Origin of the sequence: Pseudomonas sp. TMW22089 (assembly GCF_022496645.1) — a bacterium.
GTDB classification, from domain to species: Bacteria; Pseudomonadota; Gammaproteobacteria; order Pseudomonadales; family Pseudomonadaceae; genus Aquipseudomonas; species Aquipseudomonas paraversuta.
In genome coordinates this window covers 1-56,252 of the sequence record NZ_SCFG01000006.1, presented here as the reverse complement: position 1 = coordinate 56,252, position 56,252 = coordinate 1, and the positions used below count along the sequence as shown (strand labels likewise).

The following is a 56,252-nucleotide window of genomic DNA, read 5'->3' as shown; positions in this document are numbered from 1 at the left end:
CCGGTTATGGCTTTAACAAATCCCACTCTGCCGCCTACGGTCTGGTGTCGTACCAGACGGCATGGCTGAAAACCCATTACCCGGCGCCGTTCATGGCTGCGGTACTGTCGGCGGATATGCACAACACCGACAAGGTCGTGACCTTGATCGAAGAAATTCGCACCATGAAGTTGCGTCTCGACGCACCGGATGTGAATGCTTCGGAGTTCAAGTTCACGGTTAACGATGAAGGGCGGATCATTTACGGTCTGGGTGCGATCAAGGGCGTAGGCGAGGGGCCAGTAGAGGCCATCACCGAAGCTCGCCAGGACGGTCCGTTCACCGATTTGTTCGATTTCTGCGCCCGGGTCGACCTCAAGCGCATCAACAAGCGAACCCTGGATGGTCTGATCCGTAGCGGTGCGCTGGACCGTCTGGGGCCGTTTTTCCATGATGAACCCAAGGCCTGGCAGGCGAGTATCGACCAGAATCGCGCGGTATTGCTGGCTGCGATGGAAGAGGCGATCAAGGCTGCCGAACAAACTGCCCGCACCCACGACAGCGGGCACGCCGATCTGTTTGGCGGCCTGTTTGTCGAGGCGGATGCCGACGTCTACGCCAATCACCGCAAGGCCAAGGAACTAACGCTCAAAGAGCGTTTGAAGGGCGAAAAAGACACCCTGGGCCTGTACCTGACCGGCCATCCGATTGACGAGTATGAAGGCGAGATCCGCCGTTTTGCCCGTCAGCGGATCATTGATCTCAAGCCGGCCCGGGATACTCAAACGGTCGCCGGCATGATCATCGCTTTGCGGGTCATGAAGAACAAAAAAGGCGACAAGATGGGCTTCATCACCCTCGACGACCGGTCGGGACGGATTGAAGCCTCGCTGTTTGCCGAGGCATTCCATTCGGCGCAATCGCTGTTGCAGACGGATGCGATGGTGGTGGTCGAAGGTGAGGTCAGCAATGACGACTTCTCCGGCGGCCTGCGCCTGCGGGTCAAGCGTGTGATGAGCATGGAAGACGCCCGAACCAGCCTGGCCGAAAGCCTGCGTCTGAAAGTTGTACAGTCCGCGCTCAAAGGTGATCAACTGCGCTGGCTGGGCGATTTGTTCAAGAAACACCGCGGCGCATGCCCGATCACCATGGAATACACCGGAGTGGGGGCCAAGGCGACGCTGCAGTTTGGCGAGACCTGGAGAATCGATCCGGCTGACAGCTTGATTCAAGCCTTGCGTGACCAGTTTGGGCGAGACAACGTCTTCCTCCAATACCGTTGACGGTCAGGGGTGCGAGAAGCGCCCTGACCTCGACCCGAATTTTTAATCTCGACCTGAGAGCGCCTGTCCCTTAAGGTAGGCGCGATACAGATCAACCGGCTGCCCCAGTTCGGTTAAAAGCACCAGCAAATGCTGGGTTTTAACTCTTCTGGCATGCTTTGCCGCCGACCCAAGACGGATGCTTATGAACCCGAATTTTCTTGATTTCGAACAGCCGATTGCTGACCTGCAAGCCAAAATCGAAGAGTTGCGCTTGGTTGGTAACGACAATTCGCTGAACATCAGCGATGAAATCTCTCGTCTGCAAGACAAAAGCAAAACGCTGACTGAAGATATTTTCGGCAAGCTGACCAGCTGGCAAATTGCCCGTCTGGCCCGTCACCCGCGCCGTCCTTACACCCTGGACTACATCGAGCACATCTTCACCGAGTTCGATGAGCTGCACGGCGACCGCCATTTCTCGGACGACGCTGCCATTGTTGGCGGTATTGCCCGTCTGGACGATCAGCCAGTCATGGTGATTGGTCACCAGAAGGGCCGTGAAGTGCGTGAAAAGGTACGCCGCAACTTCGGCATGCCGCGCCCGGAAGGCTACCGCAAGGCTTGCCGTCTGATGGAAATGGCCGAACGTTTCAAGATGCCGATCCTGACCTTCATCGACACCCCTGGCGCTTACCCGGGGATTGACGCTGAAGAGCGCAACCAGAGTGAAGCAATCGCCTGGAACCTGCGGGTGATGTCGCGCCTCAAAACCCCGATCATTGCCACTGTTATCGGTGAAGGTGGTTCGGGTGGTGCGCTGGCAATCGGCGTCTGCGATCAGTTGAACATGCTGCAGTACTCGACCTATGCGGTGATTTCGCCGGAAGGTTGTGCATCGATTCTGTGGAAAACCGCCGAAAAGGCGCCGGATGCTGCCGAAGCGATGGGCATTACTGCCGAGCGTTTGAAAGGTCTGGGTATTGTTGACAAGGTCATCACCGAGCCATTGGGTGGCGCGCACCGTGATCCGGTGGCGGCTTCCGCTTCGATTCGTGCCGAGCTTGCCTCCCAGCTGGACATGCTCAATAAACTCGATCACGAAGCGTTGCTCAAGCGTCGCTATGAGCGACTGATGAGCTACGGTCTCTGACAGGGGCATTGTAGGAGCCAGCTTGCGCGCGAGCTCTTCGTTGCTGCGTTGTAAGGCTAGCTCCTACAGGATTGTGCGATGTCCAACCTCTCAATCCTGCTTCTCAAAGCCCTCGAGCCCTGGCGCAATGCCGGGGCCTGGCATGTAGCGCTCTCCGGCGGTCTCGATTCGACCGTGTTGCTGCATGTTCTCGCTCAACTTCGTCAAACCCGTTCTCTGCCTCCTCTGAGCGCCATCCATGTCCATCATGGTCTTCAGGCTGCGGCAGACGAGTGGCCGGCCCACTGCCAGGCACTCTGTAATGCGCTGGGGGTGCCGCTGCAGGTTGTACACGTGCATGTGCAGGCCGGAGCAAGTCTTGAGCGTGCGGCCCGTGAGGCTCGCTATCAGGCGTTCGTGACGCTTACGCGAGCGCAAGAGGTGCTGCTCACCGGTCAGCATCGCGACGACCAGGCGGAAACCCTGCTGTTTCGTCTGCTGCGCGGGGCCGGAGTGAGCGGCCTGGCTGCGATGCCGCGTCAGCGTCGGCTGGGTGAAGGCAATTTATGTCGACCTTTGCTGGATGTGTCGCGCACCGACCTGGAGGCCTACGCGCGGGAACACAGCCTGAGCTGGATTGAAGATCCGTCCAATCAGCAGACCGACTTTTCGCGAAATTATTTGCGCCATGAGATTTTTCCGCTGCTGACCCGGCGCTGGCCGCAAGCAGCCGCCAGCATGGCGCGCAGTGCGGCCCACTGTGCCGAGGCGCAGGGCCTGCTCGATGACCTGGCCCGGCAGGACCTGCAAGCTGTGGGGGCGGTCAGCGAGTTCGACTGGCTCGGCTTGCCCTCGCTGGAGCTTGCGCCGATCACCTGCCTGTCACCGGCCCGGCAACGCAATGCGTTGCGTTACTGGCTGGCGGCATTCAGTCAATTACCGGATACCGATCATTGGGCCGGTTGGGATGCCTTGCGCGATGCCCGGGGCGACGGGCAACCGCTCTGGAAACTTGCCGAAGGCGAGTTGCACCGTGCAGGCGGGAGGATCTGGTGGCTGGCCGGTGACTGGTTGCGCCAGCCGCCAGCTTCTGTGCAATGGCACAACCCGCATCAACCACTGATATTGCCCGGCAACGGCCAGTTACGTCTGTCGGGGGATATACCCGATGGCTCCGTGCAAGTGAGCTATCGTCAGGGGGGCGAGGTGATGACGGTGAAAAACCGTGGTCATCGTGACCTGAAGCGACTGCTCAACGAGCAGGGGTTGCCATTATTTGTCCGTGGCAGATTGCCGCTTCTGTATGTAAACGGGCAGTTATTGGCAGTGGCAAACCTCCCGGGACTGGACTGCGGCCCCTGTGGACGCTGGCAATTGCACTGGCTGCCAACTAAGAGCGATCAAGGTTTGAGCTGAAAGGGTGTTTCCGGTAGACTACGCTCCCTTCTTGATACAACTTCTGTAGATTCACCAGAATTGCAGATGTTGCCGATTACCAAGCAGTCTTTGCTGGGCGATTTTAAAAAAATGTGTGGCTTGTATCGAACCGTTGGTTTCCATCGGTCTGTTTCAACGCAGCAGTTTTTCGAAAGGTGCACTGTGACTAATGCTGGTGATTGGGGGCTTCGGCCTTCCTTCGCTTTCCCCGGCGGCTCTGACCGCTTTAACGCAGACTTCTAGGGTTTTTCATGACGCGCTACATCTTCGTCACGGGCGGTGTTGTTTCTTCATTGGGGAAAGGCATTGCCTCGGCTTCATTGGCAGCCATCCTGGAGGCGCGGGGACTTAAGGTCACCATGCTGAAGCTGGACCCCTACATCAACGTTGATCCGGGCACCATGAGCCCGTTCCAGCACGGTGAAGTGTTCGTCACACACGACGGCGCAGAGACCGACCTGGACTTGGGTCATTACGAGCGGTTTATCCGCACGACCATGACCCAGAACAACAACTTCACCACGGGCCGTGTCTACGAACACGTCCTGCGCAAGGAGCGCCGTGGTGATTACCTGGGTGCAACCATCCAGGTAATTCCGCACATCACCGACGAGATCAAGCGTCGAATCATCAAGGGCGCCGGCGATGCCGACGTAGCGATGGTTGAGATTGGCGGCACTGTGGGTGACATTGAGTCGCAACCGTTCCTCGAGGCAATCCGTCAGCTGCGCATCGAAGTAGGCGCCAAGCGCGCCATGCTGATGCACCTGACTCTGGTTCCGTATATCGCCACTGCTGGCGAAACGAAAACCAAACCAACGCAACACTCGGTTAAAGAATTACGTTCCATCGGCCTGCAGCCAGATGTTCTGATCTGCCGTTCCGATCACCATGTCGATATTTCCTCGCGTCGCAAAATCGCGTTGTTCACCAACGTTGAAGAGCGTGCGGTGATTTCGCTGGAAGACGCCGACACCATCTACCGTATCCCGGGCATGCTGCACGCTCAGGGTCTGGATGATTTTGTCGTTGAGCGTTTCGGTCTGGAATGCAACAGCGCCGACCTGTCCGAATGGGAACAAGTGGTCGACGCCAAGCTCAATCCTGAGCACGAAGTCACCATCGCCATGGTCGGCAAGTACATGGAACTGCTGGATGCGTACAAGTCGCTGATTGAAGCGATGAGCCACGCCGGTATTTCCAACCGTACCAAGGTCAACCTGCGTTATATCGATTCTGAAGACATCGAAAACAAAGGTACTGAACTGCTGGAAGGTGTCGATGCCATTCTGGTTCCGGGCGGCTTCGGTCTGCGCGGCGTAGAAGGCAAGATCACTGCGGTTCAATATGCTCGCGAAAACAAGGTGCCATACCTGGGTATCTGCCTGGGCATGCAAGTGGCGGTTATCGAGTTCGCACGTAACGTGCTGGGCTGGAAAGACGCCAACTCCACCGAGTTCGATCGCAACAGCGGCCACCCGGTTGTGGGCCTGATCACTGAGTGGGAAGACGCCACCGGTGCTGTTGAAACCCGTACCGAAACTTCGGATCTGGGCGGCACCATGCGTCTGGGTGCGCAGGACTGCCAGCTTACCGCCGGCTCTCTGGTTCACGACTGCTATGCCAAGGACGTGATCGTTGAACGTCATCGCCATCGCTATGAAGTGAACAACAACCTGCTGCCTCAACTGATGGAAGCCGGCCTGAAAGTAACCGGTCGCTCCGGTGACGGCGCGCTGGTAGAAGTGGTTGAAGCACCGGATCATCCTTGGTTCGTTGCTTGCCAGTTCCACCCGGAGTTCACCTCCACGCCACGTGACGGTCATCCGTTGTTCACGGGTTTCGTCAAGGCTGCACTGGCTCAGCACGAAAAAAACGCTTAAGCAGCAGGGTGTAATGGAAAGTCCGCGCAGGTTCTGGCGGACTTTCCAGAAGATCACCCTGGTTTTTGCGTGCTACCGACTACCGACGACCACGTGTTTGCCTTGGCAGCCGCGGTCGCCGATGTCTGCGGCAGACACTTCTGTGAAGAGTTTTCCGACAATAGAAACCGCATCACCCTCGTTTCTCCGGTAAAGTACCGCACGATTTCTCGGACCCCTGGCTCCGAACCTTATCGTCCTCAAGGCTGCCTGCAGATTGGCCCTTGTCGATGATGACAAAATTTCCCTCAGCTGCGTCGTTTTCGTCAACTTTGGAGTGTTTACAACAATGGCAAAAATCGTCGACATCAAAGGTCGTGAAGTTCTCGACTCCCGTGGCAACCCCACCGTGGAAGCGGACGTGCTTCTCGACAACGGCATCATCGGCAGTGCTTGCGCGCCTTCCGGTGCTTCCACCGGTTCCCGTGAAGCGCTGGAACTGCGTGATGGCGACAAGAGCCGTTACCTGGGCAAAGGCGTTTTGAAAGCCGTTGCCAACATTAACGGCCCGATTCGCGATTTGCTGCTGGGTAAAGACCCGGTTGATCAAAAAGCGCTGGACCACGCGATGATTGCGCTGGACGGCACTGAAAACAAAGGTTCCCTGGGCGCTAACGCCATCCTCGCTGTATCCCTGGCAGCTGCCAAGGCTGCGGCTCAGGACCAGGACCTGCCGCTGTACGCACACATCGCCAACCTGAACGGCACCCCGGGTGTTTACTCGATGCCGGTACCGATGATGAACATCATCAACGGTGGCGAGCACGCAGATAACAACGTCGACATTCAAGAGTTCATGGTGCAGCCGGTTGGCGCCAAGACCTTTTCCGACGCGCTGCGCATGGGTACTGAAATCTTCCATCACCTTAAAGCTGTACTCAAGGCTCGTGGCCTGAGCACTGCAGTGGGCGATGAGGGTGGTTTCGCACCTGACCTGGCTTCCAACGAAGATGCACTGAAAGTGATCTCCGAAGCTGTCGCCAATGCCGGTTACACCCTGGGCACTGACGTGACCCTGGCTCTGGACTGTGCGGCCAGCGAATTCTACGAAGACGGCAAGTACAACCTGTCTGGTGAAGGCCAGGTGTTCAACTCCGAAGGTTTCGCCGAGTACCTCAAAGGTTTGACTCAGCGCTACCCGATCATCTCCATTGAAGATGGCCTGGACGAGTCTGACTGGGATGGCTGGAAAATCCTGACCGACAAAGTCGGTGAGAAAGTTCAGCTGGTAGGGGACGACCTGTTCGTAACCAACACCAAGATCCTGAAAGAAGGCATCGATAAGAAGATCGCCAACTCGATCCTGATCAAGTTCAACCAGATCGGCACCCTGACCGAAACCCTGGAAGCTATCCAGATGGCCAAGGCCGCTGGTTACACTGCAGTGATTTCGCACCGTTCCGGCGAAACCGAAGATTCCACCATTGCCGATCTGGCAGTGGGTACTTCGGCTGGCCAGATCAAGACCGGCTCTCTGTGCCGTTCGGATCGCGTGTCCAAGTACAACCAATTGCTGCGTATCGAAGAGCAATTGGGCGCAAAAGCCAAGTACAACGGTCGCAGCGAGTTTCGCGGCTAAGCAGTTGGTGGTAAAAAGACAGCAGGTTGTGTCGGAATTTTCGCTTAGACGAGTTTTTTGACACTAATCTGAATCTGTACAAGCCTGGGTCCTCCAGGCTTTGTACTATTGGTTGTTTACGTTTTTCGGCATGGCTGTCTTTTCACTGGATACCTGATATTCGATGCGCAGTCCTAATTGGTTGTTTCTCATCTTGCTCTTGCTGCTGGCTGGCCTACAGTATCGCCTGTGGGTGGGGAATGGCAGTTTGGCGCAGGTTACCGACCTGACCCAGCAAATCGCCGATCAGCATGCTGAAAACGAAGTATTGCTGGGGCGCAACCGTGTGCTGGATGCGGAAGTTCTGGAGTTGAAAAAAGGCATGGAGACCGTTGAAGAACGCGCTCGCCATGAGTTGGGCATGGTCAAGGAGGGCGAAACCCTCTACCAGTTGGCCCAATGAGTTCCCTGTCACCGGCCTTCTGGGCCGTGATTCCTGCCGCGGGCGTTGGTGCCCGTATGGCCGCAGACCGTCCCAAGCAGTATTTGCAGTTGGGCGGGCGCAGTATTCTGGAACACAGCCTCGGCTGTTTTCTTGACCATCCGGGCCTCAAGGGGCTGGTGGTCAGCATTGCTTCTGATGACCCTTTTTGGCCTTCCTTGCCCTGTGCCGCCGATCCACGGATCGCCCGGGTAGAGGGCGGGCGCGAGCGTGCCGATTCGGTGCTCAATGCGTTGCTGCATCTGCATGCACTGGGCGCGTCTGATGACGATTGGGTGTTGGTTCACGATGCCGCACGCCCGAACCTGTCCCGTGAAGATCTGGACAAATTGCTGCGCGAACTGGCCCTCGACCCGGTCGGTGGCTTGCTGGCGGTTCCTGCGCGGGACACGCTCAAGCGCGTCGACAAGCATGGCCGGGTGGTTGAAACCGTCGATCGCAGTCTGATCTGGCAGGCGTACACGCCGCAGATGTTCCGTCTGGGAGCATTGCACCGGGCCCTGGCTGATAGCCTGGTGGCAGATGCCAAAATCACTGATGAATCCTCAGCCATGGAGTGGGCGGGCCTCGCGCCGCGCCTGATCGAGGGTCGCTCGGACAACATCAAGGTGACCCGCCCCGAGGACCTCGAGTGGCTGCGGTTGCGCTGGGTCAATCGTTGATCCCTCTGTAGCAGCGAGCTTGCCTCGCGATCTTTTAAAAGATCAAAAGATGGCGAGGCAAGCTCGTTGCTACAGGTTTCTAACCCAAATACTCCTCACGCTTTGCCAATCCTTCCTTCAGATAGTCCACCAGCTTCCTGACCTTTGGCGACAAGTGCCGTTGCTGCGGATAGAGCGCCCAAACCGCGGTATTGGGTGGCTGATGAGTTTCTAGCAAAGACACCAGAGCCCCGGTCTTCAAATGCTCCAGCACGTAATAGTCCGGTAGCTGGCACAGCCCGACCCCCAGCAGGGCTGCATCCAGTACTGCCTGCCCGCTGTTGCAGCGCCAGTTGCCTTGCACCCGCTGCGAAAATTCGCGCCCGTCCTGCTGCAATTGCCATAGATCTGAGCTGCCAATCAAACAGTTGTGGCGGCTCAATTCCGACAGGCTATGGGGGCGGCCGTAATGTTCCAGGTAGGACGGCGATGCACACAGATACATACGTCGTGGTGCCAGGCGGGTGGCCACCAGTCGTGAGTCCTGCAGCCGGCCCAGGCGGATGGCCAGATCAAGGCTCTCGTGCACCAGATCCAATGGACGATTGCTCAGTTCGATATCGACCCGTAACTGCGGGTATAACCCCATAAAACGTGTCACCAGCGGCACGATAAAGCGTTCGCCGTAGGCCACTGCGCAGGTCATTCGCAGCATGCCTTTGGGTTCGCTGGCCAGGTCGCCGACTGCACGCAGGGCTTCTTCGCGGCCGTCTTGCAAGCGCTGGCAGTGCTGTAAAAATGTCTGACCGGCCTCGGTCAGGGTTACCCGGCGCGTACTGCGATAAAACAGTCGGGTTTGCAGGCGTTCTTCGAGTCGGGCGACCTGGCGGCTTATGTGCGATGACGACACGCCAAGGCGTTCTGCAGCAGCGGTGAACTGGCCGCATTCGGCCACCGCAACAAACTCATCAATGCCTTCCCAGCGGCTCTCATTCACAGTTGATTATCCCTGTATGGCAATAATGTTTTGCTTTTGTCCGGATTATTAATCAGTCAGCGCTGATTTACACTCCTGGTCTTGTTTTAACTTTGCTGGAGTCGATTGATGATCAAGTCACGTGCTGCCGTAGCCTTCGAGGCCAAGAAACCGCTGGAAATCGTCGAAGTTGACGTTGCGATGCCCAAGGCGGGTGAAGTGTTGCTGCGGGTGGTGGCTTCGGGTGTATGCCATACCGATGCCTACACCTTGTCGGGGGCCGATCCGGAGGGCATCTTTCCGTCGATTTTGGGCCATGAAGGCGGCGCTATAGTTGAGGCGATCGGCGAAGGTGTTACCTCCGTCGCAGTGGGCGATCACGTCATCCCGCTGTACACGCCGGAATGCCGCAAGTGCAAATTCTGCCTGTCAGGCAAAACCAACCTGTGTCAGGCGATTCGTGCCACCCAGGGTAAAGGCCTGATGCCGGACGGCACCACGCGCTTCTCCTACAAAGGGCAGCCAATTTTCCATTACATGGGCACCTCTACCTTTTCGGAATACACCGTGTTGCCGGAAATTTCGGTGGCCAAGATTCAAAAAGACGCACCGCTGGAGAAGGTCTGCCTGCTGGGTTGTGGTGTCACCACGGGTATTGGTGCCGTGATCAATACTGCCAAGGTCAAGCCGGGCGACACCGTAGCCATCTTCGGCCTGGGCGGCATCGGCCTTTCAGCTGTGATCGGCGCAGTAAAGGCCAAGGCCGCGCGGATCATTGCCATCGATATCAACCCGGGCAAGTTTGAAATCGCCAGGCAACTGGGCGCGACCGATTGCGTCAACCCGAAGGACTTTGATCGCCCGATTCAGGAAGTGATAGTCGACATGACTGACGGCGGCGTCGATTTTTCTTTCGAGTGCATCGGCAATGTGCAACTGATGCGTGCGGCACTGGAGTGCTGCCACAAAGGTTGGGGCGAGTCCGTCATCATCGGTGTCGCCGGTGCCGGTCAGGAAATTTCGACCCGTCCGTTCCAGTTGGTCACCGGCCGAGTCTGGCGTGGATCGGCCTTTGGTGGCGTGCGTGGGCGCACTGAGTTGCCAAGCTATGTCGACATGGCGCAAACCGGTGAAATCCCGCTGGACACTTTCATTACCCACACCATGGGCCTGGAAGACATCAACAAGGCTTTCGACCTGATGCACGAAGGCAAAAGCATTCGTACTGTAATCCACTTCTGACGAAGAGCTGCAAGCTACAAGCTATAAGCGGGAGAAACACATGCCTGCTTTAACTTGTGGCTTGCAGCTGAAAGCTTGGAGCTGTCCATGACACTGGAAAATATTTCCTGCCAGAAAAGCTTCGGTGGCTGGCACAAGCGCTACCGGCACCGTTCTGAAGTGCTGGGTTGCGACATGGTATTTGCCGTGTACTTGCCGCCCCAGGCCGAGCAGGGCGCCAGGCTGCCGGTGTTGTACTGGCTGTCGGGTTTGACCTGTACCGATGAAAACTTCATGCACAAGGCCGGCGCTATGAAAATGGCCGCCGAGCTGGGGCTGATTATCGTGGCGCCGGACACCAGCCCCCGTGGCGACGGGGTTCCGGATGATCCGGATGGCGCCTGGGATTTCGGCCTGGGTGCAGGTTTTTACCTGAACGCAACGCAGCAGCCTTGGGCTCAGCATTACCGCATGCATGATTATGTGGTGCAGGAATTGCCGGCATTGGTTGAAGCGCATTTCCCTGCCTCGCAAAAACGCGGGATCAGCGGGCATTCCATGGGTGGCCACGGAGCTTTGGTTTGTGCGTTGCGCAATCCGGGGCGCTATCAGTCGGTGTCCGCTTTTGCGCCGATCAGCAACCCGATGGATTGCCCGTGGGGGCAAAAGGCCTTCTCCCATTACCTGGGGGATGAGCGTTCGCGGTGGCGTGAATGGGACGCGTGCATTTTGATCAGCGAGGCCCGTGAAAAGCTGCCGCTATTGGTGGATCAGGGAGATCGGGACGACTTTCTGAGTGTGCAGCTCAAGCCCGAGGCACTGCAGCAGGCTGCGAAACTGGCGGGGCATCCGTTGAACTTGCGTCTGCAGCCGGGCTACGACCATAGCTATTTTTTCATCGCCAGCTTTATTGACGACCACTTGCGTCACCACGCGAGCGCACCAAGCGCTTAATAGTGGGTAGAATCACGCCCTGACTTAATCGGGGCGTTTTTTTATGCGTATTGGCCACGGCTATGATGTGCACTGTTTTGCTGAAGGCGATTTTATAACCCTGGGCGGCGTGCGGATCTCCCACAAATTCGGGCTGTTGGCCCATTCTGATGGCGACGTGCTGTTGCACGCACTCAGCGATGCTTTGCTGGGCGCTGCGGCGCTGGGCGACATCGGCAAGCACTTTCCTGATACCGACCCGACTTTCAAGGGCGCAGACAGCCGCGTCCTGTTGCGTCATGTCGTCGGGCTGATCCATGCCAAAGGTTGGAAAGTCGGCAATGTCGACAACACCATCATTGCCCAGGCGCCAAAAATGGCGCCGCATATTGAAACGATGCGCGCGCTGATTGCGGCGGATCTAGAGGTTGATTTGGACCAGGTAAACGTAAAAGCCACCACCACCGAAAAGCTCGGCTTTGTCGGTCGTGAAGAAGGCATCGCTGTGCATTGCGTCGCGTTGTTGGTTCGCGGATGAACGAGTTTGATCTGCTGGGGCCGCTGGCTTACGGCGAGCCTTTGGGGACCGCGGTGCTCAAGGCCACGGCTGAAGACTTCCAGGTTGATGAAGTGCTGGATATTCCGTTGTCCGGTGATGGCGAGCATCTGTGGTTGTGGGTCGAGAAGCGGGGGCTGAACACTGAAGAGGCCGCACGGCGGATCGCCAAGGCCGCAGGCGTGCCGCTGCGTACGGTCAGTTATGCAGGCTTGAAAGACCGTCAGGCCCTGACGCGCCAGTGGTTCAGCGTGCAGTTGCCGGGCAAGGCCGATCCTGACATGTCGGGCGCTGAAAACGACACCCTGCGAATTCTCAAAAGCACCCGCCACAAACGCAAGTTGCAACGCGGCGCCCATGCTGCCAACGGTTTCACCCTGCGCCTGACGCAACTGGCCGGGGACAAGGATGCGTTGGCGCAACGTCTTGAACTGATCGCCAAACAGGGCGTACCGAACTATTTCGGCACCCAGCGTTTCGGCTGGCAGGGCGGTAATTTGGGTGAGGCCCGTGACTATGCGGCGCGCAAAGCCTTGCCTGAGCAGCGCAATGTGCGCTCGCGGCTGTTGTCCACCGCTCGCAGTTATCTGTTCAATCAGGTGCTGGCGGCGCGGGTAGCCGATGGTAGCTGGCAACGTGCACAGGTTGGCGATTTACTGGCCTTTACCGACAGTCGCAGTTTCTTTGCGGCGGGTGAGGCTGAATGCAGCGACCCGCGACTGAGCATTCTCGACCTTCATCCCACCGGTCCCTTGTGGGGCGAGGGCGAGTCGCCGACCACCGGTGCAACCCATGAACTGGAACAGTCCATTGCCGGGCGCGAAGCAGATTTGCGTGACTGGCTGGTTCGAGCAGGCATGAGCCATGAACGGCGTATCCTGCGGCTGCCCATTGGCCGGTTGACGTGGCATTATCCGGAGCCTGACATTCTGCAACTGGAATTTGTTCTGCCGGCCGGATGCTTCGCTACTGTCCTGGTGCGAGAACTTGTTGATCTGGTGCCTTTGGGTCAAACGGACAGCCTATGCGTATTCTGATTTCAAACGATGACGGGGTCACTGCCCCGGGTCTGGCCGCGCTTTATGGCGCGCTGGCCGATTATTGCGAGTGCGTGGTGATTGCGCCCGAGCAAGACAAAAGCGGGGCGAGCAGTTCACTGACGCTGGATCGGCCCTTGCATCCGCACACCCTGGCCAATGGCTTTATCAGCATTAATGGCACGCCGACCGATTGCGTTCACCTGGGCCTTAATGGTCTGTTGGAGCAGCAGCCGGACATGGTGGTCTCGGGAATTAACCTGGGTGCCAATCTGGGTGACGATGTGCTGTATTCAGGGACTGTGGCTGCGGCGCTTGAGGGGCGTTTTCTCGATCACCCTTCGTTCGCGTTTTCGTTGGTGTCGCGTCAACTGGACAACTTGCCGACAGCGGCCTATTTCGCCCGCAAGCTGGTTGAAGCGCACGGGGTGCTGGACTTGCCGCCGCGTACGGTCCTGAACGTGAATATTCCCAATCTGCCGCTCGATAAAATTCGCGGTATTCAACTTACGCGTCTGGGGCATCGTGCCCGTGCTGCGGCGCCGGTTCGGGTTGTGGATCCGCGTGGCAAGGCCGGCTACTGGATTGCGGCTGCCGGTGATGCAGAGGATGGCGGCCCGGGAACGGACTTCCATGCCGTGATGCAGGGCTATGTCTCGATCACGCCGCTGCAACTTGACCGCACTTTTGGCGATGGTTTCAAAAGCCTCGGTGTCTGGCTGGAGGGTCTGGGGTGATGGGGCGTGAACAGGATGGCCTGATGCATCGCGGCATTGGCATGACCTCCGAGCGTACCCGCGAGCGGCTGATTCAGCGCCTGCGGGAAGAGGGCATCGTTAACCAGAAAGTGCTTGAGGTTATTCGGCGTACGCCACGGCATCTGTTCGTGGACGAAGCACTGGCGCACCGGGCCTATGAAGACACGGCGCTGCCCATAGGCAACAACCAGACCATCTCCCAGCCTTATATGGTCGCCCGCATGAGCGAGTTGCTGCTTGAGGACGGCCCGCTGGACAAGGTCATGGAGATTGGGACCGGGTCAGGTTATCAGACCGCGGTTCTCTCGCAGCTGGTCGAGCGAATATTTTCCGTAGAACGGATTAAGGTGTTGCAGGATCGGGCCAAGGAGCGACTGCTCGAGCTCAACCTGCGTAACCTGGTGTTCCGATGGGGCGACGGCTGGGAAGGCTGGCCTGCGCTGGCGCCTTATAACGGCATTATCGTGACCGCGGTGGCGACCGATGTCCCCCAGGCGCTGCTGGATCAATTGGCCCCCGGCGGGCGCCTGGTGATTCCGGTGGGTGCAGGCGAGGTTCAGCAATTGATGCTGATCGTACGTGAAGAGCACGGTTTTGCCCGGCGGGTGATCGGCAATGTGCGCTTTGTGCCGCTGCTCAACGGGCCCCTGGCCTGAGTCTTTGTTCGGCCCTGCTGAATTATGGGGCCGGGTGCAGGTCATACTGCGCAGCGGTCGGGCTCTGTCGTTGCCTGAATTTTTTATGATTTGGCTTTGCCGTCTGTAAAGCTGTGTTGCCAGTTATACTTGCGCCAAACCATGGCCAATACTGGCGTACTAATATTTAGCCATCTTCAAAGGGAGCGGCGGGTGAGTCTCACAGTCATTGCGCAGCGTATGGGAACCAAAAGCTATCACAGACTGGTAGTCGGTCTATGCCTGAGTGCCGTCCTGGTTTTGTTGGCCGCGTGCTCCAGCACACCCAAGAATGGCGTGCGTGTGGTTGACCGCAACGGGGTCGCTCAGCGTCCGGCGGTAACAACCGGGCAATACGTGGTGCGACGTGGCGACACGTTGTTCTCAATTGCTTTTCGCTACGGCTGGGACTGGAAGGCTCTAGCGGCGAAAAACAATATTGCGGCTCCTTTCACTATTGTCCCAGGTCAAACAATTCGCTTTGACGGACGTGCCGGAACCCTGCCCGCAGGTGGCACCACCACGACTGTCGTCTCGAATTCTGCAGGCAGCAAAACCACGGTAATCAAACGCGCGAGCACCGCAGCAGCTGCGCCAGCGGCCGTTGCGGCACTGCCTGCAGGCCCTGCTCCCAAAGGCTGGGGATGGCCTTCTAATGGCATTTTGATTGGCAAATTTTCTTCAAACGGTAGTTTGAATAAAGGTATTGATATCGCCGGAGATTTGGGACAGCCTGTTTTGGCTGCGTCTGATGGGTCAGTTGTTTACGCCGGCAGTGGATTGAGGGGCTACGGCGAATTAGTCATCATCAAGCACAGCGATACCTACGTCAGTGCTTACGGCCACAACCGTAGGCTGTTGGTTCGGGAGGGGCAGCAGGTCAAGGTCGGACAGACAATTGCCGAAATGGGGTCAACTGGTACAGACCGGGTGAAACTTCACTTTGAGATTCGCCGTCAGGGTAAACCTGTAGATCCACTGCAATTCCTTCCACGCCGTTGATCGCTTACCAGCCTGTTCCTGATGTAGTTAAGGAACAGGCTCCAGCATTGCCAAGGATATAGGCGAAGCTTGAGCTTGAGGTCGAACTCACCAAAGGACTACAACAATGGCTCTCAGTAAAGAAGCCCCGGGGTTTGACATCGACGATGAGGTGCTCCTTATGGACTCCGGCATCGACAGCGACTTGATGTCAGAAGACGACGAATCAACCCCTACTGCCCGCACCAAGTCCAAAAAAGCGACCGCTACAAAACAGCACAAGTACATTGACTACACCCGGGCGCTCGATGCGACCCAGCTGTATCTCAATGAAATTGGCTTTTCTCCGTTACTCTCCCCAGCAGAAGAAGTTCATTTTGCGCGCTTGTCGCAAAGTGGAGATCCGGCCGGGCGCAAGCGCATGATTGAAAGCAACTTGCGTCTGGTGGTGAAAATCGCCCGTCGCTACGTCAATCGTGGGCTCTCGCTACTGGATCTGATTGAAGAGGGCAACCTGGGACTGATTCGCGCAGTAGAGAAGTTTGACCCCGAGCGCGGTTTCCGTTTCTCGACTTACGCCACCTGGTGGATCCGCCAGACGATTGAACGGGCGATCATGAATCAGACCCGCACCATTCGTTTGCCGATTCATGTCGTCAAAGAGCTCAATGTCTACTTGCGGGCTGCACGCGAACTTACGCAAAAGCTCGATCACGAACCTTCCCCTGAAGAAATTGCCAATCTGCTCGAAAAACCCGTCGCAGAGGTCAAGCGCATGCTTGGACTGAATGAGCGGGTGTCCTCGGTGGATGTTTCTTTAGGCCCTGATTCCGATAAAACCCTGCTCGATACCCTGACAGATGATCGACCTACAGATCCTTGCGAGCTGCTTCAGGACGATGACCTGTCGCAAAGTATCGATCAGTGGTTGTCTGAACTTACAGACAAGCAGCGTGAGGTGGTGATTCGCCGCTTCGGGTTGCGTGGTCATGAAAGCAGTACCCTCGAAGATGTTGGTCTGGAGATTGGTCTGACACGCGAACGTGTTCGGCAGATTCAAGTCGAGGGGCTCAAGCGTTTGCGCGAGATCCTTGAGCGCAACGGTTTGTCCAGTGAGTCGCTGTTTCAGTAACAGGCATCCTGCTCGCTAAAAAGCCCCGAAATATTCGGGGCTTTTTTGTGCCCGCAGAATCTGGACCGCTGCTGCCAAGGGTTTTTTTTGAGTGCGTGCGGGTGACCGGTCAGTCTCAAAAGTGCAGTCAGGCAGGGGTTGGAACTTTATCTGTCATGGGTTGTAAGCCTTTGCTTACCTTTCATGTAAGCCAAGGGCGAAAACAGGCTTGCGGATAGTCTGCTTCTGACTTTCATAATCTGTAACTAATTGAATTTAAACATTTTTATTGTTTTGTTAAGTCTGATCCGGATTTAAAAACCCTAACTGATGCGCTTGCAGCCATTCTTAAAGTCTTTAGTATCTCAACTGTGCCGACGGATCGACACAGTGCTCAAGGATGAGTGCTCAGGGACAATCGCAGGACGTGATTCATCAGGATGATGAAAGGGACAAAAGGGAATAGGGAAAAAATGTGGGCGGGTCAAACCGCCCCTTTTTTTGCCTTGAAAAAAGTGGCTGCAGCGGCGATTCATCGTTGAGCCGGTTACCCGAATCAAACGCAAAACGCCCAGGGCAATGGCCCTGGGCGTTTTGCGTTACAGACAGAAAACAGGTGCAGTGTGCGCCTGTTCCCGGGTCAGGCGTTACAGCGCTGGATAGTCGATGTACCCGGTAGGGCCTTTAGCATAGAAGGTCTGCGGGTCTGCTTCATTGAGCGGTGCATCGGCCTTCAGGCGTGCTGGCAGGTCCGGGTTGGCAATGAATGGCACACCGAACGCGACAGCATCGGCTTTACCCGCTGCGATCCAGGCATTGGCACTTTCTTTTGTGAAGCTCTCATTGACGATGTACGGGCCGCCAAAGGCTGCCTTGAGCTGTGGGCCGAGGCTGTCTGGCGCTTCATGCTCGCGGGCACAGATATAAGCGATACCGCGCTTGCCGAGTTCACGGGCGACATAGCCAAAGGTTTCAGCCAGATTGTCATCACCCATGTCGTGCAGGTCGGCACGTGGTGACAAGTGCACGCCAACCCGGCCGGCACCCCAGACATCAATGGCGGCATCGGTGACTTCGAGCAGCAGACGGGCGCGGTTCTCGATCGAGCCGCCGTACTGGTCGGTGCGCTTGTTGGTGCTGCTTTGCAGGAACTGATCGAGCAAGTAACCATTGGCACCATGGATTTCTACGCCGTCAAAGCCTGCGGCCTTGGCGTTCTCGGCGCCGGCACGGTAAGCCTCGACAATGTCTGCAATCTCGGCAGTTTCCAGTGCGCGTGGGGTGGGGAAATCCACCTTTGGACGCACCAGGCTTACATGGCCTTTAGCTGCAATGGCACTTGGTGCAACAGGGGCTTCGTCGTTCAGATACATCCCGTGGGAGATCCGGCCAACGTGCCACAACTGCAGCGCGATACGGCCACCGGCCGCGTGGACCGCCTTGGTGATGTTGCCCCAGCCGCGAACCTGGTCGGCAGACCAGATGCCGGGGGTGTCAGGGTAGCCGACGCCCATTGGCGTTACCGAAGTGGCTTCGCTCAGGATCAGCCCTGCCGACGCGCGCTGAACGTAATACTCAGCCATCAGCGCGTTTGGAACCCGCCCTTCATCGGCGCGGCAGCGGGTGAGGGGGGCCATGATGATGCGGTTAGGCAGTTCAAGGTCGCCCAGCTTGATCGGATCGAAAATCGTGGTCATTTATGCAGCCCTCTCAAGGATCAATGTGTGGCAGTGGCCAGTTCGGGATTGCCGTTCTGGCGAAAAGTAATCAGGGTGACCAGCAATGCCAGAACCGCCAGAACCGCGGCAGCCAGTGGCACGCTGGTGAGGCCGAAGCCGTGGGCAATCACGCTGCCGCCAACCCAGGCGCCCAGCGCGTTGCCGATGTTGAAAGCACCGATGTTCAGGGTGGATACCAGATTGGGGGCGGCCTTGCCGAAGGTCACGACGTTCACTTGTAGTGCGGGCACGGCGGCAAACGAAGCGGTGGCCCAGAGGAACAAAGTGATCTCGGTCGGAATCAGCGCGACACTGGTCCAGCTAAGAACGGTGGAAATAACCGCCATCGAGATGAACACGCCGATCAAGGTCGCGGCCAGACGCTTGTCTGCCAGCTTGCCGCCGATGATATTGCCCACGGTCAGGCCCAGGCCGATCAGCAACAAGGTCCAGGTCACACCGTTGGGCGAGACGCCGGTGACATCGCCCAGCAAGGGCGCGACATAGGTGAACAGAGTGAACATCGATGCGGAAAACAGCGCCGTCATGCTCAGAGAGAGCCAGATGCCAGCGCCCTTGAGTGCGGCCAGTTCGGCACGCATGTCGAGTTTCTCTTCGTCACGCTTGGCAGGCAGGAAGCGGATCAGGCCAATCAACGCCACCACGCCAATCACGGTCACCGCGAAAAACGTCGAACGCCATCCTGCCGCCTGACCGAGTGCGGTACCCAGGGGCACGCCCAACACATTGGCCAGGGTCAAACCGGTGAACATCAGCGCCACTGCCGAAGCGCGCTTGTTGGCCGGTACCAGGCCTGCAGCCACTACCGAGCCGATACCGAAGAACGCGCCGTGACAAAGGGCGGTTACCACACGGGCAAACATCAGCACGTTGTAATCACTGGCCAGTGCGCAGAGCAGGTTGCCGATGATAAATATCACCATCAGCGCCACCAGGGCTGCCTTACGCGGCAATTTGGCAGTTGCCAGCGCCATGAATGGCGCCCCGATAGCTACACCCAGTGCATAACCGGTGACGAGCCAGCCTGCGCCCGGGATCGACACACCAAGGTCCGCAGCGACATCGGGCAGCAACCCCATGATCACGAACTCGGTGGTCCCGATGGCGAAAGCGCTGAGCGCCAGAATGAGTAGCGAGAGGGGCATTGGAAATCCTTGTTAAAGCTCTTGGTTGATTGCGGCGAGGAAAGCCTTGATGGTTTCCTCATTGCGTTTGAAAAAGTGCCACTGGCCAACCTTCTGGCTGCTGATCAGACCAGCGCGTTGCAAGGTGGCCAGATGGGCGGAGACAGTGGATTGCGACAGGCCGAAACGTTGGTCGAACTGTCCGGCGCAGACGCCGTGTTCAGTGCTGTGATGCTGGTCGGGGAACTCCACTTGCGGGTTTTTAAGCAGGCAAATGATTTCTCGGCGTACTGGGTGTGCCAGCGCTTTTATTATTTCGTCGAGGTCGATCGGCATGGTGGTGGTGCTCATTGAAATGCAGCGTTATATCGCGAAGTTGCGAACTTTAAATCGTTATATCGCGATATACAAATACGATTTGCTTCTTGAATCAGCATAAATCGGTATATCGGGTTATAACGATATTGGTGTGGCAGTGTTAAACTGCTCGGCATGAATTATCTCGCACATCTGCACCTTGGCGGCCAGCGCCCTGACGAATTACTCGGAAGCCTGTATGGCGACTTTGTAAAAGGACGCCTGCAAGGCGTATACAGCCCTCAAATCGAATCTGCGATCCAGCTGCATCGAAGCATTGATGTATTTACCGATGCGCATCCCCTGGTCGATCAATCGCTGTCGCGATTCAGCCAGACCCGCCGGCGCTATGCCGGCATAGTGCTTGACGTTTTTTTCGACCATTGCCTGGCCCGGGACTGGGCGCAGTATGCCGAAGGTCCTCTGGACCGCTTTACCTCAGGTTTCTACCAGGTGCTGGTGACGCAGCCGCAATTGCCCAAACGTCTTGCCGCCATCGCGCCGCACATGGCGGCGGATGACTGGCTTGGCTCCTATCGGGATTTCGCGGTACTGGAACAAGTGTTCCGGGGCATTGCCCGACGTCTTTCGCGGCCAGAGGAACTGGCCGGGGCGATGGCGGATCTGCACGCGCTGTATGAGCCCCTCAGTGAGGATTTCCGGGCGTTTTATCCGCAGTTACAGACGTACGCCAGACAACAGCGCTCGCTGTTGCCCTAGTCGCCTGGGTTCAAGTGTCCTGCACGCAGATGCCAGCGCCGGCAGGCTCGCTTCTGCAGTGACGCGGCGCACCACTGAGCACTCGGCTTATCGCCTCCTGGGCTCTATAGGCCAGCACGGCACGTTCCTGCCGGTCACAGGCAATTGGCTCAAGCAGATGAATCTCGACGTCCGCCTGTTCATGGCTGAACAGACGCAATAAATGGGACAGCAAATCATAGTTGCCAATGAAGGGTGCTATCCGGTCGACCTCGCCATTGCGCAAGTAACGAATCGCAACCGGTTGCAGCGCCACCCGACTTTCAATGGCCGCCGACAGCAAACGCCCATGAAACGTGCGTACGGAGCGTCCATCGGTAGTGGTGCCTTCGGGAAACATCAGCAGCGGCAGTTGTTGTTGCAGATGCCGGCTCATTTGCTGGCGAACCAGCTGGCTGTCGCCCGCGCCCCGGCGAATGAACAGGCTGCCTGCCTTGGCGGCCAGCCAGCCAGCCACTGGCCAGCCGCGAACCTCGGCCTTGGACAGGAAAGACAGTGGCGTCAGTTTTCCGAGCAGGGCAATGTCGGTCCATGACACATGGTTACTGACCCACAGCATCGGCGTTGCAGGCACCTCGCCCACCAGGGTGACGCGAAAGGGCAGGGCAGCACACAGGCGGGTCATGAAAAATTGCGACCAGCGCTGTCGACGGGCCATCGTACTGTCCAGGTGCAAGCGCTCCATCAGCCCGAACAGACTCGCCATGCCCAGGCCCAGACTGACCACGGCGAGAACCCGTACTACCCGGCCATACTGGCGCAGGCGCTGCATTACACGGCCGCCTTGAAATGGCGGGCATATCGTGGGCACAACTCGTCACGCTTGAGCAGGATGAAGACGTCGGCGACCTGAAAATCTTCATCCCAGCACGGCTCGCCACAGATCTTTGCACCCAGGCGCATGTAGGCCTTGAGCAGTGGCGGCATTTCGGTGATGACGTTGGCTGGAATATCCAGGGCCGGCAGCGGTTTTTTAGGTACTGCACGCAAGTGCACGGTACTCAGGTAGCGTTCACGCAGACGCTGCATGATCGCCTGGGCCTGGACGCCGCCGTCTTGCATCGGAATGCTCGCGCACCCCATCAGGTAGTGGTAATCGCCCTGATTGAGGACCTCGGCCAATTCACCCCAGAGCACGGCGATGGTGCCGCCATTGCGGTAGGCCGGGTCGACACAGGTTCTGCCGATCTCCAGCACTGAGCCTTGCAGGTGCGCCAGCCCGTGAAGGCTGAATTCTTCTTCGCTGTAAAAATGGCCGATGTTCAGCGCCGCACAATGATCGAGCAGGCGGGTGGTGGCTACCAGTTGGCCGCTATTGAGGTCACGAACGCCGATATGCTCGCAATGGGCGTCGTAATCATCCTCATCCAGTTCGTGTTCGGCACTCTTGAGTTTTGCCTTCAGCTCGCCGCCAAATACGCGAAAGCGCAGGGCTTGAGCTTCACGCAAGGCGCCGGGGCCGATCAGACGTTCTGCCTTCAGGCGTCGTTCTTGAACCGTGTCGCGGATACGGACGAGCTGGGACATTGCGAATCTCCGTGCAGACATGGTGCCTGCCTTGGTTTTCTGCCAATCGACTGAGGGGTGCAACTTCAGGCTAGGCAGGTGCAATGTCATCACCGTGACGTTTGGGTGATGCTTGTATGACAGGCTCTATGGGAGTGCTTTACTGGAGGAACTGTAGGATCGGATAAGCGTCCTAAGGCTGTATGAAAATTTTCCGCCACAGCACTTGCAAGTACCCGGACTCGGGGTAATGTTCGCCCACGTTTATCTGCCTATGAGTTTTTATGTTCAAAGCGTTTTTATCTTCTGCCTGCGCCCTGTGCCTGACCCTCGGCGTGAGCCTGTCTGCCCAGGCCAACTGGTACCTGGACGGTGAGTCCTCAAGGCTGTCATTTATCACCACGCAAAATGCCAATGTCGCCGACCTGCATCGTTTTTTAGTGCTGCACGGCAAGGTCGATCCTAAAGGCCGCGCGCAATTGCGGATCGAAATGGACTCGGTCAACAGTGCGGTGCCGTTGCGCGATGAGCGCATGCGCGACCTGTTGTTCGATTTCAAAAACTTCCCGGAAGCGCAAATCACCGCGCAGATCGATCTGCAGCCCATCAATGACCTGGCCAATGGTGCGCAACTGGAACTGCACTTGCCGGTCACGGTAAGCCTGCGTGGCAAGCAGCACACCTACGAAGCCGAACTCTTGGCCACCCGTCTTGATGAGCGGCGTTTTCAAGTGGTGACACTTGAACCGCTGATGCTGCAGGCCGAAGACTTTGGCTTGCAACCCCAGCTTGAAACCCTGCGGAAAATGGCCGGCTTGTCGGCCATCAGTTTTTCAGTACCGGTGGGTGCGGTGCTGATTTTCACGGCCCGCTGATATGGCTGGCGCAGTGTTTCCATGGCGCAGCGCCAATCAATTCGAGTTGCTGATCGACGGCCCGCAATTTTTCCCTCGCATGCTGGCGGCTATCGACCAGGCGCAGGTACATGTCGATCTGGAACTGTATCTGGTGGAGGCCGGCGACTGTGCCGAAGCCATAGTCCAGGCCCTGGAACAGGCGGCCCGGCGCGAAGTGCGGGTGCGTTGTCTGTTTGACGGATACGGCAGTCTGGCGTTTACCCCGGGCTTGCGGCGCAGACTGACCGATGCGGGGGTAGAGCTCAGGTTTTACAACCGGTTGAGCTGGCGCCGGGGCCTGAACAACCTGTATCGCGATCATCGCAAGCTATTGCTGGTGGATCATCAATTGGCCGTGGTCGGTGGCACCGGGGTGACCGATGAGTTTTGGCAGCCCGGCCAAAACACCTGCGACTGGCATGAAGTCATGGTCGCCATCCAGGGGCCGTTGGTGCAGGACTGGCAGATGCTGTTTGATCGCCAGTGGCGCGCCAATATCAGCCGTAAGGCCTGGAAACCTGCAACGCACTTCGGTTTGCCGCGTTTGCCGCGGGTCCCCGATGAAGGTCAAGGTATGGGGCGCGTGGCTTATGCCGATGCCCACCAGCATCGCGATATTCTGCAATCGCTGGTGCGTGGGATTAACAGTGCGCAACATCGCATCTGGCTTGCCACCCCCTATTTTTTGCCCACCTGGAGCGTTCGTCGCTCGCTGCGTCGTGCGGCGAACAGGGGCGTCGATGTGCGCTTGTTGCTGACCGGGCCGCGTACCGATCATCCGTCAGTACGCTATGCCGGGCATCGTTACTACCCGCGGCTACTCAAATCCGGGGTGCAGATATTTGAATACCAGCCGTGCTTTTTACATCTGAAAATGGTCCTGATCGACGATTGGGTGAGTATTGGCTCGTGCAACTTCGACCACTGGAATTTGCGCTTTAACCTTGAGGCCAATCTGGAGGCGCTGGACCCGGTGCTGACTCAGGCAGTGGCCGCCAGTTTTGTCACCGACTTCGCCCAGAGCATGCCCATCAGCCTGCAAGCCTGGCAGTCACGTCCTCTATGGCGACGGGTCAAACAGCGAATCTGGGGCTGGGTTGACCGTCTGGTGGTCAACGTTCTGGGGCGCCGCCACTAGCTGGCAAAACCCGCGTTGAGGGTTTTGTTGAGCCCTATGCAAATTTTTCCCGTGCATTCGGTTACAGAGCGCTGCCTAACGTGCAGAATCTTGCCACCTCGCGGGCCAATGGACAGCCTGAGGCACGATTTTTCTGGAGCGTTTTGCATGACACTTTCGTTGTTACTGGCGGTACTGGCTTCTGGCTTTATCTATGGCATCACCCCGGGCCCCGGGGTGCTGGCGGTTTTCGGGATTGGCGCCGCCCGCGGTCGACGTGCCGGGGCCGGATTTCTATGCGGGCATTTGCTGGGTGACGTGATCTGGTGCAGCACTGCCCTGATTGCCATTGTCGGGGCGCGGGAGTTTGGCAGTACCGCATTCAACATTCTGGGCTTGCTCAGCGGTCTTTATCTGTTCTGGCTGGGGCTGCGTGCAGTGCGCGCCCAGCCTGGCAACGAGGCCCGGCAAGGCCCTGCGCGCCAGCCCTTTGCCCACGGCATTCTGTTTGGCCTGACCAACCCCAAGGCCTACCCCGTTGCGGTGGCCACCTTCACTGCGCTGCTGTCCAGTCGTGCCGAACTGCTGACCTGGTCAATGCTGCCGTGGCTGATTGTGTTGAGCTTTTTGGGGGGCGCGGCAGCTTATGTAATTCTGATTGGCATTGTTGGCGCCGGGCACGTGCGGGCGCTGTATCAACGCCATGAACGACTGATTACCCGGCTGTGTGGCGTGATGTTCATCGGTTTTGCCATCAGCGCCCTGATGCATGCCTTGCCAGGGTTGCTGGCAAGTATCCGCTGAGGGGGGCGCTGGCAAGGCCGCCGCTATTGATAGCACCGCAGTGGTCGACAACCGCAGGCGAAGGCAAGTGACTCACCTTCGCCCTGGTTGAATACTCAGGCCCGGACCAGATCGCTGTCAGGGGCGCCGGCTGTTTCCTTGCGCACTACACGGTACAAGAGGCTGCAAACCATGAAGCCAATGACGGCAAACAGGCTCATCAGGCTGAACACATAGTTGTAGCCTTGCTGGCCCGGGAAGTGGTCCAGGATCGAACCGTAAATCACGTAGGCAAACATGCCGGGCGCATAGCCGATCAGACAGGCAATTCCGAAGGCCGAGCCGGTGATGCGCTGAGGAATCCCCACCTCGCTCATGGGAGCCCAGAACACGCCGCGCATGGTGAAAACAATCAGCGCGAACGAGAGGGTGGCGGCCATGCCGATATAAATGAAGTGTTCGCCTTTGGGCACCAGCAACACCGCGGCCATGGCGGGAATCAGGGCCAGGAACGCCCATTTCAGATAGCGCGACGGGCTCTTGAAATACTTGTCTGCCATGAAACCGCCCGCCGGCCCGCCCAGAATCTTGAGGAAGTATTGGTTGATGATGCCGTAGGCACCGACCAGTGCCACGGGCAGTTCGTATATATCCTTTAAGTAGGGAATGAAATAGGTCAGGCCGCAGTAGACGATATAGACCATGAACACGTTGAAGCTGACCAGCCAGATCCCCGGAATCCGAATGGCTTCAAGCAATCCGGACATACCCGACAGGCTGTCCTCTTTCTTGGGGGCGGGGGCTGTCTTGCTGTCTCGCAGCAGGAACCAAGTGATGATCCCGGCAAAGATATCGACCAGAGAATAGAAGACGATGGCCGATTTCAGGCCTGCTTCGCCCGAGCCCATGGCAACGAACACCCCCAGGGCTGAAAACGCCACGAGTGTATCGACGATGCCCCTGCCGCCCTCCAGAAAACCGAACATGCGGCCTTGTTCGCCTTCCTCGCCAAGATTGCGCACAGCCTTGAGCAGGGCAGGCCAATAGATACAGTCAGCGCAGACTGCCAGCAGGCAGAACACGATCAGCATCTTGTCGAAGCCGGGAAAGGTGGCCAGGTAAAGTCCCAGACTGCCTGTCCCGATCAACCCCAGGGGAATCAGTTTACGTGTGGCAAAGCGGTCCGCCAGATAACCGCCGACCACGAATAACGCTGTGGCGATGATAGCGTTGGCACTCAGTAACGTGCCCAGTTGGGTATGGCTCAGCCCCATGTATTGCTGGATGGGAACGTAAAAGGCATCTTTCAGGCTGGCGAGTTTATAGATGGTTCCGCCGCCAAGAATGAGGACGAGGAAACGCAGCCATTTGGCTTTTGTCTGTGCGGTCATTTTTGTTTTCCACAGAAAGTAACGTGACGTTTTGGCGAGTGTGGTGCGGGGTCAGGCACAGACCGGCGTATCCGCCAGTGTCAGTTGTGCCAGAACCTTCAGCTCACCGAGCAGGCCGCGCACATAGCGAATCTGGTTGTTCGCCCACTGGTGCTCTGCAGCCATCATGCGTTCGGCGCAAAACCCCGGCGGCAGTGCCGTTTCACTCATTTGCCGGTACTCGATGAAAGGGTCTTGTGTCTCATCCGACTGGCGGAAGGCGGGGGCGGCGTAGTGATTTTCCTGCTCAAGAATAAAGGCGATAACCTGCGGCTCATGCTCGCCGAGCATCAGCAGCTCGAACATCATGCGCGCACTTGGCAGGTGATCTTCGGCCCCCCCTTGCAGCACCCCGTAATGGCCGAAACCATTTTTCTCGGGCACCACGCGTACCCCTTTCATGTGCACCTGGCGGATGTGCGCAGACAACTGCTTCAGGGCCGTCAAGGGTTGCTCGCAGGCATTGATCATATTGCCGAAGTCGAACAACGCATGCAGGCGGGGGTGATCCAGGCGGCTGAGCAACTGGGCGATTTCATGGCTTTTCAACTCTTCATGCTGCTCAAAGTCGAAGAACAGATCGTGCAGGTCTGCCTGTTGCGTCAGATAGCGCAGATCCTCCTCGATCAGTGCCATTACCCGTGACAGATGACCTTCATAACGCGCATAGACCCGGATGTTGCGAGTGCCGATAGCCTTGGCGATGGCGATAACCTGATCCACGTCTTCTTTGCGGGTGCTGCTGATCTCCAGATGTATGTCCAGGCCCAGCGTTGCTGCCTTATGGGAAAACTCCTGAAGCTGCTGCGGGTTCATGTTACTCAGGCTGTTGGCCTCGCCATCCAGCAGATGCAGGCTCAGGCCTTGCAACTCATGGCGCCAGGCGAAGTCCAGCAGTTCAGCGGGCTTGACCCGACCGTGGGTCAGGTTGGTCAGCAAGGGATAGGCATGGGCGAACAGACGCATGCGCTCCAGGCGATCGATAAGCTTGCTGGCCAGTTGCGCAGTCAACAGTGGAGGCGGGCAGTCGCTGCGGCTGTTGTGGCTTAGCAGGGAGTTGAAGCGTGCTTGAATACAGTTCATTAGAATTATTCCTGGTACAGGCACCGAATCGGTCGGTAAGGCCTTTATCGCACCAGAGTGGTTCTACCAATAGAGCCATTATTTTTTAATTCTTATGACCACTTTCAGCCTCTGTTTCACCGGGGCCTGCCTGCTCACAGAGCGTGGCCCATCTTCAGCAGCGCCTGAGCCAGCGCCTCGACTTTTTCTGTGGCCTGTTCGATCGGGGTTCCGGCAAAGCCGATAAGCAGTCCGGGCGGCAAGTAACGTTTCACGCAGTAGTCGCTCAAGGCATAGGTATGGATCTGGTGTCGGGCCAGCTCCTTGGCAATGACCGCGTCATCCAGTCCGGGGTCAAGCCAGGCAATGACATGCATGCCGACATTGACCGGCTTCACGTCCATGAAATTGCCCAGCCGCTGTTTCAGTGCCTGTATCAGGCAGTCCTGGCGCGACTGGTAAAGAGCGCGCATACGCCGGATATGGCCAAGGAAATGACCTTCGCGGATGAAGTCGGCCGTGACCGCTTGCAGCTGGGTCGACGGGCTGCGGTCCATGACCGCGCGCATGGCACAGAAGGGCTCCACCAGTGCCTGGGGCAGTATCACGTAGCCCAGGCGCAAGGAAGGGTAGAGCACCTTGCTGAAGGTGCCGACGTAGATGACACGGGACCACTGGTCCATGGCGTAAAGAGCGGGCAGTGGCTTTGCGCAATAGGTGAATTCGCTGTCGCAGTCGTCCTCGATGATCCAGCGATGGCCACGATTTGCCCACTCGATCAATTCCTGGCGCCGGCCGTAGCTCATGGTAATGCCCAGCGGGTGCTGGCGTGACGGCGTGGTGAACGCAAGACGAGCCTCAGGGCATTCTTGAAGGCCTTGCTGCAGATCGATTCCCTGGTCGTCGATACGCAATGGCACCACCCGGCAACCCTGGGCCTGCAGGGCAATGCGCGCCGAGATATGACCGGGGTCTTCCATCCAGATACTGTCCTGCGGATCGAGCAGCAACATGCCCAGCAGGTTGAACGCCTGCTGGGCACCCGAGACGATCACCACCTGGCCGGCATCGCACTCGATACCGCGAGCGTCATAGACATACTCGGCAATCGCTTCGCGCAGTTGCAGCAAACCCTTTACTTCGCCGTAACCCAATATGGCTTTGGTCGGCTGGCACAGGTGCCGGTTCATCAGGCGCTTCCAGACGTGCAGCGGAAAGGCATCGAACGCGACCTGACTGGGCAGGAAAGATGTCGGGCAGTCCGGCTCCCAGGCCTGGTAGGAGACGCCGTTGAAATGGTCGCTACGCATGGACAGCACAGATTGGCTCAAGTGTGACAGGCGCGGCGGTCTGGGCGGCTCGTCAGGGGCGGCTTCACGGTTCTCCCATTCCGCGCAGACATAGGTACCGGCACCGGGGCGTGAGACCAGAAAACTTTCAGCGATCAGCAGGTCGAAGGCATTGAGGATGGTAATCCGTGACAGCCCCTGTTCTTTGCACAGGGTCCGGGTGGAGGGCAGGCGGGTGCCTCCTTGCAGCCGGCCGGCGAGGATTTGCTGGCGAATCTGCAAGTACAGCTGACGGTACAGGGGGGTTGAGCTGGTGCGGTCCAGCGTGAGGCCGGTCAGGAGCCGACCGCCGGGGGATTTCATGGTCTGTTTGCCTCTATTGTTCTTATTGCGCCCTCAGGCACTGAGGGGCGCCATTATGTTGCACGGACCGGCGCAGCAAAACCCGTCTGCACAAGAGTGCGCGAGGTGTCGGCGACACTGTGTTCAAGGCTGGACCTCTTGCCGTGCGGTGGCCGCCAGGTCCTCAAGGAATACCCGCAAAATCGGTGACGGGGCAACGCCGCGCCGGGTGATGACATCGAACGGCGACTTCAAGTGCAGGCTCATCGGGGCCAATTGTTGCATCTCACCGGTATTGACCCACTGAGCGGCAAAGTGGATGGGCAGAAACCCCAGATAAGCACCGGAGATGATCAGGATCGCCAGCGCCTCGATGTTGTCTACGGTGGCGGCGGCCTTGCTCACACCCAGTCGGTCCAGGTCGTGCTGCTGCATGAAGCCCCGGGCTACGATTCGACTCTCGCTGATCTCTTCAAGCAGTTCGGCATTCTCTGCGGTACTGCCGTGCAAGGGATGGCGCCGCCCGCAATACAGTCCGAGGGCCTCCTGGTACAGGGGTAAATAGTCCAGCCCCGAGACGTGATTCGGGAAGTGCCCGATGGCCAGATGCAGGCGGTTGTCCAGCACCCGTTCTTCGAGTTCGGCAGGGGTCCCGACATACACATTGAGGTGAACATCGTGGCCTCTGGAAACGAAGCGCTGGGTGGTTTTCGGCAGGGGAGAATCGGGGTCGGTAATGGTTGAGTCAATGATGCCCAGGTTCAGCTTGCCGGTGATCTTCTGCTTGAGCACATCGGCATCCAGGCAGAAGTCATCTACGGCGGCCAGCAGCCGCCGGGTAGATTCGAAAATCGCCACGCCCTGTTCTGTAATGCGAAAGCCGCTGCGCCCGCGCTGACAGAGCTTGACCCCAAGACGGGTTTCCAGATGGGTCATCTGTTCGCTGATGGTCGACTGGCCGATATTCAGCGCTGCTTGAGCCGCAGAGAAGCCGCCGCATTTGACGATCTCGGCGAATACTCTGAGCAGCTTCAGGTCCACGGTATGTAGCTGATTCAACCGGTCCTCTCCCTATCGATGCATCGGATCTGCCGATATATGTATCGGATGATTAGCATTTTTTCTATGAAAAGCTGCGCTCATAGTCACTCCAGCGCCAGGCACTTACCAGTGCGCCCCCATGGCAATAACAAGAATTGGAGATAGATCGATATGTCTAGCAATGGATATGAGTCCGGCCGTTTGAACCTTCCGTTTGTAGGGCATTGCACGTTCGGTAAATCCCCGGTCTGTACTGATTGGGAAACCCTGGATGCCGATGTCGCCATCCTCGGCGCACCCAATGACATGGGTACACAGTGGCGTTCGGGCGCCCGTTTTGGGCCGCGCGGGATTCGCGAGGCATCGACCCTGTTTTCTTTCGGTCATGCCGGTGCCTACGATCACGAAGATGACGTGATGTACCTTACCTCCCAGGACGTGCGCATGGTCGATGTGGGGGATGCGGATATCGTCCACACCGATATGAAAGCGAGTAATGACAATATCGAGTTTGCGGTCCGCAAGATTCTCGAGTCAGGCGCAATGCCTGTGGTCCTGGGCGGCGACCACTCGGTTCACGCCCCGGTCATCAAGGCCTTCGAAGGCAAAGGGCCTATTCATATCGTGCACTTTGATGCGCATCTGGACTTTGTTGATGAGCGTCATGGGGTTCGCTACGGCCACGGCAACCCGCTGCGCCGCGCTTCAGAAATGAACCATATCGTCGGCATGACCCAGATGGGCATCCGCAACGTTTCGTCCTCCAACCGCGATGACTATGAAGCGGCCCACGCTGCCGGCTCAAAAATCCTCTCGGTGCGCGATGTCCGTCGCCTGGGTACCGAGGGCGTTCTGGAGCTGATCCCTCAGGGGGTCAAGTACTACATCACCATCGACATTGACGGTTTCGACCCTTCGATCGCCCCGGGCACAGGCACGCCGAGCCATGGCGGCTTTCTGTACTACGAGGTGCTGGAGATTATTCAGGCGCTGGCCAAGCGCAGCAAAGGCAACATCATCGGCATGGACCTGGTGGAGGTCGCTCCGGTGTATGACCCGGCGGGCGTGACGTCGATTCTTGCCGCGCAACTGCTGCTCAACAGCATCGGTTTTATCTACCACGAACGGGCCAAGGCCCGCGCACTCTGAAACACCAGTGCCGGGGGCTTGCGTGCAGCTCCGGATTGAGTCTTGAACCCAGGAGGCCTGGCGCGATGTCTGACGCCCTGCCCGAGAGAATAATAATGGACACGACGGTCAAGCAGTACTTGCAGAAATTCGGCTTGAGCGAAGCCACCCAGGCTTTTCTCGGCAAACAGCAGAAGATGTTTATTGGTGGTGAATGGGTCGAGGCCAGCGACAAACAAACCTCGGATGTCATCGAGCCCTCTACCGGGGGCTTTCTGACCCGTGTTCCCATGGGCACCGCGGCCGATCTGGACCGCGCCGTGCAAGCCGCCCGGGCCCAGTTTGACGGTGGCCCGTGGCGTCAGGTCAAACCGCTGGAACGTGAGCGGATGCTGCATCGGCTGGCAGAACTGATTGAGCTCCATGGCGATGAGTTGGCTGAAATCGAGTCGATCGACATGGGCAAGTCGGTGGTCGCGGCACGGGCAGTGGATGTGCAAGGCACAGTGGATACCCTGCGTTACTTTGCAGGCTGGGCCACGAAAATCCACGGCCGTACCGTTGAACCGTCGCTGCCCGGTAATTATCTGGCCTACACCCGTAAAGAGCCGATCGGGGTGGTGGGCGCTATCGTGCCGTGGAACTTCCCTCTGCAAACCATGGCCTGGAAACTCGGCGCGGCACTGGCAGCCGGCTGCACCATAGTGGTCAAACCGGCTGAATTGACTTCGCTGTCGGCCCTGCGCTTCGCTGAGCTGGTGCAGGAAGCGGGCATCCCGGATGGTGTGATCAATATCGTCACCGGACGGGGAAGTGTGGTGGGTGCCGCGATGGCGACGCATCCGGGCATCGACAAACTGACCTTCACCGGTTCGACGCCGGTCGGCCGCACCGTCGGCCAGGCGGCGCTGGGCGACATGAAGCGCCTGACCCTGGAGCTGGGGGGGAAATCCCCGGTAATCGTTCTCGCGGACGCCGACGTGCCTGCCGCGGCGCAAGCGATTGCCAACGGGGTGTTCTTCAACTCGGGCCAGGTGTGCGACGCCGGCACCCGGGCCTACGTCCATCGCAGCATTTACGACAGCTTTTTGCGTGAACTGATCGCCTGTACCCGCGCACTGAAAATGGCCCCCGGGCTGGACCCGGACTGCTTTATCAGCCCGCTGGTATCGCAACAGCAGAAGCAACGGGTACTGGACTACATCGCCCTCGGCAAGCGTGAGGGGGCCGAGCTGGTATACGGCGGCCAGCCGGTCGACGGGCCGGGCTACTTCGTGGAGCCGACGATCTTTGCCCATTGTCGCAACGACATGCAGATCGTCCAGGAAGAGATTTTCGGCCCCGTGCTGGTCACGGCTGCGTTCGATGATGATGAGCAAGCGCTGGCGCTGGCCAACGACTCTTCCTATGGCCTGGCTGCAGCCCTGTACTCCAACGACCTGGGCCGGGTGCACAGCCTGATCCCGCGTCTGCGGGCCGGGATGGTCTATGTCAACGGCCACGGCACCATCGATCCTTCGATGCCGTTTGGTGGCTACAAGCAGTCCGGTTTTGGCAAGGATCTGGGGGCTGAACAGCTCGATCACCTGCTGGAAACCAAAGCCGTGTGGATAACGCTGCCCTGAGTGTCGATTGACACTCCTGTGCACCGGGCGGCTGTCACAACCCTGATAAAGGGCGACAGCTCGCCCCGGGGCAGGGCAGTTATCGGGTCATGATCTTCACTACTTCTGCGAGTACATCATGCACACACCACCCTCATCGGCTGTTGAAGGGCACTCAATCGATTTCATTCCCGAAAATGAGCGCACCGACAAACTTTCCAGCTAGGGACCTTTCTGGTTTCTCGGCAACTTCACCTTTTTCACCATGACCATCGGCTTTGTAGGGCCCAGTGTTGGCTTGAGCGCCCTATGGACGATTCTGGCCGGAACGCTGGGCATCATGTTTGGCACCTTGTTCATGGCCTTCCACGGTTCCCAGGGGCCGCACCTGGGGTTGCCGCAGATGATCCAGTCGCGGGCCCAGTTCGGCTATCGCGGGGTGATTCTGGCGCTGCTGGCGACGCTGTTTGTGTTCGCCGGTTTCAATATCGTCAACCTGGTGTTGATGATGCAGGGCCTCAAGGAACTGTTCGGTTTTGATCCGCTGACGGTTGCGCTGGTGGTGACGGTGCCGGCGACAGTCCTGGCAATCCTGGGGCATGACTGGATGCATCGCAGTTTTAAATGGGCCCTGTTTCTGTCAATTCCCCTGTACGGGCTGGTGACACTGGCGGTGCTGATGAATTGGGTGCCCGACACGCCGCTGCCACTGCTCGCTATCGGCGAGGTCGAGGCACCGCCCCTGGGTTTTAACTGGACCGGCTTTATCACCCAGTTTGCCGCGGCGGCCAGTTACAACATCGCCTATGCGCCGTATGTGTCCGATTATTCGCGTTACCTGCCGAAGAATACCCATAGCGGCAAGTTGATTGCCGTGGTGTTTCTCGGTGCCTCGCTGTCGGGTGCCTGGATGATTGCGGTGGGCGCCTGGCTGGCCGATCACCTGCATGCCACCAACGTTCTGGTGGCCCTGTCGCAAGTGGGCAATACCGTCTCGTCCGTGATGGGCATCGTGGTGGTCGGCGTCACCATCCTGGTGTTTCTGCCGGTCATGGCCATGAACATCTACAGCGCGAAGCTGACCACCCTGACCTGCGTCGACTCCATCAGGCATATCGAACCGACGCGCAAGGCACGGGTGCTGGCGATCATTTTCGTGATCCTGCTGCAGCTGGGTGTATCGCTGGGGCTGCAGGACTCTGACAAGGGCCTGTCGGTATTGGGCATCTACCTGGTGGTGATGCTGTATTTCCTGGTGCCCTGGACTGCGGTGAACTTGACGGACTACTTCTTTGTGCGCAAGGGGCGCTACGCCATCCCGCATTTCTTCATGGCCCGCGACAGTCTTTACGGCAGCTGGGGCCTGCGCGGCCTTGCGTCGTATGCCATTGGTTTCGTCGCAATGATCCCGTTTTTCTACATCTTCGATGGCGTGGCCCAGAAAGAAGTGTTTGTCGGCCCGCTGGCCAAAGCCCTGGGCAATATCGACGTTGCCTGGCTGGTCGGGCTGATCGTGTCCGGCCTGACGTACTTCTGGCTCAGCCGCTCGATTGATCTCAATCATGAAGAGCGGGTCATTCAGGACATCGAACAGACGCATCCGCATTACAGCACCGGGGACCCAGGGGCGGCGGTCATGCCAATGCCGGTACCACTTGTGCCGCTGGTCAGTGAAACGAGTATTTGGAGATAACCATGAACAATAAAAAATATGACTACATCATCATTGGCGCGGGCTCTGCCGGGTGCGTGCTGGCCAACCGTCTGACCGAAGATGCGGACGTAGAGGTGCTGGTCCTGGAGTTCGGCGGCAGTGATCGCAGCGTGATGATTCAGATGCCGAGCGCTTTTTCGATGCCCATGAACACCACCCGCTACAACTGGCGCTACGAAACCGAGCCGGAGCCTTACCTCGACGGACGTCGCATTCACTGTCCGCGCGGCAAGGTGCTGGGGGGCTCATCCTCCATCAACGGACTGGTCTATATCCGCGGGCATGCCTATGACTTTGATGAATGGGAGTCCCTGGGTGCCGAAGGCTGGGGCTACCGTAATTGCCTGCCGTATTTCAAGCGTGCCGAGAGCTGTGATGCCGGCGGTGATGCTTATCGCGGCGGCAGCGGCCCGTTGCATACCAGCAGTGGCAACAAAATGAAGAACCCGCTGTACGGGGCGTGGGTCGATGCCGGTGAAGAGGCGGGTTACATCAAGACCGACGACTGCAACGGTTATATGCAGGAAGGCTTTGGTGCCATGCATATGACGGTCAAGGACGGGGTTCGATGCTCCACGGCCAACGCTTATTTACGCCCGGCCATGGAGCGTCCCAACCTGACGGTGATCACCCGGGCGATGACGCGCCAGATCGTGCTCGACGGCAAGCGTGCAGTGGGGGTGAGCTACGACCACGGCGGCCAGACCCATACCGTGCGCTGCTCCCGGGAAGTACTGATCTCGGCGGGGCCCATCGGTTCGCCGCACCTGTTGCAACGCTCGGGTATCGGTCCGGCTGCGGTACTGAACAAGGCCGGGGTGGTGGTCAGGCATGATCTGCCCGGGGTCGGCGAAAACTTGCAGGACCACTCGGAAATCTACATTCAGTACGCCTGCAAAGAACCGGTGACCCTGAACAGTAAAATGGACCCGCTGAGCAAGTTGATGATCGGTTTGCGCTGGCTGGTCTGCAAGGATGGGCTGGGTGCAACCAACCACTTTGAAGCCGGCGGTTTCATTCGTTCGGGGCAAGGTTTGCGCTGGCCGGACATTCAGTTTCATTTTTTGCCGGCGGCCATGCGTTATGACGGTAAAAAGCCGATCAAGGGGCACGGCTTCATGGTGCTCACCGGGCCGAACAAACCCAAGAGCCGTGGCCATGTTCGAATTCGCTCGGCTGACCCTTACGAGCATCCCGAAATTATCTTCAACTATTTGCAGCGTGAAGAGGACCGCGAGGGGTTCCGTCGCTGTGTGCGGCTGACCCGGGAAATCATCGGCCAGCCGGCGATGGACCGCTTCCGTGAGAGCGAAATCGCTCCGGGGCCGAATGTGAACACTGATGCCGAGATTGACCAGTTCGTACGTGAGAACCTTGAAAGCACCTACCATCCGTGCGGCTCGTGTCGTATGGGTGAAGACGACATGGCAGTGGTGGACTCACAACTACGGGTACGCGGGATTGAGGGGCTGCGGGTAATCGATTCATCGGTCTTTCCAACCGAACCCAACGGCAACCTCAACGCCCCGACCATCATGCTTGCCGAGCGGGCCGCAGATCTGGTTCGCGGGTGCGGGATGTTGCCTGAATCCGATGTGGTGGTGGGCCTGGCTGCGCAGTGGGAAACCAGCCAGCGGCCTTCGGCACCAGTGAGAAATGTCAGGGTTTAAATCTTCAATGTGCTGTGCAGCAAGTGCGTCGTGGCTTGCTGCCGGCCATGAACCAGGCTCGCGAAACTGCCGCGTCAGGCTGACGGGGTGAGCTTGCAGGGAAGGTGTTGCTCTGATGAGCACAACAGCGTTTTGGTTTCAGATGTTCGGGGGGGAGTTTGCTGCGTTTGCATGGAAGCAAAAGTGGAGCGGGTAGAGGGAATCGAACCCTCAACTAAAGCTTGGGAAGCTTTCGTTTTGCCACTAAACTATACCCGCTCAGAGCGGCTGACTTTGTACCAGAAGTCGGCCTTGATGAGAAGTTTTTATTCCTGAAATTGTAAATTTCAAGCGCATTCATTCCCTCTCTTACCCTTGGCACTGCATCAGCGGCTCGCTGCCAGATGCTCAGCGTGTGCCGGCTGCAGAAAACCGAGCATGGCGGCCTTGCTGATATGGCTCGCTGATTTGTGCTCCATATCCAGAAAGTGCCCGGTGTTTTCCAGGCGAACAAACTGACTGTTCTCAATCGATTGGACAAAGTGTTGCGCGTCGCTGGCCGAGGTGTACTCATCCCATGCGCCATTGATGAACAGCACCGGGATCTCGATACCGCTGGCCGTATCAAGCAAGCACGGCTGGTCACAGGTCAGAACCTGTTCGATGTGAAAATGCATTTGTGCGTACTCGTGCTCGGCCAGGCTGCTGACGTGTTTAAAGTTGAAGCGCTTGAACAGCGAGGGTAAATGCTTGCCCAGGGTATCGTTGACCAGGTTGCCCACTTGTGTGCGGTTGCAGTCAGCAAGGCAGCGCCGGCCACGCTCCAGGTAGTCGCGCATGGGCCCGTTGATGAGGGGTGAAAATGAACTGATCACGGCCTTCTCGATGCGCCGTGGTGTGCACGCCAGGGCTGTCAGCGCGGCAGTTCCGCCCCACGAAAACGACATCAGGTAATTCGCCGAAAAATGCTCGATCAACTCCAGAAGCATTTGCGCTTCAAGTTCCTTGGTCAGCATTTTCTGATGCCGGTTGTGCGGTTTTGATTTGCCGGCATAGGGCTGGTCGTAGAGCACGACGTTCAGATGCGGGTGCAGATTCTTCACGGTCTGGGCAAACGAGGCGGTGGTGGCCATGGAGCCGTTGACCAGAATAATGGTGTTTTCGGCAGTATCCGAGCGATAGAACTCGGTGTGAATTCGATATTGACCTTGAACATCGAGCACTTTGATTTCGGGCTTGAGCATGGCGTCAGACTCCAGTGAACCGAGTGTCGGCAAGACCGAGGATGCACCGGCTATATGACAGTCATGCGGACACGGGGTCAGAACAGATCGACTTCCTGGGGGCTCAGGGGCCGGTACTGGCCGGGGGCGAGCTGGCTGTCGAGCTGCAATGGCCCGATGCTCTCCCGGTGCAGGTGAACAACCTTGTTGTTGAAGTAGCCAAACATGCGTTTGACCTGATGGTAGCGTCCTTCAACGATACTCAGGCGTGCACTGCAAGGGCCCAGCAGTTCGAGCCCGGCGGGTTGTGTTGTCAGGTCTTCATAGGCGAAATAGACCCCTTCATTGAACCTGGAGACATACTCCTGGCCTATGACTTGTTCTGTCTCAACGTAATACACCTTGGGCAGTTTGGTCTGCGGCTGGGTCAGACGGCGTGACCATTGCCCGTCATTGGTAATCAGCATCAACCCGCTGGTATTGAAGTCCAGCCGGCCAGCAATATGCAGTTCCTGCTTGTCCGGTTCATCCAGCAGATCGAGGACTGTCGGATGTTCCGGGTCCTGGGTGGCGCTGACGCAACCGGGGGGTTTATGCAGCATGAAATACCGCGCAGGTTTGCCAGCCTGCAGCAGCACGTCATCACATTCAATGCGACTGAAAGCCCGTATTTCATGGTGTGGATCGCAGACGATGCGGCCATCGACCCGTATCCGTTTTTCGATCAGGAGCAGGCGGACCTGTTGGCGGCTGAACTGGGGCAAGTTGCTCAGAAAACGGTCTACGCGCATGACGCTCGATCACAAAAAATAGAGGCAGGCATCTTACCCGAGGCGTTCCGGTTGCGCGGGCGGCAATTGGTTTTGCACCTGCGCGCAGCGGGGACACAGGCAGGCCAGGTCTTGCTGGGCGAGTGGCAAGGCTTGCAGCACCTGCGGGTCGATACTGACGCTGTAGCACCAGCAGGGTTGTTCCGCGGTATTGGCGCTGGCCATCGAGCAGTCGTTGCGCGCCCCGCAGGCAGGGCAGAGATCAGGCGTGGTCATGGCTGGGGTCCGGTGATTGACCCGGCTATTGTATGCCCTTCGACGGGAAGCAGGCGCAGTGATATGCCGCCCGCCACGCCGGTCAGAATTATTTGATCCGCGGCACCGAAACTGTTTTTCGTGGTCTTAAAAGGTGTGGATGGCATCGCCATTTACTGCCCCCGGCGCCGCCGGGTGTGCTCATCAGCGGTCCAGGAGGCCGCCATGTACCGTCGTCTGCTCAGCCTTGTTGTGCTTGCTCTGGCCTTGTCTGCCTGTGTGCCCTATTACCCGGGCTACGGCGGCTATCGCTCTGAGGTTTATGTAGCGCCAGCGCCATATGGCTATGGTTATTACGGCCCTTACTACGGTCATTCCCGTGGCTACTATGCTGCGCCGCCACGCTACTACCAGGGGGCGCCGCACTATAACCATGGACCTGCTTATCCGTCGGGTCATGGATATGGCTACGGTAATGGCCACGGTTATGGTGGCGGTGGCCAGGGCCAGGGCCAGGGCCGGGGGTGGGACAGGTAGAGAATGCCCGGCAGATGCATTGATGAATTGACAATGGAGACGGGCTTTTCTAGTGTCCGCTCCATTGTTTTTCAGGATGTAGTCATGACGTCGGATGATCGTATAAAACTTGAACCGGTCTGGAAGCAGGCTTTGCGCGAGGAGTTCGAAAAACCTTATATGGCCCAGCTGCGCGAGTTCCTGCGCCAGGAGCATGCCGCCGGGAAGGAAATCTATCCGCCGGGCCCGCTTATTTTCAATGCCCTCAACCTGACCCCGCTGGACAAGATCAAAGTAGTGATTCTTGGACAGGATCCCTATCACGGTCCCGGTCAGGCCCATGGCCTGTGTTTTTCGGTCCAGCCCGGCATTCCCGTGCCGCCTTCGCTGGTCAATATTTATAAAGAGCTCAAGCGCGATCTGAATATCGATATCGCCACCCATGGCTGCTTGCAGCATTGGGCAGAGCAGGGGGTGTTGCTGCTCAACACCACCATGACAGTGGAGCGCGCCAATGCCGCGTCCCACGCCAAAAAAGGTTGGGAGCACTTCACCGACCGGATTATCCAGGTGGTGAGTGAGCAACAGCCCAAACTGGTGTTTTTGTTGTGGGGCGCCCATGCGCAAAGCAAACAGAAACTGATCGATGCCACCAAGCATCTGGTGCTGACCTCGGTACATCCTTCGCCGCTTTCCGCCTATCGGGGGTTTATCGGCAACGGTCACTTCAGTCGAACCAACAAGTTTCTTGAGCAAAACGGGTTGTCCCCGATCGACTGGAAACTGCCGCCGGCCTGAGGGCGTTAGTCCGGGCGAGGCCGTACCCAGTAGCGAAACAGGGGTTCGGCCAAAAACAGCACGAAGAGCAAACGCATCACCTGTAGGGCGGTGACCAGAGGTACCGACAACTGCAGGGTTTCTGCGGTAAGGCTCATTTCTGCGATACCGCCAGGCATCATTCCCAGGGTCATGGAGCGCAGATCCAGTTGTGTCAGGCTGCTCAGGCCGAGTGCGCACAGGCTGGCGATCAGCATCGTCAGCGCCGTACCTGTTAATGTGCGGCCGATGAAGGACGGGGCACGGCGAAAAAACGCCCGGTTGAAATGACAGCCCAGTCCACTGCCGATCAACCATTGGCCCGCCTGGCTGCTGCCATCGGGCAGGCCTATGTGCAAGTTCCAATAAATACTGACGCTGGCGCTGACCAGCAGCGGTCCGAATAACCAGGGATTGGGCTGGCGCAAGCGTTGCCAGAGCCAGGCCATCAGCGCACCGGCCGGAAACAGCAGGGCTAACCAGTAGAGGTTGACTGATGCGGGATGCAGCGCCGGAGCGCCTTCGCCGAGCAAGTACTTGAAGGCGGCCGGTACGCACAGCACCACCATCAGCACCCTCAGGCTCTGTCCGGCAGCGACCCGGCTCAATACGGCACCATTGCGAGCGCCGAGATTGACCATCTCCCCCGAACCGCCCGGCATGCTGGAGAAAAACGCCGTAGCGCGGTCCTCTCCACTGCGGCGCATGATCCACACCCCGAGTACGCTCGACACGCTGGTGAGCAGCGCGCCGACAAAGATCAGGCCGAAATGCGCCAGCACCTGCTCCATGACCAGGGGGGTGAAGTGCAGGCCGATGCCGATGCCCACAATCCACTGCCCACATTTACGTCCGCCCGGAATCTCGGCCAGCTGCCACGGAGTCAGGCAGCGGACCAAAATGATCGCCAGCAACGAGCCGACCATCCAGGGCAGTGGCCAGCCGATCAGGCTGGCGAGAAAACCGCCGGCCAGACCGACCAGCGGCGTTCCCCACCACTGCTTGAACCCTTGCTCAGGCATTGGCCAGGGCGCGGCGTTTGGCACTGCGCTTGCGCCAGATACGCAGAACAGGCATCAGCAGCATGATCGCGGTCAGTACCCAAACACCCAGGGTGATCGGGCTTGCCCACAGAATTTCCAGCGCGCCGTTGGAGATCGACAGGGCGCGGCGCAAGTTCTGTTCCATCAGTCCGCCGAGGATGAAACCCAGCAGTACCGGCGACAGCGGGAAATCGAGCTTGCGCAGGATATAGCCGAAGATGCCGATACCGATCATCAGGAACAGATCGAAGGTGGTGGCGTGGACGGCATAGACGCCGATGGCGGTAATAATCGCGATCACCGGCACCAGCGCCCAGTTAGGCACCGAAAGAATCCGGGTGAAGATGCGAATCATCGGAATGTTGAGGATCACCAGCATGATGTTGGCGATAAACAACGAAGCGATCAGGCCCCAGACGATATCCGGCTGTTGTTGAAACAGCAGCGGGCCGGGCGTGATGTTGTACAGCGACAATGCGCCAATCATCACAGCCGTGGTACCCGAACCCGGTACGCCCAGGGTCAGCATCGGTACCAGGGCACCGCAGGCCGAAGCACCGATGGCAGTCTCGGGAGCGGCCAGACCGCGCATGTCACCTTCGCCGAATTTGCCCGAAGTACCCGCCAGACGTTTTTCCGTCATGTAGGCCACGGCACTGGCCAGGGTTGCGCCTGCACCCGGCAGGACGCCCATGATGAATCCGAGCAGGCCGCAACGGATATTCACCACGAATACCGCAGAGGCTTCCTTGAAGTTGAACATCATGCGGCCGGTGGCTTTCACGGCTTCTTGCCCGCGATGGGTTTTTTCCAGCAGCAACAGGATTTCGCTGATGGAAAACAGGCCCAGTACCAGCACCACAAACTGGATGCCGTCAGTCAGGTGGATGTTGTCCCCTGTAAAACGGTAAACCCCGCTGTTGGCATCAATCCCCACCGTCGACAGAAACAGACCGATCAAGGCGGCGATAAATGTCTTGAGTGGACGATCGCCGGCCATGCCGCCCAGGCAGACGATGGCGAATACCATGAGTACGAAGTACTCCGCCGGACCGAAGGCTATCGCCCATTTGGCCAGCAGCGGGGCGAACAGCACCATGCCGCAGGTGGCAATAAAGGCACCAATGAAAGAGCTCCAGGCGGACAGTGAAAGCGCCACGCCTGCCAGGCCTTTGCGGGCCATCGGGTAGCCGTCGAGGGTGGTCATTACGGTGGACGCTTCACCGGGGATATTCAGCAGGATCGAGCTGATACGCCCGCCGTACTCACAGCCCAGGTACACGGCAGCCAGCAGGATCAGCGCGGATTCGGGAGGCAGTCCCAGGGCGAAGGCAATGGGAATCAGCAGTGCCACCCCGTTGATGGGGCCTAGGCCGGGGAGCAATCCGACCACGGTGCCGATCAGGGTGCCGCACAGTGCGGTGATCAGGTTGTAGGGCGTGAGCGCGACACCAAAGCCCTGGCCCAAATAGCCAAAAGTATCCATATCAGTTCTCCAGAACGTCGAGCAGGCCAAGCGGCAGCGGTACGTCCATGGCTTTATCGAACAGCAGATAAAGGCCGACGCTCATCAAGCTGATGATCATGATGCCGGGCAACCAGCGGCCGCCATACAAACGTGCCATCGGGATGCCGACCAGCGCGCTGCTGAGGATAAAACCCAGGGGTTCGAAGGTGCCGGCGAAGACAAGTAACAGCAGGACACACAGGCCGATCTTGGTCAGCGTCTGGCGATCCAGCTGCGGGTCTTCTTCGCTATGCACCACAGGCGAGGGGCGAAAAATCATGTAGATCAGACCCAGTGCCATCAAGGCGAGCATGAGCAAGGGGAAGGCGCGAGGACCTACGGGCTCGTAGGAAAAAGCAGCCTGGTACGGCCAGGCCATGATCGCCAGACCGGCGCAGACGACGAGCAGGACCGAGGCAAAAATTCGTTGTATGAGCATGGTTCACTCCTGGGATGTGCCCCGGTATTCAGGGGCACAGCCAGCGGTCAGCGGCGGTTACTGGATGAGGCCGAATTCCTGGGCCAGGGTTTTGTAGTCAGCCACCTGTTTTTTCACATAGGTGTCCAGCTCCGGCCCGGTCATGGCGAAGGGGAAGAGCTCGCGCTGATCACGCAGCTTGGCGAATTCTTCGGAAGCCAGCAGCTTGTCGAATGCGTCTTTCCACCACGCGTAGTCTTCATCGCTGACTTTTGGACCCAGGTAAAAACCGCGAACCACAGGCCAGACGATGTCGTAGCCCTGTTCTTTGGCGGTCGGGATGTTTTTCATTTCGGGCTCATCCAGGCGTTCATTGGCGAACACGGCGAGCAGGCGCATATCACCGCTCTGGATGTGCGGCATGGAGTCGGAAATATCGGTACTGCCTACCTGAATGTGACCACCCAGCAGCGCGGTTGCGATTTCACCGCCACCCTCAAGGGCAACGTAGCGCAAGTCCCGCGGATTGATTCCTGCCGCCTTGGCGATCAAGGCTGTTTGCATCCAGTCCTGGCTGCCCACGGTTCCGCCGGAGCCGATGACCACTTTGCCTGGATCTTTCTTCAGTGCCTGAACCAGATCATCGAGGTTCTTGTAGGGCGAATCATTTTTCACCGCAATCGCCCCATAGCTGGTACCCACGGCGGCGAGCCAGCGCACGGCATTTTCATCGAAGCGACCGAACTTGCCTTGCGCCAGGTTCAGCAATGAACCGCTGGACCAGGCCACCAGGGTGCCGGCATCGGCGGGACGCTGGGCGACCACGGCGTTGTAGGCAACGGCGCCCACTCCGCCGGGCATGTAGGTCACGCGCATCGGCTTGCTGAGCAGTTTTTCGTTAACCAGTGCACTTTGGGCCAGCTTGCACGTGAGGTCGAAACCACCGCCAGGCGAGGCCGGGGCGATGCATTCCGGGCGTTTCGGTTCTGCCATCAGTTGGCCGGCGAAGAGCATGCAGCCGGCGGCAAGAGCTACGGTGCGCAGTGATAGATTCATGGTGTCTCCAAAGGAGTTTTTGTTTTTAGGGGGCAGCAATTGTTCGCTGAAAGCCGGCGCCGGCGGGAAACGCCCGTGCATCAGCTTTATTGCGCAAAACAGGGAGGCGACAAAAAGTCTTTCGCAAGGGAGCGGGAGTGTCGAGCCAACAGGGAGGAAGCAGAAAGGCGGCGGGCCTTGGGCTGAAGAGTCAGCATGCAGGGTGCTCCATTATTGTTCTTATTGGCGAAAACGCTTCGAGGCGTTTTTCAGGGCGTAACGCGATGACAGTTGTAACTGTCCGTTTCCGGATCCTAATCAGCCAACCTTTCGCGAACCTTTCAGTTGCCTTTCATTGCTCTTTCCCGGTTTTCGCACTTCACAGTATTTCTGCCGTCTGTACACTCCGCGCAAAGAAAGGCCCCGGCCTGCACAAAAATAATGAGGTAAACCCGATGCGTGTACTTTTGGTCGAAGATCAGCTGCAGCTGGCCGAGAGTGTTGCCCAGGCCTTGAAAAGCACTGGTCTGACCGTGGATGTGCTGCACGACGGTGTGGCTGCCGACCTGGCCTTGAGCAGCGAGGAATATGCAGTGGCGATCCTGGATGTGGGATTGCCGCGCATGGACGGTTTTGAGGTGCTGGCGCGTTTGCGCAGCCGGGGCAAGACCTTGCCGGTATTGATGCTGACTGCCCGCAGCGATGTCAGGGACCGGGTTCACGGGCTCAATCTGGGGGCTGACGATTATCTGGCCAAACCCTTCGAACTGACTGAGCTGGAGGCCAGGGTCAAAGCCCTGCTGCGGCGCACTGTACTGGGCGGGGAGCGCCAGCAGCGGTGCGGATCTCTGGTGTACGACCTGGGTACCCGGCGCTTCACCCTTGGCGATGAACTGCTGATTCTCACCTCCCGCGAGCAAGCGGTGCTTGAGGCGCTGATCGCAAGGCCCGGCAGAGTCATGAGCAAGGAGCAACTGGCAGCCCAGGTATTTGGCCTGGATGAGGAAGCCAGTTCTGACGCTATCGAAATCTATATTCACCGCCTGCGTAAAAAACTCGACGGCCAGGCAGTAGCCATTGTGACCTTCAGGGGCCTGGGGTACTTGCTGGAAGGCCGCGATGTTTAAATTCGACAGCCTGCGCGGGCGCCTGCTGTGGAACCTCTCGCTGCTGTTGGTGGTATTGATGCTGGCCAGTGGCTTTAGCGCTTACTTCAACGGCCGTGAAGCTGCCGACACCGCCTATGACCGGACCTTGCTGGCGTCGGCGCGCACTATTGCTGCCGGGCTGTCACAGCGCGATGGCAGTTTGAGTGCCGATGTACCCTATGTAGCGCTCGACACCTTTGCCTACGATAGCGCCGGACGTATCTACTACCAGGTCAACGATATTCATCAGCGGCTGATTTCCGGTTATGAACAGTTACCGGCTCCGCCACCCGGTACCCCCCGTACCGATGATTACCCGGCCCTGGCGCGGTTTTATAACGGCCAGTATCTGGGGCAGAACGTGCGGGTGGTGAGTCTGCTCAAGGCGGTTAGCGAGCCCAACATGAATGGCATGGCGGAAATCCGCGTTGCTGAAACCGACGAGGCGCGGGTGTCCATGGCGCGCAGCCTGATGGCCGATACGCTATTGCGCCTGGGCATGCTGGGGCTGGGTGCCTTGATCGTCGTGTGGTTTGCGGTAAGCGCCGCACTGCGACCGCTCGAGCGCTTGCGCACCGCCGTCGAGGAGCGCCAGCCCGATGACTTGCGGCCATTGCCGCTGGTGTCGGTCCAGCGCGAGTTGCGGCCATTGGTGCAGGCGCTCAATCACTTCACCGAGCGTTTGCGCGGGCAGTTTGAGCGCCAGGCGCAATTTATCGCCGACGCCGCCCATGAGTTGCGTACCCCACTGGCGGTGCTCAAGGCCCGGCTTGAGCTGGGTTTGCGGGCGAATGAGCCGCCCACCTGGCGCAACACCCTTGAACAGGCTGCCGATGACACCGACCGTTTGACCCTGTTGGCGAATCAGTTGTTGTCGCTGGCGCGGATTGAAAACGGGGCACGGGCCATTGCCGAAGGCGGTGCGCAGTTGCTCGATCTCAGCCAGTTGGCCCGGGAGCTGGGAATGGCCATGGCGCCGCTCGCACATGCCCGGGGCGTGGCCCTGGCGCTTGAGGCCGACCAGCCAGTGTGGATGCGCGGGGAGCCCACCTTGTTGAGTGAGTTGTTAAGCAATCTGGTGGATAACGCATTGGCCCACACTCCACAGGGCGGCAATGTGATTCTGCGGGTGACGCCCCATGCCGTGCTTGAGGTTGAGGACGACGGGCCGGGCATCCCCTTTGAGGACCGCGAGCGGGTTTTTGAACGCTTTTATCGGCGTAACCACCAGGTGGCAGGTTCGGGGCTCGGGCTGGCGATTGTCGGTGAGATTTGTCGGGCGCACCTGGCACCGATCAGCCTGCACGACGGTGAGCAGGGCGGGTTGAAAGTGCGGGTGAGTTTTGTGCGGGCCGACAGGCGGACGCAAACCTCGTAGTCGCTGCCGCAGCCTGCGGCAGCGACTACAGGTGCGATCCGGCTTCAGATAAACATCCCGCGGGCAGCGTTCAGATCGTCCTGGAACCTTTGATCGTCGGCATCCACCCCCAGTTTTTTGAAGGCCGGCAGGGTGCTCAGCTCAAGCCCCGGAACTGCGTTGCTGCCTTGCGAGCAGAACAGGGTCGCGATTTGTACCAGGTCGATGTAGTCGATGGTTTTGGAATCGCGGGTGAAGTCCTGGTACTGACCGGGCAGTTTCAGCAACATTTCCGGGAATTCCCAGACCGTCAGCAGCTTGTCGCCAATGCGCGGATGAATGCTTTCGATCACGTGATTCAGCGATACCGGATCGAACAGCAGTTCATTGTGGTCTTCGGCGTAGGTCAGGATCGGCAGCACGCCAATTTGATGGACCAGCCCCCCGAGTGCTGCCTGATCAGGCTTGAGCGAGGTGTATCGACGACACAAGGTGTAGCAAATCCCGGCGACCTCCAGGCTTTGGCGCCAGACGTCGCGCATTTTGTTTTCGACCACTTGCGAACGGGCATGAAAGATCTGCTCCATCACCAGTCCGATAGCCAGGTTACTGCTGTAGTTGACGCCCAGACGGGTGATGGCGGTGTGCAGGTCGGTGACTTCGTAGAGGGCTCGTAGCAGCGGGCTGTTGACCACCTTGATCAGTCGCGCCGACAGGGCGGTGTCGCGACCTATGACTTTACTCAGATGACTGACGCTGATTTCAGGGTTTTCTGCTGCCTTGCGGATGTTCAGCGCCACTTCCGGTAGCGTGGGCAAAACCAGGTCATCTTTATCTATGGCCTTAATCAAGTCCATCTGGACTTTGTGTGCCAGCGTGCTCATTTCTGTTCTCTAGTGGCAATTAGCGCTGGATCTCACGATCGCGGTCTAGCTGGTACGGCAAATCAAGCAGCGAAAGGGTGGGGCCCTGTGCATCACCTACATGGATTTCGCCTGCTTCAACGGCATCGGCAGTCAGAACACACAGCAGCTCAATGCCGTTTTCTGCATGGGCTGCAATCACCACTTCACCCACGCTACCGGTATTCGCAGGAGTAAACAGAGGCGTTCCAGGCTCGGGTAATTCGCCGGCTTCCAGATGCAGGCGGTAGAGGCGGCGTTTGAGCTTGCCCAGATACTGCATGCGCGCGACGATTTCCTGGCCGGTGTAGCAGCCTTTTTTGAAGCTGACTGCTCCCACCGCCTGCAGGTTGAGCATCTGCGGAATGAACAGTTCGCGGGTCTGGGGCATGACCTGGCCGATACCGGCGCGGATCTGACCCAGGATCCATTGATCGAGGTCGGCTTCTACCAGTTGCGCTTTCAATTGCTGTAAAAGGCTGTCGGCCTGGTCGGCCGCGGTCCATAGTTCAGCCCGGCCCGGGGACACGCGAATGGCGATCAGGCCATTGCCTCTGGCTACGCTGTCGGTCTCGGCTGGCAGGTCGAGGCCCAGGTTTTGCAACACTGCATCGGCCTGGTTCAGGCCAAAGCGTACCCAGCTGGCGCTGTCGTCGGTCAGTTTCGACTTGGAGAACACGGCGTATTTTTTCAGGTCTGCCAACTGTGGCTCGACCAGTTCGCGGGCCATCGCCAGCAGGCAGCCTTCAGGTTCAAGGAGGATGCGGAAGCTGGACTGCATCCGGCCTTTTTGTGTGCAGCGCGCACCCAGGCTCGAGCGCGTCTCGCTCAAATAGTTGAGGTTGCAGGTCAGCTGTCCCTGCAGGAACTTGCTGGCGTCATTGCCGATGACGGCGAGAACGCCTTCGTGGGACAGGGTGCAGAAAAAAGCAGAGTCGGCCATGGGTCTTCGCAGGTAATAAAGTCTGGGACACATCATAGAGGTGCGCCCTGTAAATGGGTAGTTCAATGCCGGGCGACCAAAGCCGACTGTTCTATGGCGGATCGGCCTGTATACTTGCGCTCTATTTGAGGAGCGCTCCATGGTCGAAGATGTTGAACTCAATCGTCTCTACTGGCACAGCCGTCGCGGCATGCTTGAACTTGACGTGTTGCTGGTGCCTTTCGTCAAGGAAGTGTACGCCACCCTGAATGATGTCGATCGCGAATGCTATCGCAAGCTGCTCGAGTGTGAAGACCAGGACATGTTCGGCTGGTTCATGGAGCGCGCAGAGTCCGAAGACCCGGAACTGCAGCGCATGGTTCGCATGATCCTGGATCGTGTCCAGCCCAAGTAATTATTTCGAGTGCCGCTGGCAGGCCTCAGGGCAATTGCTGGCGGCCTGTCTCGCAGCCCAGATGCTGGCGCTGATCTCAATTTTCCTTCTCTCGATACCTGTCTGGGCACGTGTGTCCGGTGCTTTTCTGTGCCTGGCCCATGGCATCTGGCTGTGGGGGCGGCACATTCGGCTGACCCACGCCACGGCCTTTCGCGGATTGCGCCGCACTGCCGATGGCTGGCAGCTATGGAACCGGGCCAGGGGCTGGCAGGCCGTGCAGTTGCGCCGTGACAGTCTGGCGCTGCCAAGTGTGGTGATTGTGCGTTTCAGCCTGCGCGGCGAGCGTCGGGTGCGCACGTTGTGCATACCCCGCGACGCGCTGGCGCCGGATCAGCACCGGCGTTTGCGCGTGCGCCTGAAGTTCAGTCGACGTAGGTGGTTGGCACCAGAATAGTGTCCAGGGCTTCGGGCAGCATGTGCGGGTAGTCGAGGGTGTAATGCAGGCCACGTGACTCCTTTCTCGCCATGGCGCTGCGGATCATCAGCTCGGCCACTTGCGCCAGATTTCTCAGCTCGATCAGGTCGCGGCTGACTTTGTAATTACTGTAAAACTCGTCAATTTCGTCTAGCAGCAGGCGTACGCGGTGTTGTGCCCGTTGCAGGCGCTTGTTGGTGCGCACTATGCCTACGTAGTCCCACATAAAGCGCCGCAACTCATCCCAGTTGTGGGCAATGATCACATCTTCATCCGAGTCCGTGACCTGGCTGGCATCCCAGTCCGGCAGGGCCACAGGCGTCGCTACCTGTGGCAGCTGGGAGAGGATGTCGGCCGCTGCCGACTTGGCATACACAAAACATTCCAGCAACGAGTTGCTGGCCATGCGGTTGGCACCATGCAGGCCGGTGAAGCTGGTTTCACCAATGGCATACAGGCCCGGCACATCGGTATGCCCATGCTCGTCCACCATTACCCCGCCGCAGGTGTAATGCGCCGCCGGGACCACCGGGATCGCCTGCTTGGTGATATCGATGGAGAACTCCAGACAGCGCTCATAGACGGTCGGGAAGTGGCTTTTGATAAAGGTATCGGACTGGTGGCTGATATCGAGATAGACGCAATCGATGCCCAGGCGCTTCATCTCGTGGTCGATAGCACGGGCGACGATATCTCGTGGTGCCAGTTCCCCGCGCGGATCGAAGCGATGCATGAAGCGCTCGCCGTCAGGCAGCTTGAGGTGTGCGCCTTCGCCGCGCAAAGCTTCGGTAATCAGAAAGCTTTTGGCCTGGGGGTGATACAGGCATGTGGGGTGGAACTGGTTGAACTCCAGATTCGCCACGCGACACCCGGAGCGCCAGGCCATGGCAATGCCATCACCGCAGGCGCCGTCGGGGTTGCTGGTATAGAGGTAGACCTTGGCGGCGCCGCCCGTGGCCAGAATGGTGAAGCGTGAGCCGAAGGTCTCGACCTCTCCGGTGGCGCGGTTGAGCACATAGGCACCCAGGCAGCGATCGCCATCCAGGCCAAGCCGGCGCTCGGTAATCAGATCGACGGCAACCCGCTGTTCCAGCAATTCAATATTGGGCCGTTGGCGGGCCTGCTCGAGCAGGGTTTTGAAAATGGCAGCGCCGGTAGCGTCGGCGGCATGGATAATTCGCCGGTGGCTGTGCCCGCCTTCGCGGGTGAGGTGGAACTCAAAGCCCGGCTGTTCGGGGTCTGCGTCTTCATCACGGGTGAAGGGTACGCCCTGGTCGATCAGCCACTGGATGGCTTCGCGGCTGTGCTCTACGGTAAACCGCACCGCGTCTTCATGGCACAAGCCACCCCCGGCATTGAGGGTGTCTTCGACGTGGGACTGTACGGTGTCGGTGTCATCAAGAACTGCGGCCACGCCACCCTGTGCCCAGAACGTCGAGCCATTGGCCAGATCGCCTTTGCTGAGAACTGCAATGCGCATATGGCCCGGCAGAGTAAGGGCCAGGCTCAAACCGGCAGCGCCGCTGCCAATCACCAGCACATCATGTTGAAAATGTTGGCTCATTCTTCTGAATCCGCAATAAAAGCGCCCTCTAGTATATAGAGGGGGGGATCGGCACAATAGCCGGGCTTTTGTGGCTTTGGGAAAGTACCGCGGGCAGGGAGTGTGCCTCAGACTTGCGGGGGCTGCATGTCGATTTGCACAATTAATCGGCAAGCGCTCGGGGCTGCCCGGCATTGGCCTGTTGCCCGGTCCCGTATGGCTTGATTTCGTATGGGATTTTGAACTTTTCCTGCGGGCCAGGGTTCCATAGAGGGTTGCCCTTCATGTGGGAGAACAGCGTCAAATGTGCAGCTGGGGTTATGGTCTGACTTCAGTTGCTGAATTTGGCGACAAGATTATCGACGCAGCCGGGCTGACCCGAGCTGCGTTTTCGTGCGTGCCAAATCAGAGTGCGCAGGAAACTTGCCAGGGGGGAGAGAACTTTTGCGTAAAAGCCGAGTCTATGTTTGCAAGCCTGATCAATTAGCAAAGCAATCTTCCTCCCGGTCTTATGAGGAGTGTTCATGCTAACCCAGGAAGAGGATCAGCAGCTGGTCGAGCGCGTACAGCGTGGCGACAAGCGAGCTTTCGATCTGCTCGTGTTGAAGTATCAACACAAAATTCTCGGGTTGATCGTGCGTTTTGTGCACGACACCCATGAAGCCCAGGACGTCGCTCAAGAAGCTTTTATCAAGGCTTATCGGGCACTCGGTAATTTTCGCGGTGACAGTGCCTTTTATACGTGGCTGTATCGTATTGCCATCAATACGGCGAAAAACTATCTGGTGTCTCGCGGTCGACGTCCCCCTGATAGTGATGTGAGTTCTGAAGACGCTGAATTTTATGATGGTGATCACGGTCTCAAGGATCTTGAGTCGCCGGAGCGCGCTTTGCTCCGTGACGAGATTGAGGGCACGGTTCACCGCACCATTCAGCAATTACCAGAAGATTTGCGTACGGCGTTAACTTTACGTGAGTTTGATGGTCTGAGTTACGAAGACATTGCGAGCGTCATGCAATGTCCGGTGGGTACCGTGCGCTCCCGGATTTTCCGCGCTCGGGAAGCCATCGATAAAGCCCTGCAGCCGTTGTTGCAGGAAAACTGAGACAGCGGCGATAGCCAAGAGAGGAACCGCCATGAGTCGTGAAGCCCTGCAGGAATCGCTGTCCGCGGTGATGGATAACGAAGCGGACGAACTGGAATTGCGTCGGGTGTTGAATGCCTTTGACGATACACAAACACGTGAGACCTGGTCCCGTTATCAGGTGGCGCGTGCTGTGATGCACAAAGACCTGTTGATTCCGCGTCTGGATATCGCATCTGCCGTTTCGGCCGCGTTGGCTGAAGAGCAGGCCCCTGCCAAAGTCGTACGTGGTCCGTGGCGCAGCATCGGCCGTCTGGCCGTCGCTGCTTCGGTCACCGTTGCCGTATTGGCGGGCGTAAGACTGTACAACCAGGATGACATCGTAGGTGCCCAGCTGGCCCAGCAAAACAGCCAGCAGAGCCTGAGCGCTCCGATGGTTAAAGGCCCGGCGGTACTGGCAAACTACAGCGAGAGCTCCGATCAGGCCACCGGTCCCATGGCTAACGGCGTTCTGCAAGGTCAGCCAGGATGGCAAGATCAGCGTTTGCCAGGTTATCTGCGCCAGCATGCCCAGCAAGCGGCGATGAAGGGGACTGAAAGCCCTCTGCCTTATGCTCGTGCTGCCAGCCTGGAAAATCGCTAAGGACCATCATGCGCGTCCTACCTCTGTTACCTCTTCTGCTGACGGGCCTGTTTGTTCTTCCGGCCCAGGCAGATGAAGCCCGGGACTGGCTCAAACGTCTTGGGCAAGCCGAGCAACAACAAAGCTACAAGGGCACTTTCGTCTACGAACGCAATGGTAGTTTTTCTACCCATGGCATCTGGCACCGAGTGCAGGACGGCTCCGTTCGTGAACGACTGATGCAGTTGGACGGTGCTGCGCAAGAGGTTGTTCGTGCAGATGGACATACCGAGTGCGTCACTGGCAAGTTTATCTCCGGTCTCGGGGATATTCCTGCAGCTACGGCGCGTCAGCTCGATACCAAGAGAATTGATGACTGGTATTCGGTTGCAAAAGTTGGCGACTCTCGGGTCGCTGGAAGACCGGTATCAGTAATTGCTTTCACCCCTCGCGATCAACATCGTTACGGGGTTGAACTGTATCTGGATAACGAAACCGGTTTGGCGCTGAAATCATTGTTACTCAATGATAAAGGGCAGTTACTTGAGCGTTTCCAGTTCACCAGTATTGATACTACGCCCCCGGATGACAGTGAACTCAAGCCCACTGGTAAATGCCGTCCCGTTGTTGCGGCTGATGCTGAGCCACCTTTAGTCAAAACTTCGCATGTCTGGCATTCCGACTGGCTGCCGCCGGGTTTTGAACAGATCAGCAGTACAGTGCGCCTGGATCCCAAGACCAAGTCTGAAGTTACCAGCCTCTTGTATGACGATGGTTTGACGCGCTTCTCCGTGTTTCTTGAGCCACTGAAGGGTAACGCTGTACCCGATACGCGGTTGCAGCTGGGCCCGACCGTTGCGGTGTCAAGGCATCTCACCACCCCGCAGGGGAACATGATGGCCACTGTTGTGGGTGAAATTCCGATGGGTACCGCAGAGCGCATCGCACTCTCGATGCGTGCCGGTCAGAGCGATCCTGCGCCCCAGGGCAAGCCATAGCGGTGCTCGAACATGATGGGTGAGCATTCAGTTTTACCGTACCTTTTATCTTTTCGTACAGGTCAGGGCCCGCAAGGCTCTGGCCTTGTTTGTTTTCCGGGGCCAAAAAAAAGGGTCTATGCTGGCTTTAGTTTTTTGGTGCCTGTCGCTTAACTCTGCTTGCTATTAACGGGAGCTGTAAATCAATGCCTCGATTGAAATCTTACTTACCCATTTTTGCAGCCGTGCTGATGCTCGGGCAGGCAGTGCCGGCTCTTGCTGAAGCGCAGTTACCTGATTTCACGCAGCTGGTCGAGCAAGCCTCTCCGGCTGTGGTGAATATCAGCACCACACAAAAGCTGCCGGAGCGCAAAGTATCGAGCATGGGCCAAATGCCTGACCTCGAAGGTTTGCCGCCCGGCCTGCGCGACTTCTTCGAACGCAGCCTGCCCCCAGGCAGTGGTGGCCAGGGTGGCCGTCAGCGTGAGGCCCAGTCCCTGGGCTCGGGTTTCATAATTTCGCCGGATGGCTACATTCTGACCAACAACCATGTGGTGGCGGATGCTGATGAAATCGTTGTGCGCCTGTCTGACCGCAGCGAAATGAAAGCCAAGCTGGTCGGAACTGATCCCCGTTCCGACGTCGCATTGCTGAAAATCGAGGGCAAAAACCTGCCTGTTTTGAAACTGGGTAAATCCCAGGACCTCAAGGCCGGTCAGTGGGTGGTTGCCATCGGTTCGCCGTTCGGGTTTGACCACACTGTAACCCAGGGCATCATCAGCGCTATCGGTCGCAGCCTGCCCAATGAAAGCTACGTGCCGTTCATCCAGACTGACGTGCCGATCAACCCGGGTAACTCGGGTGGCCCGTTGTTCAACCTGACGGGCGAAGTGGTGGGCATCAACTCGCAGATCTATACCCGTTCCGGCGGCTTCATGGGCGTGTCCTTCGCCATTCCTATCGATGTGGCGATGGATGTTGCCAATCAGCTCAAGGCAGGCGGCAAGGTAAGCCGTGGCTGGTTGGGTGTGGTGATTCAAGAGGTCAACAAAGACCTGGCCGAGTCGTTTGGCCTGGATAAACCGGCCGGTGCGCTGGTGGCCCAGGTGCTCGATGATGGTCCTGCTGCCAAAGGCGGCCTGCAAGTGGGTGACGTGATCCTGAGCATGAATGGTCAGCCGATCGTGATGTCCGCAGACCTGCCGCACCTGGTTGGCGCGCTCAAGGCCGGCAGCAAGGCGACCCTTGAAGTGGTTCGTGACGGCAAGCGCAAAACCCTGGATCTGACGGTGGGTGCTATTCCCGATGAAGGGAAAGAAATGGCTCCTGCAGCAGGTGCAGAACTCAGCAGCAATCGTCTGGGCGTGTCCGTGGCGGATCTGACCGAAGAGCAGCAGAAAGCCAATGACATCAAAGGTGGCGTGATCATCAAAGACGTACAGGACGGCCCGGCTGCCCTGATCGGCCTGCAACCTGGCGACGTGATTACTCATCTGAACAACCAGGCAATTACCAATGCCAAGCAGTTCACTGATATTGCCAAGGCATTGCCGAAGAACCGTTCGGTATCGATGCGGGTTCTGCGTCAGGGTCGTGCCAGCTTCATTACCTTCAAGCTGGCTGAATAACCTGATGTGAATTGCAGGAGCGAGCATGTTGCTCCTGCAGTTCTGAAGTCACTGCTAATAAAAAACCCGTATCGCGAGATACGGGTTTTTTTTATTTCTTTGGCTTGGGAATGCGTACCAGCTGACTGCTGGAGTACATGTCGTGCCAGGTACGTTTGTGCTTGTCGAATAGCGACCAGATAAACCCCAGCCCCAGGCACAGCCAGGAGCCGATAGAGACGATAAATCGCAGCAGGGCCTGCCACAGGCTGATCGCGCTGCCATCGGCATTCTGTACGCGTATGCCCCAGACCTGCATGCCCAGGGTTTGCCCTGAGTGGGTCCAGAACTTGGCAAAGAAACCGAACAGGACAAAAAACAAAATGGTGGAAAGCAGCGGGTCGCCATCTAGAGCGCCCGACTCGGACAACGCCCGCATTTTGGCTTCGCCGATAAAGCTCATCATGATCAGTTTGTAGATGAACGTAGTGACGATCAGCAGGGCCGTGCACAGCAAAAAGTCATAGAACATAGCTGCCAGGCGGCGCCCCAGGCCAACGGCGGGAAAGTCGCCTTGCGGGCTAAGCGGTTGTTTCGACATGGCAGGGTCTCGTGAAGGAAAAGCGCCATCTTACGGAATTACGCCAACAAAAAAGCCTCTGATGTCACCATCAGAGGCTTTTCAACGCGAGAAAGCTTAGCCTTCTGCTTGCACTTCATCAGCCTGCAGGCCTTTTTGGCCCTGAACTGCGATGAAGGTCACTTTCTGGCCTTCTTTCAGGCTTTTGAAGCCATTACCCTGAATGGCACGGAAGTGCACAAACAGGTCCGGACCGCTTTCCGGGGTAATGAAACCAAAACCTTTCTCGTCGTTAAACCACTTAACGGTACCGCTCTGACGTTGGGACATTTCTTAATTCCTTGACGCTAACAATTAATGACAGCCTCTTAGTTGTGTAAGAGGACTGGTGCTGGGTTGCAGGAAAGTAAGAGACGCAGAACGGGTTGTAGCAAACATAGAGCTACTGCCCAGGTCACGATTCCAGCGACCCATGCAAACACAGTGAGCAAACTTTACGAAACCGGAAATGAAAAAACAAGCCCCTTTGGCAGGCCGCGCCAAGCCCGTTTTTTCAGGTTATTAATGCAGTTTTACAAGGCTGTTGATCATGCGGATGTTCGATTGCGCTCATGTTGAAACATGTGTTTTCGCTATCGAAAGTTTGCACCATTTGGTGGCGGTTGCATGACACCCATGGAGCGTGAACATGCAACTGCACTAATTAAGCTTTAGGGAAGGTCTGAAGTAAGCAGCCGTTTTTAACGGTCTAGCTGTCTGAGGTTCAAAAAACACCGACTTAATCGAAAAACAGACCTTTCCTCCTGTCAGTTCACTATTTTTTGCGGAAGAGCA

General features: G+C 58.0%; 54 protein-coding genes, 1 tRNA gene and 1 pseudogene (1 of these 56 running past the window's edge). 33 read left to right on the top strand and 23 right to left on the bottom strand.

Annotation, left to right across the window (positions count from 1 at the left end; translation table 11 throughout):
• The 7 genes from dnaE to ispD form a co-directional block, all read left to right on the top strand.
• A protein-coding gene (gene dnaE, locus EQV90_RS08145) for a DNA polymerase III subunit alpha (RefSeq protein WP_003440462.1) crosses the window boundary here: on the top strand, positions 1-1,262 show its 3' end. Its footprint begins 2,260 nt before the window's first position; only the last 1,262 of its 3,522 coding nucleotides appear in the window; its start codon lies off the left edge, out of view; the stop codon is at positions 1,260-1,262.
• A 184-nt stretch (positions 1,263-1,446) separates the two neighbouring features.
• Complete coding sequence (locus tag EQV90_RS08140) at positions 1,447-2,394, top strand: acetyl-CoA carboxylase carboxyltransferase subunit alpha (RefSeq protein ID WP_003440465.1); 948 nt, start codon at positions 1,447-1,449, stop codon at positions 2,392-2,394.
• 78 nt (positions 2,395-2,472) lie between these two features.
• A complete protein-coding gene (gene tilS, locus EQV90_RS08135; protein WP_240877971.1) occupies positions 2,473-3,789 on the top strand; it encodes a tRNA lysidine(34) synthetase TilS in 1,317 nt (438 codons plus the stop codon).
• A 272-nt stretch (positions 3,790-4,061) separates the two neighbouring features.
• The gene (locus EQV90_RS08130; RefSeq protein WP_003440470.1) at positions 4,062-5,693 is read left to right on the top strand and encodes a CTP synthase; all 1,632 of its coding nucleotides are present in this window, start codon (positions 4,062-4,064) and stop codon (positions 5,691-5,693) included.
• Positions 5,694-6,021: 328 nt separating this feature from the next.
• On the top strand, positions 6,022-7,311 hold the full coding sequence (gene eno, locus EQV90_RS08125) for a phosphopyruvate hydratase (protein ID WP_003440481.1): 1,290 nt from the start codon (positions 6,022-6,024) through the stop codon (positions 7,309-7,311).
• A gap of 163 nt (positions 7,312-7,474) precedes the next feature.
• Positions 7,475-7,753, top strand: coding sequence for a cell division protein FtsB (ftsB, locus tag EQV90_RS08120; RefSeq protein WP_240877970.1), 279 nt, complete (start codon positions 7,475-7,477; stop codon positions 7,751-7,753).
• Complete coding sequence (gene ispD / locus EQV90_RS08115; protein WP_003440486.1) at positions 7,750-8,454, top strand: 2-C-methyl-D-erythritol 4-phosphate cytidylyltransferase; 705 nt, start codon at positions 7,750-7,752, stop codon at positions 8,452-8,454. Before ftsB ends, ispD begins: the two co-directional genes overlap by 4 nt.
• A gap of 79 nt (positions 8,455-8,533) precedes the next feature.
• Here ispD and EQV90_RS08110 read toward each other — a convergent pair whose 3' ends face one another.
• Positions 8,534-9,430 (bottom strand): LysR substrate-binding domain-containing protein, encoded by an 897-nt coding sequence (locus EQV90_RS08110; protein ID WP_003440489.1) that lies wholly within the window; start codon positions 9,428-9,430, stop codon positions 8,534-8,536.
• Positions 9,431-9,538: 108 nt separating this feature from the next.
• Here EQV90_RS08110 and EQV90_RS08105 point away from each other — a divergent pair, with 108 nt between their 5' ends.
• From EQV90_RS08105 to rpoS, 8 genes are all read left to right on the top strand, one after another.
• Positions 9,539-10,651 (top strand): S-(hydroxymethyl)glutathione dehydrogenase/class III alcohol dehydrogenase, encoded by a 1,113-nt coding sequence (locus EQV90_RS08105; protein ID WP_003440492.1) that lies wholly within the window; start codon positions 9,539-9,541, stop codon positions 10,649-10,651.
• Between the two features lie 81 nt (positions 10,652-10,732).
• Positions 10,733-11,584 (top strand): S-formylglutathione hydrolase, encoded by an 852-nt coding sequence (fghA, locus tag EQV90_RS08100; protein ID WP_240878007.1) that lies wholly within the window; start codon positions 10,733-10,735, stop codon positions 11,582-11,584.
• Between the two features lie 43 nt (positions 11,585-11,627).
• Positions 11,628-12,101, top strand: a complete 474-nt coding sequence (gene ispF, locus EQV90_RS08095; RefSeq protein ID WP_010655957.1) for a 2-C-methyl-D-erythritol 2,4-cyclodiphosphate synthase — start codon at positions 11,628-11,630, stop codon at positions 12,099-12,101.
• Entirely contained in the window at positions 12,098-13,156 is a 1,059-nt protein-coding gene (gene truD / locus EQV90_RS08090; RefSeq protein WP_161718006.1) for a tRNA pseudouridine(13) synthase TruD, read from the top strand. The genes ispF and truD overlap by 4 nt, the downstream gene beginning before the upstream one ends.
• Positions 13,144-13,893 carry a 5'/3'-nucleotidase SurE gene (gene surE / locus EQV90_RS08085; RefSeq protein ID WP_003440501.1) on the top strand — a complete coding sequence of 250 codons (750 nt, stop codon included), beginning with the start codon at positions 13,144-13,146 and terminating at the stop codon, positions 13,891-13,893. The genes truD and surE overlap by 13 nt, the downstream gene beginning before the upstream one ends.
• A gap of 41 nt (positions 13,894-13,934) precedes the next feature.
• A complete protein-coding gene (locus tag EQV90_RS08080) occupies positions 13,935-14,570 on the top strand; it encodes a protein-L-isoaspartate(D-aspartate) O-methyltransferase (protein WP_003440502.1) in 636 nt (211 codons plus the stop codon).
• Between the two features lie 192 nt (positions 14,571-14,762).
• Entirely contained in the window at positions 14,763-15,590 is an 828-nt protein-coding gene (locus EQV90_RS08075; RefSeq protein ID WP_003440517.1) for a peptidoglycan DD-metalloendopeptidase family protein, read from the top strand.
• Positions 15,591-15,696: 106 nt separating this feature from the next.
• Complete coding sequence (gene rpoS, locus EQV90_RS08070) at positions 15,697-16,701, top strand: RNA polymerase sigma factor RpoS (protein ID WP_010655953.1); 1,005 nt, start codon at positions 15,697-15,699, stop codon at positions 16,699-16,701.
• Positions 16,702-17,327: 626 nt separating this feature from the next.
• On the opposite strand, the gene EQV90_RS08065 is transcribed toward rpoS, so the two are convergent.
• Genes EQV90_RS08065 through EQV90_RS08055 form a run of 3 tightly spaced genes read right to left on the bottom strand, consistent with a single transcriptional unit; the run spans position 17,328 to position 19,879 of the window.
• On the bottom strand, positions 17,328-18,377 hold the full coding sequence (locus tag EQV90_RS08065; RefSeq protein ID WP_240877969.1) for an alkene reductase: 1,050 nt from the start codon (positions 18,375-18,377) through the stop codon (positions 17,328-17,330).
• A 20-nt stretch (positions 18,378-18,397) separates the two neighbouring features.
• A complete protein-coding gene (locus EQV90_RS08060) occupies positions 18,398-19,564 on the bottom strand; it encodes an MFS transporter (protein WP_003440525.1) in 1,167 nt (388 codons plus the stop codon).
• 12 nt (positions 19,565-19,576) lie between these two features.
• Positions 19,577-19,879 carry a metalloregulator ArsR/SmtB family transcription factor gene (locus EQV90_RS08055; protein WP_003440527.1) on the bottom strand — a complete coding sequence of 101 codons (303 nt, stop codon included), beginning with the start codon at positions 19,877-19,879 and terminating at the stop codon, positions 19,577-19,579.
• Between the two features lie 156 nt (positions 19,880-20,035).
• On the opposite strand from EQV90_RS08055, the gene EQV90_RS08050 reads away from it, so the two are divergent.
• Positions 20,036-20,620, top strand: a complete 585-nt coding sequence (locus tag EQV90_RS08050; protein WP_240877968.1) for an ACP phosphodiesterase — start codon at positions 20,036-20,038, stop codon at positions 20,618-20,620.
• 10 nt (positions 20,621-20,630) lie between these two features.
• Here EQV90_RS08050 and EQV90_RS08045 read toward each other — a convergent pair whose 3' ends face one another.
• A complete protein-coding gene (locus EQV90_RS08045) occupies positions 20,631-21,431 on the bottom strand; it encodes a lysophospholipid acyltransferase family protein (RefSeq protein WP_240877967.1) in 801 nt (266 codons plus the stop codon).
• Positions 21,431-22,186 (bottom strand): L-ornithine N(alpha)-acyltransferase, encoded by a 756-nt coding sequence (olsB, locus tag EQV90_RS08040; RefSeq protein ID WP_003440534.1) that lies wholly within the window; start codon positions 22,184-22,186, stop codon positions 21,431-21,433. The genes EQV90_RS08045 and olsB overlap by 1 nt, the downstream gene beginning before the upstream one ends.
• Before the next feature lie 263 nt (positions 22,187-22,449).
• Here olsB and EQV90_RS08035 point away from each other — a divergent pair, with 263 nt between their 5' ends.
• The 3 genes from EQV90_RS08035 to EQV90_RS08025 all read left to right on the top strand — a co-directional run bounded on the left by EQV90_RS08035 (position 22,450) and on the right by EQV90_RS08025 (position 24,982).
• Positions 22,450-23,040: a YceI family protein gene (locus EQV90_RS08035; protein ID WP_003440535.1), complete on the top strand. Its 591-nt coding sequence runs from the start codon at positions 22,450-22,452 to the stop codon at positions 23,038-23,040.
• A gap of 1 nt (position 23,041) precedes the next feature.
• Positions 23,042-24,199 (top strand): phosphatidylserine/phosphatidylglycerophosphate/cardiolipin synthase family protein, encoded by a 1,158-nt coding sequence (locus tag EQV90_RS08030; RefSeq protein ID WP_240877966.1) that lies wholly within the window; start codon positions 23,042-23,044, stop codon positions 24,197-24,199.
• Positions 24,200-24,346: 147 nt separating this feature from the next.
• Positions 24,347-24,982: a LysE family transporter gene (locus EQV90_RS08025; protein WP_127196002.1), complete on the top strand. Its 636-nt coding sequence runs from the start codon at positions 24,347-24,349 to the stop codon at positions 24,980-24,982.
• Positions 24,983-25,077: 95 nt separating this feature from the next.
• On the opposite strand, the gene EQV90_RS08020 is transcribed toward EQV90_RS08025, so the two are convergent.
• From EQV90_RS08020 to EQV90_RS08005, 4 genes are all read right to left on the bottom strand, one after another.
• Entirely contained in the window at positions 25,078-26,352 is a 1,275-nt protein-coding gene (locus EQV90_RS08020) for an MFS transporter (RefSeq protein ID WP_203008040.1), read from the bottom strand.
• A gap of 51 nt (positions 26,353-26,403) precedes the next feature.
• Complete coding sequence (locus tag EQV90_RS08015; protein WP_240877965.1) at positions 26,404-27,474, bottom strand: TIM barrel protein; 1,071 nt, start codon at positions 27,472-27,474, stop codon at positions 26,404-26,406.
• Positions 27,475-27,608: 134 nt separating this feature from the next.
• A complete protein-coding gene (locus EQV90_RS08010; protein WP_003440546.1) occupies positions 27,609-29,105 on the bottom strand; it encodes a PLP-dependent aminotransferase family protein in 1,497 nt (498 codons plus the stop codon).
• Between the two features lie 123 nt (positions 29,106-29,228).
• Entirely contained in the window at positions 29,229-30,143 is a 915-nt protein-coding gene (locus EQV90_RS08005; RefSeq protein WP_240877964.1) for a LysR family transcriptional regulator, read from the bottom strand.
• A gap of 153 nt (positions 30,144-30,296) precedes the next feature.
• On the opposite strand from EQV90_RS08005, the gene speB reads away from it, so the two are divergent.
• The 4 genes and pseudogenes from speB (at position 30,297) to betA (ending at position 36,241) form a co-directional block, all read left to right on the top strand.
• Positions 30,297-31,274, top strand: a complete 978-nt coding sequence (gene speB / locus EQV90_RS08000; RefSeq protein ID WP_003440552.1) for an agmatinase — start codon at positions 30,297-30,299, stop codon at positions 31,272-31,274.
• A gap of 95 nt (positions 31,275-31,369) precedes the next feature.
• On the top strand, positions 31,370-32,878 hold the full coding sequence (locus EQV90_RS07995) for an aldehyde dehydrogenase family protein (protein WP_003440554.1): 1,509 nt from the start codon (positions 31,370-31,372) through the stop codon (positions 32,876-32,878).
• A 118-nt stretch (positions 32,879-32,996) separates the two neighbouring features.
• Positions 32,997-34,550: pseudogene (locus tag EQV90_RS07990) on the top strand (cytosine permease).
• Positions 34,551-34,552: 2 nt separating this feature from the next.
• Positions 34,553-36,241 (top strand): choline dehydrogenase, encoded by a 1,689-nt coding sequence (betA, locus tag EQV90_RS07985; RefSeq protein ID WP_003440560.1) that lies wholly within the window; start codon positions 34,553-34,555, stop codon positions 36,239-36,241.
• A gap of 184 nt (positions 36,242-36,425) precedes the next feature.
• Here betA and EQV90_RS07980 read toward each other — a convergent pair.
• From EQV90_RS07980 to EQV90_RS07965, 4 genes are all read right to left on the bottom strand, one after another.
• Positions 36,426-36,499, bottom strand: a tRNA-Gly gene (locus tag EQV90_RS07980).
• Between the two features lie 107 nt (positions 36,500-36,606).
• A complete protein-coding gene (locus EQV90_RS07975) occupies positions 36,607-37,464 on the bottom strand; it encodes an alpha/beta hydrolase (RefSeq protein ID WP_003440562.1) in 858 nt (285 codons plus the stop codon).
• Between the two features lie 77 nt (positions 37,465-37,541).
• Positions 37,542-38,234 carry a pseudouridine synthase gene (locus EQV90_RS07970; RefSeq protein WP_003440564.1) on the bottom strand — a complete coding sequence of 231 codons (693 nt, stop codon included), beginning with the start codon at positions 38,232-38,234 and terminating at the stop codon, positions 37,542-37,544.
• 33 nt (positions 38,235-38,267) lie between these two features.
• On the bottom strand, positions 38,268-38,489 hold the full coding sequence (locus EQV90_RS07965; RefSeq protein WP_010655945.1) for a cysteine-rich CWC family protein: 222 nt from the start codon (positions 38,487-38,489) through the stop codon (positions 38,268-38,270).
• A gap of 204 nt (positions 38,490-38,693) precedes the next feature.
• Between EQV90_RS07965 and EQV90_RS07960 the strand changes: the two genes are divergently transcribed.
• Both EQV90_RS07960 and ung read left to right on the top strand, forming a co-directional pair.
• A complete protein-coding gene (locus EQV90_RS07960) occupies positions 38,694-39,005 on the top strand; it encodes a hypothetical protein (protein WP_240877963.1) in 312 nt (103 codons plus the stop codon).
• Between the two features lie 84 nt (positions 39,006-39,089).
• Positions 39,090-39,782: a uracil-DNA glycosylase gene (ung, locus tag EQV90_RS07955; RefSeq protein WP_003440570.1), complete on the top strand. Its 693-nt coding sequence runs from the start codon at positions 39,090-39,092 to the stop codon at positions 39,780-39,782.
• A 5-nt stretch (positions 39,783-39,787) separates the two neighbouring features.
• Here the strand turns inward: ung and EQV90_RS07950 are convergent, their stop codons facing one another.
• The 4 genes from EQV90_RS07950 to EQV90_RS07935 are packed head-to-tail and all read right to left on the bottom strand — an operon-like array spanning position 39,788 to position 43,824.
• A complete protein-coding gene (locus EQV90_RS07950) occupies positions 39,788-40,822 on the bottom strand; it encodes an AbrB family transcriptional regulator (RefSeq protein WP_240878006.1) in 1,035 nt (344 codons plus the stop codon).
• Positions 40,815-42,329 carry a tripartite tricarboxylate transporter permease gene (locus tag EQV90_RS07945; protein WP_003440577.1) on the bottom strand — a complete coding sequence of 505 codons (1,515 nt, stop codon included), beginning with the start codon at positions 42,327-42,329 and terminating at the stop codon, positions 40,815-40,817. Before EQV90_RS07945 ends, EQV90_RS07950 begins: the two co-directional genes overlap by 8 nt.
• A gap of 1 nt (position 42,330) precedes the next feature.
• Entirely contained in the window at positions 42,331-42,789 is a 459-nt protein-coding gene (locus EQV90_RS07940) for a tripartite tricarboxylate transporter TctB family protein (RefSeq protein ID WP_240877962.1), read from the bottom strand.
• 57 nt (positions 42,790-42,846) lie between these two features.
• Positions 42,847-43,824 carry a tripartite tricarboxylate transporter substrate binding protein gene (locus EQV90_RS07935; protein ID WP_003440582.1) on the bottom strand — a complete coding sequence of 326 codons (978 nt, stop codon included), beginning with the start codon at positions 43,822-43,824 and terminating at the stop codon, positions 42,847-42,849.
• Between the two features lie 434 nt (positions 43,825-44,258).
• On the opposite strand from EQV90_RS07935, the gene EQV90_RS07930 reads away from it, so the two are divergent.
• Both EQV90_RS07930 and EQV90_RS07925 read left to right on the top strand, forming a co-directional pair.
• The gene (locus tag EQV90_RS07930; protein WP_003440586.1) at positions 44,259-44,930 is read left to right on the top strand and encodes a response regulator; all 672 of its coding nucleotides are present in this window, start codon (positions 44,259-44,261) and stop codon (positions 44,928-44,930) included.
• Entirely contained in the window at positions 44,923-46,329 is a 1,407-nt protein-coding gene (locus tag EQV90_RS07925; RefSeq protein ID WP_161718014.1) for a sensor histidine kinase, read from the top strand. The genes EQV90_RS07930 and EQV90_RS07925 overlap by 8 nt, the downstream gene beginning before the upstream one ends.
• A 44-nt stretch (positions 46,330-46,373) precedes the next feature.
• Here the strand turns inward: EQV90_RS07925 and EQV90_RS07920 are convergent, their stop codons facing one another.
• Positions 46,374-47,192, bottom strand: coding sequence for an HDOD domain-containing protein (locus EQV90_RS07920; RefSeq protein ID WP_003440591.1), 819 nt, complete (start codon positions 47,190-47,192; stop codon positions 46,374-46,376).
• A 19-nt stretch (positions 47,193-47,211) separates the two neighbouring features.
• A complete protein-coding gene (locus EQV90_RS07915) occupies positions 47,212-48,153 on the bottom strand; it encodes a folate-binding protein YgfZ (RefSeq protein WP_240877961.1) in 942 nt (313 codons plus the stop codon).
• Between the two features lie 139 nt (positions 48,154-48,292).
• Here EQV90_RS07915 and EQV90_RS07910 point away from each other — a divergent pair, with 139 nt between their 5' ends.
• Together EQV90_RS07910 and EQV90_RS07905 are read left to right on the top strand one after the other, a co-directional pair.
• Entirely contained in the window at positions 48,293-48,547 is a 255-nt protein-coding gene (locus tag EQV90_RS07910) for a succinate dehydrogenase assembly factor 2 (RefSeq protein WP_003440597.1), read from the top strand.
• The gene (locus tag EQV90_RS07905) at positions 48,531-48,983 is read left to right on the top strand and encodes a protein YgfX (protein WP_003440600.1); all 453 of its coding nucleotides are present in this window, start codon (positions 48,531-48,533) and stop codon (positions 48,981-48,983) included. The genes EQV90_RS07910 and EQV90_RS07905 overlap by 17 nt, the downstream gene beginning before the upstream one ends.
• Here the strand turns inward: EQV90_RS07905 and nadB are convergent.
• Positions 48,952-50,568 (bottom strand): L-aspartate oxidase, encoded by a 1,617-nt coding sequence (nadB, locus tag EQV90_RS07900; protein ID WP_003440603.1) that lies wholly within the window; start codon positions 50,566-50,568, stop codon positions 48,952-48,954. The two genes, EQV90_RS07905 and nadB, sit on opposite strands and share 32 nt — an antisense overlap.
• Positions 50,569-51,071: 503 nt before the next feature.
• Between nadB and rpoE the strand changes: the two genes are divergently transcribed.
• From rpoE to EQV90_RS07880, 4 genes are all read left to right on the top strand, one after another.
• The gene (gene rpoE / locus EQV90_RS07895; protein ID WP_003172477.1) at positions 51,072-51,653 is read left to right on the top strand and encodes an RNA polymerase sigma factor RpoE; all 582 of its coding nucleotides are present in this window, start codon (positions 51,072-51,074) and stop codon (positions 51,651-51,653) included.
• Between the two features lie 31 nt (positions 51,654-51,684).
• Positions 51,685-52,275 carry an RseA family anti-sigma factor gene (locus tag EQV90_RS07890; RefSeq protein ID WP_003440613.1) on the top strand — a complete coding sequence of 197 codons (591 nt, stop codon included), beginning with the start codon at positions 51,685-51,687 and terminating at the stop codon, positions 52,273-52,275.
• An 8-nt stretch (positions 52,276-52,283) separates the two neighbouring features.
• Positions 52,284-53,252, top strand: coding sequence for a MucB/RseB C-terminal domain-containing protein (locus EQV90_RS07885; protein WP_003440616.1), 969 nt, complete (start codon positions 52,284-52,286; stop codon positions 53,250-53,252).
• 185 nt (positions 53,253-53,437) lie between these two features.
• Complete coding sequence (locus EQV90_RS07880) at positions 53,438-54,859, top strand: DegQ family serine endoprotease (RefSeq protein WP_003440619.1); 1,422 nt, start codon at positions 53,438-53,440, stop codon at positions 54,857-54,859.
• A gap of 91 nt (positions 54,860-54,950) precedes the next feature.
• Here the strand turns inward: EQV90_RS07880 and EQV90_RS07875 are convergent, their stop codons facing one another.
• Together EQV90_RS07875 and EQV90_RS07870 are read right to left on the bottom strand one after the other, a co-directional pair.
• A complete protein-coding gene (locus EQV90_RS07875; protein ID WP_003440621.1) occupies positions 54,951-55,439 on the bottom strand; it encodes an RDD family protein in 489 nt (162 codons plus the stop codon).
• Positions 55,440-55,535: 96 nt separating this feature from the next.
• On the bottom strand, positions 55,536-55,748 hold the full coding sequence (locus EQV90_RS07870; protein WP_003440624.1) for a cold-shock protein: 213 nt from the start codon (positions 55,746-55,748) through the stop codon (positions 55,536-55,538).
• Positions 55,749-56,252 lie beyond the last annotated feature (504 nt).

Coding starts and splice junctions, on each gene's coding strand:
- EQV90_RS08140 (WP_003440465.1), top strand. CDS start 1,447: ATGAACCCGAATTTTCTTGATTTCGAACAGCCGATTGCTGACCTGCAA.
- tilS (WP_240877971.1), top strand. CDS start 2,473: ATGTCCAACCTCTCAATCCTGCTTCTCAAAGCCCTCGAGCCCTGGCGC.
- EQV90_RS08130 (WP_003440470.1), top strand. CDS start 4,062: ATGACGCGCTACATCTTCGTCACGGGCGGTGTTGTTTCTTCATTGGGG.
- eno (WP_003440481.1), top strand. CDS start 6,022: ATGGCAAAAATCGTCGACATCAAAGGTCGTGAAGTTCTCGACTCCCGT.
- ftsB (WP_240877970.1), top strand. CDS start 7,475: ATGCGCAGTCCTAATTGGTTGTTTCTCATCTTGCTCTTGCTGCTGGCT.
- ispD (WP_003440486.1), top strand. CDS start 7,750: ATGAGTTCCCTGTCACCGGCCTTCTGGGCCGTGATTCCTGCCGCGGGC.
- EQV90_RS08105 (WP_003440492.1), top strand. CDS start 9,539: ATGATCAAGTCACGTGCTGCCGTAGCCTTCGAGGCCAAGAAACCGCTG.
- ispF (WP_010655957.1), top strand. CDS start 11,628: ATGCGTATTGGCCACGGCTATGATGTGCACTGTTTTGCTGAAGGCGAT.
- truD (WP_161718006.1), top strand. CDS start 12,098: ATGAACGAGTTTGATCTGCTGGGGCCGCTGGCTTACGGCGAGCCTTTG.
- surE (WP_003440501.1), top strand. CDS start 13,144: ATGCGTATTCTGATTTCAAACGATGACGGGGTCACTGCCCCGGGTCTG.
- EQV90_RS08080 (WP_003440502.1), top strand. CDS start 13,935: ATGACCTCCGAGCGTACCCGCGAGCGGCTGATTCAGCGCCTGCGGGAA.
- rpoS (WP_010655953.1), top strand. CDS start 15,697: ATGGCTCTCAGTAAAGAAGCCCCGGGGTTTGACATCGACGATGAGGTG.
- EQV90_RS08065 (WP_240877969.1), bottom strand. CDS start 18,377: ATGACCACGATTTTCGATCCGATCAAGCTGGGCGACCTTGAACTGCCT.
- EQV90_RS08060 (WP_003440525.1), bottom strand. CDS start 19,564: ATGCCCCTCTCGCTACTCATTCTGGCGCTCAGCGCTTTCGCCATCGGG.
- EQV90_RS08055 (WP_003440527.1), bottom strand. CDS start 19,879: ATGCCGATCGACCTCGACGAAATAATAAAAGCGCTGGCACACCCAGTA.
- EQV90_RS08050 (WP_240877968.1), top strand. CDS start 20,036: ATGAATTATCTCGCACATCTGCACCTTGGCGGCCAGCGCCCTGACGAA.
- EQV90_RS08045 (WP_240877967.1), bottom strand. CDS start 21,431: ATGCAGCGCCTGCGCCAGTATGGCCGGGTAGTACGGGTTCTCGCCGTG.
- olsB (WP_003440534.1), bottom strand. CDS start 22,186: ATGTCCCAGCTCGTCCGTATCCGCGACACGGTTCAAGAACGACGCCTG.
- EQV90_RS08035 (WP_003440535.1), top strand. CDS start 22,450: ATGTTCAAAGCGTTTTTATCTTCTGCCTGCGCCCTGTGCCTGACCCTC.
- EQV90_RS08030 (WP_240877966.1), top strand. CDS start 23,042: ATGGCTGGCGCAGTGTTTCCATGGCGCAGCGCCAATCAATTCGAGTTG.
- EQV90_RS08025 (WP_127196002.1), top strand. CDS start 24,347: ATGACACTTTCGTTGTTACTGGCGGTACTGGCTTCTGGCTTTATCTAT.
- EQV90_RS08020 (WP_203008040.1), bottom strand. CDS start 26,352: ATGACCGCACAGACAAAAGCCAAATGGCTGCGTTTCCTCGTCCTCATT.
- EQV90_RS08015 (WP_240877965.1), bottom strand. CDS start 27,474: ATGAACTGTATTCAAGCACGCTTCAACTCCCTGCTAAGCCACAACAGC.
- EQV90_RS08010 (WP_003440546.1), bottom strand. CDS start 29,105: ATGAAATCCCCCGGCGGTCGGCTCCTGACCGGCCTCACGCTGGACCGC.
- speB (WP_003440552.1), top strand. CDS start 30,297: ATGTCTAGCAATGGATATGAGTCCGGCCGTTTGAACCTTCCGTTTGTA.
- EQV90_RS07995 (WP_003440554.1), top strand. CDS start 31,370: ATGGACACGACGGTCAAGCAGTACTTGCAGAAATTCGGCTTGAGCGAA.
- betA (WP_003440560.1), top strand. CDS start 34,553: ATGAACAATAAAAAATATGACTACATCATCATTGGCGCGGGCTCTGCC.
- EQV90_RS07975 (WP_003440562.1), bottom strand. CDS start 37,464: ATGCTCAAGCCCGAAATCAAAGTGCTCGATGTTCAAGGTCAATATCGA.
- EQV90_RS07970 (WP_003440564.1), bottom strand. CDS start 38,234: ATGCGCGTAGACCGTTTTCTGAGCAACTTGCCCCAGTTCAGCCGCCAA.
- EQV90_RS07965 (WP_010655945.1), bottom strand. CDS start 38,489: ATGACCACGCCTGATCTCTGCCCTGCCTGCGGGGCGCGCAACGACTGC.
- EQV90_RS07960 (WP_240877963.1), top strand. CDS start 38,694: ATGTACCGTCGTCTGCTCAGCCTTGTTGTGCTTGCTCTGGCCTTGTCT.
- ung (WP_003440570.1), top strand. CDS start 39,090: ATGACGTCGGATGATCGTATAAAACTTGAACCGGTCTGGAAGCAGGCT.
- EQV90_RS07950 (WP_240878006.1), bottom strand. CDS start 40,822: ATGCCTGAGCAAGGGTTCAAGCAGTGGTGGGGAACGCCGCTGGTCGGT.
- EQV90_RS07945 (WP_003440577.1), bottom strand. CDS start 42,329: ATGGATACTTTTGGCTATTTGGGCCAGGGCTTTGGTGTCGCGCTCACG.
- EQV90_RS07940 (WP_240877962.1), bottom strand. CDS start 42,789: ATGCTCATACAACGAATTTTTGCCTCGGTCCTGCTCGTCGTCTGCGCC.
- EQV90_RS07935 (WP_003440582.1), bottom strand. CDS start 43,824: ATGAATCTATCACTGCGCACCGTAGCTCTTGCCGCCGGCTGCATGCTC.
- EQV90_RS07930 (WP_003440586.1), top strand. CDS start 44,259: ATGCGTGTACTTTTGGTCGAAGATCAGCTGCAGCTGGCCGAGAGTGTT.
- EQV90_RS07925 (WP_161718014.1), top strand. CDS start 44,923: ATGTTTAAATTCGACAGCCTGCGCGGGCGCCTGCTGTGGAACCTCTCG.
- EQV90_RS07920 (WP_003440591.1), bottom strand. CDS start 47,192: ATGAGCACGCTGGCACACAAAGTCCAGATGGACTTGATTAAGGCCATA.
- EQV90_RS07915 (WP_240877961.1), bottom strand. CDS start 48,153: ATGGCCGACTCTGCTTTTTTCTGCACCCTGTCCCACGAAGGCGTTCTC.
- EQV90_RS07910 (WP_003440597.1), top strand. CDS start 48,293: ATGGTCGAAGATGTTGAACTCAATCGTCTCTACTGGCACAGCCGTCGC.
- nadB (WP_003440603.1), bottom strand. CDS start 50,568: ATGAGCCAACATTTTCAACATGATGTGCTGGTGATTGGCAGCGGCGCT.
- rpoE (WP_003172477.1), top strand. CDS start 51,072: ATGCTAACCCAGGAAGAGGATCAGCAGCTGGTCGAGCGCGTACAGCGT.
- EQV90_RS07890 (WP_003440613.1), top strand. CDS start 51,685: ATGAGTCGTGAAGCCCTGCAGGAATCGCTGTCCGCGGTGATGGATAAC.
- EQV90_RS07885 (WP_003440616.1), top strand. CDS start 52,284: ATGCGCGTCCTACCTCTGTTACCTCTTCTGCTGACGGGCCTGTTTGTT.
- EQV90_RS07880 (WP_003440619.1), top strand. CDS start 53,438: ATGCCTCGATTGAAATCTTACTTACCCATTTTTGCAGCCGTGCTGATG.
- EQV90_RS07875 (WP_003440621.1), bottom strand. CDS start 55,439: ATGTCGAAACAACCGCTTAGCCCGCAAGGCGACTTTCCCGCCGTTGGC.
- EQV90_RS07870 (WP_003440624.1), bottom strand. CDS start 55,748: ATGTCCCAACGTCAGAGCGGTACCGTTAAGTGGTTTAACGACGAGAAA.